Here is a 51685-nt window from a genome sequence, read left to right on the forward strand (position 1 = left end):
ATCGGAGCAGGAAACCATAGCATCGCAAAACACTGTCGAATGAGAAGATGAAAATATATAAAATAGCAATGATTTAGATGTGACTTTAAAAAATGCATAACTTTAAAAAACATATCTAACATATTGTTTAATAATTCTTTGGAGAAAAGAAATGTTCCCTGGTTGGATGCAAATTGCACTTGTTGCTTTGCTTATTATTCTTTTGTTTGGTCGCGGCAAAATCTCAGACCTGATGGGTGATGTTGCAAAAGGTATCACGAGTTTTCGTAAAGGTTTGAAAGAAGACCCAGCTGAAGAAACTGATAAAGCTGCTCCTGAAGCTGCAAAACCTGTGACTGATAGCAGAGTTATTGACGGTGATGCTGTTAAGGTCTCTGAAAAAGACAAAGCTGACGCATAAGTTCAGCGATACTAACTTTTATCTTGAGTAAAACCTTAACTTCCTGATTTCGGAGCTTCCCGTATGTTTGACATCGGTGCCATGGAGTTATTTGTGGTCGCGACGCTTGCGCTTGTTGTCGTTGGGCCTAAAGAGCTACCTAAGTTACTGCGCACAGTTGCTGGCTTTGTAAGGCGCATGCGTGAGATGGCCGCCGAATTTCGCTCTGGTGTGGAAGACTTGGCTGCTGAGGTTGAACGAGAAGTCGATCCATTTGCCGACCTGCGAAAAGAAGAGGGATTGCGCCCGGGTATGAGTCCGTCTGAAATTACCGAACATATTATGACCAACCGCGAAGAAGAAAATTCGATCGCTTCACCGAAACAAAAAGCAACAGCGTCTAATCCTCAAAAACCACCTACCGAAAGTCAAAAAGCAGAGAAAAAGCCAAAATCTAGCAAGTCTAGTGCTCAAAAAGATAAGAAAAAGTCTGATTCTGGAGCAAAACCTAAAAAACCTGTGAAAAAAAATGCAGAAAAATCTTCTGAGGTAAAATCATGATGGGTCCTGAAGAGTTAGGCTTTGAGGGTAAAGGCCCGGATATTGATCCAGAAGAAGACGAAGTAGACGCTAGCCGCGCACCTTTGCTTGATCATTTGAACGAGCTGCGTAGTCGTTTAATAAAGGTAATTATTGGAATGATGATTGCTTTTGTTATTGGACTTTACTTCGCAGATGAGGTTTTCAACATTCTTGCTAAACCTTATATGGATGCGCAAGCGGACGGGATGCCGCGACGCATGATTTTCACCGCGTTAACGGAAGGTTTTTTTGTTAACCTGAAAGTGGCTCTGTATGCAGCTTTCCTGGTTACATTCCCTTTGCTTGCCTCACAAATATGGAAATTTGTTGCACCGGGACTGTACCGCGATGAAAAGCGCGCGTTTTTACCGTTTTTGCTTGCAACACCAGTGTTGTTTGCAATGGGCGCATCGCTTGCATATTTTGTTGTAATTCCATGGGCTTGGGAGTTTTTGCTTGGTTTTGAGCAAAGCGGCGGTATTGGTGCTGTTGAAATTTCTGCCGAGGCGAAAGTTAGCGAATATCTGTCGCTCGTTATGCAGATGGTTTTCGGGTTTGGTGTGGCCTTCCTACTGCCGATCGCATTAACTCTGATGGGGCGCGCCGGCATTGTTACAGCGCAGGGATTAAAAGAAAAAAGACGCTATATGATTGTTGCCACTTTCATGATTGCTGCTTTTCTGACACCACCTGACCCAATTAGCCAAATCGCCCTTGGCATTCCTATTATGCTCCTGTATGAGCTGTCCATCTTACTCATCGGTGCTACGGAGCGCAAACGCGCTGCAGCCCTTGAAGAAGACGACGAAGACGAAATTTAATAAATAGCATAAGCTCTTATGCTAAACTTCCATATTCATGTCGTAGGACATAAGCCATGCTTGATCTAAAATTTATTCGTGAAAACCCTGAAGAGTTTGACCGCTTGCTCGCTCGCCGCGGCGAGGATGCAATGGCGCAAGAAGTCTTGTTTTTGGACAAAGACTATCGGGCCGTTCAAACTGAAGCACAAACATGCCAGGCTCGCAGGAACGAAGCGTCCAAGTTGATTGGTCAGGCTAAAGCTAAGGGCGATGAAGAGCAGGCGGCAGCCTTGATGTCTGAAGTAGGCGAGCTTAAAGAAAAACTCGCAAGCCTTGAGGCCAAAGAGCGCGATATGTCTGAAAAGCTCAATATGATTTTAATGAGCTTGCCTAATACAGTGTACGACGATGTACCGGATGGTGACAGCGAAGACGATAACATTGAAGTTCGTACATGGGGGAAGCCTTCCACGTTCGACTTTGAAGCGAAAGAGCATTTTGATCTGGGTGAAAACCTTGGTGGCATGGACTTTGAACGTGCAGCAAAGCTTTCAGGCTCTCGTTTTGTTGTTCTGAAGGGTGGTTTGGCAAGGCTGGAAAGAGCGCTTTGTCAATTTATGCTTGATTTGCATACCCGTGATCATGGCTATACTGAGGTATTAACACCTGCAATGGTGCGAGAAAGTGCACTCTTGGGTACTGGCCAGTTACCAAAGTTTGGTGATGATGCCTTTACAACCAATACAGGTCATTGGCTTATCCCAACTTCAGAAGTCACGCTGACAAATTTACATTCTGGCGAGATTCTAGATGAGGCTGAATTGCCTTTTCGTTTTACGGCACATGGTCAGTGTTTCCGCGCCGAAGCAGGTGCTGCTGGCCGTGATACACGCGGCATGATCCGCCAGCATCAGTTTGAAAAAGTCGAGATGGTTTCGATTACTACACCGGAACAATCTGACGACGAACTAGAACGCATGACAGGATGCGCCGAAGAGGTGCTTAGACGCCTCTCTCTGCCATACCGTGTTGTAAAGCTATGTACCGGAGACATTGGTTTCGGCGCACGCCGTACGTATGACCTTGAGGTTTGGTTACCGGGACAAGGAAAGTTTCGTGAAATTTCAAGCTGCTCTACATGCGGAGACTTTCAGGCGCGTCGGATGAAGATGCGCTGCCGCCCTAAAGGTGAAAAACAAACGCGATTTGTACACACCTTGAATGGTTCAGGGCTTGCCGTAGGCCGTACGCTGGTTGCTGTTATGGAAAATTATCAGCGTGCAGATGGTTCCATTCGTGTGCCTGATGTATTGATCCCGTATATGGGCGGTCTTGAAGTAATTGAGGCTGTATAATGAGTGTTCCAACTAGGCGAATACTTATCTCTAATGACGACGGCATTAATGCGCCGGGTTTAAAGGTTTTAGAGAAAGTCGCTCGTCAATTCTCGGATGATGTCTGGGTAGTTGCGCCTGAGAGTGAACAATCAGGTGCGGGTCATTCGCTTACTCTTACACGACCACTGCGTATTAGAAAGCTTGAGGAAAAACGCTGGGCGGTTGACGGAACACCTACTGACTGTGTGATGATGGCACTGAACGAGATTATGAAGGATTCGCTTCCTACTCTTATTTTGTCCGGTGTGAATCGCGGCGCAAACCTTGCTGAAGATGTTACATACTCAGGCACGGTATCTGTTGCAATGGAAGGCACGCTTGCGGGTATCCCGTCTATCGCTATGAGCCAGTGTATACGCCCGCCTGCACGTACGAAGTGGGAAACGGCCGAAATATATGCCCCTCAAGTTTTAAAATTACTACTTGATGCTGGGTGGCCTCAGGACGTGCTGATTAATATTAATTTCCCTGCATTTGTACCTGATGAGATTGAGGGTATTCGCGTAACAGAGCAGGGTAGGCGCGAAATGCTTGGTAATAATATTGATAAACGCACTGATCCACGCGGTTTTAGTTACTATTGGTTTGGGCTTGGTCGGGAAGTGGGTATTCCGGGTCATGAGACAGACCTTAAGTCCGTGCGGGAAAAATGGATTTCTGTTACACCGTTGCATCTTGATCTTACGCATCACGAGACTCGACGTGCAATAGCTGGTGCTGTCGCAACAAAATTTGAACAAACATAGACAAAATATTGCCCTTCTTCTCATGCCTTAGTATCGTTATTGGTGAAGTGGGACTTTATGAAACGAGAAAAACATAGTTTGTGTGCTTATATGATGCCGTTGCGTAGTTTCGGCGTTTTGACGCTATGCATGTTTTTATCAGCATGCTTTGGTGGTTCACGTCCATCTCCTGCGGATATTAAGCCGGTTTATCAAGTTCGTAATTCACCAACACCTGTACCTGCACCGAGATGGAATCCGCGCCGCCCACCATATGCAGCCGCTAATGTTCAGCCGCGCACACAAGTTGCTGTTAAGTCAACGCCAACAAAGCGCCCAACTGCTCAATCTTCTGTGCCTGCGCCAACAACGAGGCAAGCTTCAAGTAGATCATCTCTTCAAACTGTCGCGGTGCGCCGGGGAGAGACGCTATATGCGCTTTCCAGAAGGCACGGTGTTCCAGTTCGTAGTATTATTGCAGAGAATAATCTGCGTGCCCCTTATAGTCTGGCTATTGGCCAGAGGTTGCGCATTCCTGTCGCGCTAAAGCATACAGTCGTAAAAGGAGATACTGGATACAGTATCTCGCGTCGTTACGGTGTTAATCTTGCTGCATTGATGCGCGCGAACGGTATCAAAAAACCATATCGATTGAGTGTTGGTCAGGTGCTTGCTTTGCCTGGCGGTGCAACTCCGGCCAATGTTGGTCCCTCTTCAACGCAGGTAGCAACAGTATCACCTCCGCGTGGCCGCACTGTGCCATTACCGGAACCGCCGGCGCGCAGTCAAAGCGGTTTTATCTGGCCAGTGGATGGTAAGCTGGCGTCCCGTTTTGGTCCGAAAGAGGGTGGTTTGCACAACGACGGTATTAATATTTTAGCACGGCAAGGTACGGTTGTTCGCTCTGCTGAAGCTGGTGTTGTTGTATATGCGTCGAACGCTCTTGAGGGTTATGGAAATTTGCTTTTGCTCAAGCATGCTGATGGCTGGTTGACAGCATATGCTCATAATGAACGGTTACTGGTTAACAAAGGTGATCAAATTACCAAGGGGCAGGTGATTGCACGTGTTGGTTCAACTGGTGGGGTGCAAGAACCGCAATTGCATTTTGAAATTAGAAAAGGTAGGCGGGCACTTGACCCTCTCGACTATTTGAATAACAAAGTTGCTTCGGCTCGTTAGCTTAAAATGAGACTTTAAAAGCTAACGGACTTACCTTGTTTGCCAGCTAAGTTTTGCACAAATTGCCATGCGGTTCGACCTGACCTGTTTCCGCGCGTTTTAGCCCATTCCAGTGCAGAAGTTTGCCATTCAGAACTTATCTGCAGCGAAAAATTACTAATGTAATTTTCAATCATTGTTAGATATTCTTCTTGATCACATGTGTGGAAACCAAGCCACAACCCAAAACGGTCGGAAAGCGCGATGGTTTCGTCCATAGACTCATTTGGATGAATGCCTGTAGCACTTTCTTGTTCCGCAAGGCTGCGAGGGAGCAGGTGCCTTCGGTTTGAAGTTGCGTAAAACAGAATGTTTGTTGGGCGACCTTCTAAGCCTCCTTCAAGGACAGATTTTAGCGCCTTAAAGTCTTGATCAGGTCGATTGAAGGAAAGGTCGTCGCAAAACAAAATGCATTGCCTATCAACGACACTGAGTGCGCGAAGTAGTTGAGGCAACGATGCGATGTCTTCCCGATGAATTTCAATCAATGCCGGTTTAACCTCAACTTCATCTAATATCGCACGGTGTACTGACTTAATGAGCGTACTTTTACCCATGCCACGTGCGCCCCATAATAATGCATTGTTGGCACCGACCCCATTAGCAAACTGACGTGTATTTTCGAGTAACGCTGTTTTGGCGTGGTTTATACCATGTAACAAATTAAGGGATGGTGCTGACACTGCGGTGACAGGGTGTAAATTGTGGGAAACGGCATCGAAAACAAATGCATCTGCTTGTTTAATCGCATTATCGAATGTTAGCTGAGGTTTGTCAGGCGTTTTTAATTGGCTGGTGAGAGCGTTGACTGCCTGACTTAATGCGTTAATTTCTGACTGAAGTTCAGATATGTCATCCGTGGTGTTTTTGGTAGGATTTTCTACAGGCACTTGCAACCGTCCTTTTGTTGCCCCATTTAGTCAAAATGGCATATCATGGGAAATGCGCTAAAGCGAGCCTCGCTTTTGTTGCAATTGGCTTTTAACTGGCTATAGTCCCGCCGATAGTGAGGTACGATGATCAGAGCGACTGAGCATTGATACTAGATTAAGACAGATAAAAAGAGGGGTAACATATGTTTTCTTCACCCGCATTCGCTCAAGCTGCTGGCGCACCTGCAACTCCCGGCCTTCTCGAAAGCTTTTTGCCACTCATTTTGATTGGTGTAGTTTTCTGGTTTCTTATTTTACGACCGCAAAATAAGAAAATGAAAGAACACCGTGAAATGGTGAGTAATGTTAAGCGCGGCGATACTGTGATTACTGCTGGTGGATTGATTGGTAAAGTTGCCAAAGTAAAAGACGACAACGAACTTGATGTCGATTTTGGTGAAGGTGTTCGCATGCGTGTTGTGAAAAGTACGCTGTCTGAAGTGCGGGTAAAAGGCGAGCCTGTTAAAACAGATACCAAGAAGTAACCACATACTGCTGCATAACGGCGGCACTAGTTTGAATTTAAATGTTTGATTAGAGCCAATGATTTATTGGCCGAGTTGTTACCTATAGGGGATGTCACATGTTAAACTTTCCACGCTGGAAAGTCATAATGATTGCACTTGTATGCTTATACGGTGCCGTAACGGCATTGCCAAACTTCCTCAGTGAAGAACAGCGTGCTGCATTGCCTGGATTTATGCCGGAAGATACGCTTAATCTCGGCCTTGACCTTCAAGGCGGTGTACACTTGCTTTGGGGTGCACAAACTGAAGATGTTGTTAATGCGCGGCTTGATAATTTAGCGGACCAAATCCGTGATATTAGCCGAGAGGAAGCACGTCGTCGTGATGTGCCGCGTGAGCAACGCGTGACTTTCACAGATATCAAGGTTACTGAAGCATCGGTTACGGCAAGAGTGCGCAATCCCGGCTTGACAGAGCAGGCACGCCAGAAACTAATACCGTTAACACAGTCACAAGTTGGTGGCGGTGTGGCACCAGTGCTCGGTGGCGGCGTTCAGGAAGTGGAGCTTGAGCGTTCGGATGATGTGTTTACACTTACGCTCACAGAACAAGGCATTGAGATCCAAAAGCGCGACGCAATTTCTCGCTCTATGGAGGTGATGCGCAAGCGTGTTGACCCAACGGGCACAAAAGAAATTACACTTCAACCGCAAGGCAGCGACCGTATTGTACTTGAAGTACCAGGTGCCAGCGATCCCGAAGAAATTAAGAACCTGATTGGTAAGACAGCCAAATTATCGTTCCATGATGTGGAAACTAACCTGTCACCTGATGATATAGCTAAGGGGCGCCTCCGCCCGCGCCAAAAGGTGCTGTTTACACGTGAAGGCCAACCAATTGTTATCAACGAGCGTGTCATTGTTTCAGGTGACGACCTTATTGATGCGAAACCGGCTTACGACCGCGGAACACCTGTTGTGTCTTTCTCGTTCAACCTTGCAGGTGCGAAACGCTTCGGAACACATACCGCAAATAACGTAGGGCGGCCATTTGCTATTGTCCTTGATGACGAGGTTATTAGTGCTCCTAATATCAATGGCCCTATTCCTGGGGGACAGGGTATTATTCAGGGTGTTGGTAATATTAAGGAAGTGAATGAACTGTCTACACTTCTGAAAGCTGGCGCATTGCCAGTTAAATTAACTGTTCTTGCCGAACGCACAGTAGGTCCTGATCTTGGTAAAGATAATATTGATAAAGGCAGCCTTGCTGCGATTATTGGTTTTGTTGGTGTAATCATCTACATGGTTTTAAGTTATGGTCTGTTTGGTTTGGCCGCCAATGTTGCATTGATTACAAACCTTATTTTGATTACTGGATTCTTAAGCCTGTTTCAGGCGACTTTGACACTGCCGGGTATTGCCGGCGTTGTGTTGACAATCGGTATGGCGGTTGACGCCAATGTGTTGATCTTTGAGCGTATTCGCGAAGAGCAAAGGTCAGGAGCAAAAGCATTTCAGGCTATGGAACGTGGTTATGGCCAAGCCTTGTCCACGATTATGGATGCAAATATTACGACGTTTATTGCTGCGGCAATCCTTTATTTCCTCGGCTCAGGGCCCGTGCAGGGTTTTGCTGTTACGCTCGGTATTGGTATTTTGACCTCGATGTTTACCGCTGTCGTTCTTACCCGTTATATCCTTTCCACATGGTTGAAGCGTAAGCGCCCAACCACGTTGCCAATATAGGGAGCCGTGCAATGTTGTTAAAACTTGTTCCGCAAGAAACAAAGGTCAACTTCCTCGGCATGCGGAAAGTGGCTGCAGTACTTTCCATTATACTTGTCATTGGGTCTTTAGCTCTTTTCTTTGTGAATAGCTTGAACTACGGCATTGATTTCAAAGGCGGGATCACTGTTGAAGTAGGGTACGAAAATAAAGCTGTCCCGCTCGCTGAAGTGCGTGAATTGATGGGGACACTTAACTTAGGCGATGTTTCGGTAAAGCAGTTTGGGTCTGATCGTGATTTACTGATCCGCATTGAACGTCAGCCTGGCGGCGATGCTGAGCAGAGCGTTGCCATGACTAATGTTCGTGACAGACTCTCGAACGTTTTCCCTGAATTGATATATAGGCAGGGCAATATCATTGGCCCTGTGGTTTCTGAAGAGTTGAAGCGCGATGGCGTATTATCTGTAACTATCGCTGTGCTTGCCGTCCTTATATACATTTGGTTCAGGTTTGAATGGCAATTTGGCGTAGGCGCAGTTGTTGCCTTGTTACACGATGTTTTGCTTACTGTTGGGTTTTTCGCGTTAACGCGCCTTGAATTTAACCTGACAATCATTGCGGCCCTCCTGACTATTGTAGGGTACAGTCTCAATGATACGGTAGTTGTGTATGACAGAGTGCGGGAAAACATCCGGAAATATCGCAAGATGGCGATGGAAGATGTACTTAATTTATCGCTAAACCAAACGCTTAGCCGTACGGTGATGACATCTGTAACGACATTGCTAGCCTTGTTTGCGTTGTTCTTTTTGGGAGGTGAAGTTATTCGCGGATTTACAGCTGCGATGATTTGGGGTGTTGTTATTGGTACATACAGTTCCATTTTTGTTGCTTCACCCTTGTTGATGTTCTTTAAAATTCGCCGTGAATCAATGGTGCTTGATGAAGAAGATGACCCAACAGTTGATAAGTCTCGCCCATCGCAGTTTGAGAATTTTTAGAGTTAAGTAGGGTAGGTTATGGCGAACAAGATTCAATCAGGCGGCATAACCGTTGAATTGGAAAGCCCTGATGATGCACTGCTTGTTGAAGCATATGGTGATGGTGGATTTCGTCTGATTGAGAAGCGTGTTGAGGGTAGCATATTTGTTAACGGAGAAGGTTTTTTCCCAATTGCTGCGCAATCTTTTGATGCACTGACAACAGATGAGATTGATGCAGCAATAGCCACGCTGAATGAGCCAGAGATTCTCCTTATCGGCACAGGTGAGACTATGCAATTGCTGCCAAAGCGACTGCGTATGCATCTAGAGGCCAAGAATATCGGTTTTGATGTAATGAGCACAGGTGCGGCGGCACGAACATATAATGTTCTGAAAATAGAGAATCGCCGGGTTTTGGCTATTCTGATACAAGTGTCTTAATTTAAGGCTATTTAGACTATCCTGTTTTTCGCACGCCTCGGCGAAACCTCGGTTTGTTTGATAACCTGCTGTATGGTATGAGGTAAGTGTGCATAAGCTGTGACTTGTGCTATAATTATTCAGATTGTTGGCGTAAGGTAGGTAACGCTAGCGGAGCAAAACGACTGATGAACCAATCGCGCTTAAATAGAAAAGTGATAGCGGTTTCGGCTATTTTATTTACGAGTGGGTCGCTCGCGGGTTTTCTGATTTCCGGCGTTAGCGCATCATCTATGGTTGCTGATGTATCTCAAATCAGCTCAGACACCATAGCAAATGATGAGCCTGTGACAGTGCAATCGCTTGATGAAGCGCTTTTGGCAATGAAGCTAGCGCTGGAAGATGTTCAGGCAAACCTCAATCACACAACACGGCGTATTGACAAAGCTTCGCTTAATTCCGCACGTAAGAAATTACTTGTCACAATTAAAGCTCTTGAATGGCAACGTAATAACCTGATTGAGAATAAGACAAAGCTTGGTCAGATCGAAGAGAAAGTAAAAGAAAACCACCTCACAGTTGAGGAAACGCGCCAGGCAATAAAGCAACAAGTTGAAGAGCACCTTAATGCCCAAACTGAAGATTTGGCTGGGGCTAGGGATCAAATATTAGCCGAGTTAGAACGGACACGTGAAGAATTAGCCGATGAAATTGAACAGTTGCAGATGTCAATTGAAGAGCAAAACGAAATGCGCGTTGATAGACTAAATGCCTTGAGAGAAGCAGAGATGACTATCGCTGATATGGAAAAACAGCATCTCTCAGCGATTCAGTTTGCTGAAGAACAATTGAAAAGAACGCGCCAAAAGCTTGAACATAAACTCCAAGAACAATCAGCCTTAAATGATAAATTTAAACACTATTCGCGCAGTGCAGAGAACTAATCGCAGCTGTTTAGAGTGTCTATAAGTATAGTTATAGTTCTTTTGTAATAAAAAATGTAACGTTTGTGCCAGATTGTTTTAATCCACGCTTGTTCATTAACCGTAAATAGTGCATAATAGTTCTCACAAGCATTGTGGGGAACGTTGTGTTCAAGCTTATAAGCAGACTTACAAAAGCCGAAATCGTAGCAGCTATGACGCTGACTGGGATGCTTGGTGCTGCTATCGCTGTTCCCGTGCAGAGTGATACATTCGAAACACCTGCTATTATGGAATTTGATAGTGTTGGCTCTATGCTGCGCGAAATGGACCGCGAAGCAGAGCTTAATTCCATGTCCCGTCATGCTAGCTTACCTGCTGCAGATTTATATTCTTCTCGCGATGAGTGTAGCACTGAAGACGTTGATGAACGTGTTGAGGCTTTGCGCTCTTCTCTGGACGATACTTTCGATTACACGCGTATGGTTCGTGCACTTGATTCGGAGAGCAACGCAGGCATTTCTCAACTTAATGCTTTATCAGAGCTTAGTAATGCTGCACTCCGTGATTATGTTGTGGAACGTGATAACCTTGAGGCACGCGGTGCCGCGATGGAGCGCTTTGCTGCAATGGCTGTTATGATGCAGGCATACGGTGATGATGAGCTTGCTGAAATGGACGATGAGGTTTTAGCTGCAAAAATCGAAGCAGCGATGCGTGCAGCTGAGGCAGCGATTAACAAGGAACCATAACCCTTCAACATATGTTCTCATGGTTGGCGGGTTTTCCCCGCCTTTTTTTATGCCAAAATACAGATACAGGTTTGTCACATGTGAAAATTCGCGTTAATTAAACCACAGAGTTTATCGCTGTGACGTTGCTTCATTGACAGTGTGTCTTGGTAATATTTTTATTTTCTAACTATCTAATTATACAAAGCTTAGGTCTTTCCATGTCAAAAGATGATTTTTACCGTATTCGGCGCTTGCCTCCCTATCTATTTGCAGAAGTAAATGAGATGAAAGCTTCAGCGCGAGCACGCGGGGAAGATATTATTGATCTGGGTATGGGAAATCCTGACTTACCTACACCAGAACATATTGTTGAAAAGCTGAAAGAGACTGCAGATAACAAACGAGCACACGGTTATTCAACATCGCGCGGGATTCCGGGGTTGCGTAAAGCCCTTGCCGGATACTATCAGCGTAGGTTCGGTGTTACTATAGATCCTGATACTGAAGCGGTAGTTACACTTGGCTCAAAAGAAGGCTTGGCTAACCTTGCTCAGGCTATAACTGCGCCTGGTGATGTTATTCTTGCACCAAACCCCAGTTATCCTATCCATCCTTATGGATTTATGATTGCAGGTGCCTCAGTGCGCCATATTCCATTTGGGCCTGGTTACGACTTTATGTCTGAATTGTCGCGCGCAGTGCAGCATAGTGTTCCAAGGCCAAGCGCAGTGATCCTGTGTTATCCTTCTAATCCAACGGCAGAAGTTGTTGATTTGGATTTTTATAGAGAGATTGTTAATTTTTGTCTCAAAAATGAAATCTGGATACTATCTGATTTAGCTTATGCAGAAATATATTTTGATGATAACCCACCTCCGTCTATCCTCCAGATACCTGAAGCGCGGGATATAGCGGTTGAATTTACTTCAATGTCTAAAACCTACTCCATGGCTGGTTGGCGTGTTGGCTTTGCTGCGGGTAATAAGGAGCTTGTGGGGGCTTTAACGCGCGTAAAGAGCTATCTTGATTACGGTGCATTTACGCCAATTCAGGTTGCGGCGACCGCAGCGCTTAATGGCCCTCAAGATTGCGTGGAAGAACATCGCCGTATTTACCAAAAACGCCGCGATGTGCTCATTGAAGGTCTCGCTGGGGCAGGGTGGGACGTGCCATCACCAAAGGCATCTATGTTCGCTTGGGCCCCATTGCCAGAGGCTTTCATAGAAGTTGGCTCTATGGCTTTTGCTAAAATGCTTCTTGAGCACGCAAAGGTCGCTGTATCACCCGGGGCAGGGTTCGGTGAATATGGTGAAGGCTATGTGAGGATTGGCCTAGTGGAAAATGAGCACCGTATTAGGCAGGCAGTGCGTAATATTAAAAAGTTCATGAGCGAAAAAGATCAACATATCGCTACCTGGTTAGAAAAGCTGGCAATTGACGGATAATAGTCAACGTAATGACACTTGGCAGAAATTGAGTTTGAAAGACTAATAGATGAATAATAACGAAATAAAACCATTAGGCCTTGGAGTAGCTGGCCTTGGTACTGTTGGTGTCGGTGTTCTCAAAATTATTGAGGAGCATGCAGCGCTTCTCTCCGTTCGTGCAGGACGCCCCCTTCGTGTTGTTGCTGTTTCTGCACGGGAAAAAGCACGCGATAGAGGCGTCGATATAACGCAGTATGCTTGGTGTGATAATGCTGTTGACCTAGCGAGCCTGGAAAGTGTTGATTTAGTGGTGGAGTTGATGGGGGGAAGTGATGGCCCAGCCTACGCTCTTGCTAAGGCAACCTTGTCATCTGGCAAAGCTTTTGTAACTGCAAATAAAGCGCTTATTGCTACGCATGGGAAAGAGTTGGCGTCACTAGCAGAAGCGCATGGTTCTGCGCTGCGTTTTGAAGCAGCTGTTGCAGGTGGAATTCCAATTATTAAAGCCTTAACTGAAGGACTTTCTTCTAATAATATTAGTGGTTTACATGGCATTCTTAATGGAACATGTAATTATATCCTGACGCGTATGGAGCATGAACACATGGCTTTTGCTGATGTGTTATCTGAAGCGCAAAAAATTGGATATGCTGAGGCTGATCCAACTTTCGATATCGATGGAATAGATACGGCGCATAAGACAGCCATCCTTGCAGCGTTAGCATTCGGAATTGCACTCGACATTGAAAACTTGCCAGTTGAAGGTATTCGTAACATTGAAGCAGTTGATATTGATTATGCGCGTGAGCTTGGCTACCGCATCAAGCTTTTGGGCGTTGCTCAAAGAAGATCTAATGGCATAGATGTTCGTGTTCATCCCGCAATGGTTCCCTTGTTGTCATCGCTAGCTGGTGTAATGGATGCAACAAATGCTGTTGTTGTGCATGGGGACAGTGTTGGCCAGACAGTCTTTGAAGGCCCGGGTGCCGGACAGGGGCCGACAGCTTCTGCGGTTGTAGCTGATGTTATTGATGTTGCACGCGGGATTAACTATCCGCCGCTTGGTATACCTGTGTCTGATCTTGCAACATTATCGCACCTTAGTGCCAAGGATCATGTTGGCACATACTATATGCGCTTGAAAGTGGCTGATGTGCCGGGTGTTATGGCAGATATTACACAAGTTCTGGCGCGTGAAAAAGTGTCTATTGAAAGCATGTTGCAACGCGGCATGGTTGAAAATGGTGGGGTTTATATTGTGCTTACGACGCATGAAACAACGGAAGATGCAGCAAATGCTGTACTCAATCGTTTCAACACACTGGAATGTGTGTTAGAGAGCCCCGCAATGCTAAGAATTGAAGCGGCATAACAGGGGAAGTTGAATGTCAGCAGGCAAGCTTAATCGGATTCTGGTTTTAGAAGTTGTACGTGTTACAGAAGCGGGTGCGATCGCTGCAAGCGCACTGACAGGGCGCGGTGATGAAAAAGCGGCAGATGCTGCTGCTGTTGAAGCCATGCGTAAAGCTTTTAATAAATTACCCATTGATGGCACTGTGGTGATTGGTGAAGGCGAGCGTGATGAAGCGCCTATGCTTTACATTGGCGAAAAGGTTGGCAAAGGCGGCCCTGAAGTTGATATTGCTTTGGACCCGCTTGAGGGCACAACAATTTGTGCCAAAGCAATGCCGAATGCATTGGCTGTTTTAGCTATTTCTGAAAAAGGTGGTTTGCTTAACGCGCCTGATGTTTACATGGATAAAATCGCTGTTGGTGGTGGTTTGCCTGACGGTGTTATTGATTTGGATCGTTCTGCGAGTGAAAACGCAAAAGCTGTTGCTGCGGCTAAAGGTAAAAACGTTGATGAGCTTATGGTTTGTGTTCTCGACCGCCCCCGCCATGCGAAACTTATACAGGAATTGCGTAGTATTGGTTGCGGTATTGCCTTGATTGGTGACGGTGACGTTGCTGGTGTGATTGCTACAACTGACGCAAAGACTGGCATTGATATGTATATTGGCTCAGGTGGTGCTCCGGAAGGCGTTCTGGCGGCAGCGGCTTTGCGCTGTATTGGTGGCCAGATGCAAGGTCGTTTGCTGTTTAGAAACGACGATGAGCGTGCACGAGCACACAAATGGGGCATTGAAGACCTGGACCGTAAGTACACAATGATGGAGTTAGCGTCTGGTGATGTTATCTTTGCTGCGACTGGTGTGACTGACGGATCAATGCTGAACGGCGTACATCGTACAGCAGAAGGCATTACGACAGACACCGTTACAATGCGTTCCAAAACCAAAACAATCCGCCGTATTCAAACAATACATGGGTATTGATAGAGGCCATCTTTGACGGCAACAGAAAACACTGATTTACTAAAGAGTCTGCTGAATGTATCACACTCGGCAAAAGGACAACGCTGGCAGCAACGACCATATGCGGAGCGACATGCTGCTTTAATTGCTGAAACACTCGGTGTATCGCTAACCGTTGGGCAATTACTGGCCGGACGTGGTGTCACAGTAGATGATGCGGAAAATTTCTTCCGGCCTTCTCTGCGTGCATTAATGCCAGATCCAGCTTCAATCCTTGATATGACAAAAGGTGCTCGGCGTATTATTCAGGCGCTTGAGCGCCGTGAGAAAATTGCTGTATTTGGTGATTATGACGTAGACGGGGCCACCTCTAGTGCCTTGTTAAACAGGTATTTTCGTGCACTTGGTGTGCAAATTATTGTTTATATCCCCGATCGGATGGTGGAAGGCTACGGCCCTAATGCTTCGGCTATGCAGAGCCTTAGGGAGCAGGGTGTTGATTTGGTTATCACCGTTGATTGTGGAACTTTGTCGTTTGAACCATTAGCAGCTGCCAAACAAATGGGTTTAGATGTCATTGTTGTCGACCATCATAAAGCTGAGCCTGCTTTACCTGATGTTGCTGCATTGATAAACCCTAACCGCCTTGATGATACAAGCGAGCAAGGGCAGTTGGCCGCTGTCGGTGTGGCATTTATGCTTACAGTGGAAATTAACAGGCTTTTGCGCGAATCTGGTTGGTTTGACAATGAGAAGCCTGAACCTGACTTAAGATTGCTGTTAGATATTGTCGCACTGGGTACCGTATGTGATGTGGTGCCTCTTACGGGGGTTAACAGGGCACTAGTCACCCAAGGTCTCAAAGTTATGGCACAGCGACGGAATGCTGGTATTACGGCCTTGGCGGACGTTGGGCGCGTGAATGAGGCACCAACGACATATCATGCAGGATTTGTGCTCGGGCCGCGTGTTAATGCCGGTGGCCGCGTCGGGGAAGCAAATCTTGGTAGCAAACTTCTTGCAACTGAAGACACGTTTGAGGCGCGCGCGATTGCTGAAAAGCTTGATCGTTATAACCAAGAGCGCCGTCTGATTGAAGCTGACGTGCTGGAGGCTGCCCTGATGCAAGTGGAGGCAGGGATTGGTATATCAGGGAAACCAGATACCATTGTTATTGCTGCTGCTGACGGATGGCACGCAGGAGTGATCGGCATTGTGGCGAGCAGGCTTAAAGACAAATACGGATTGCCGTCACTTGTAATTGCGATTGAAAACGGCGAAGGCAAAGGTTCAGCAAGGTCAATCACCGGTGTGGATCTTGGTGCTGCTGTTATTGAAGCACAGCACAAAGGCTTGTTGTTGAAAGGGGGCGGGCATGCCATGGCAGCGGGTCTTACCGTAGCGGCAGATAAGGTTGATGAACTGAGTGCTTTCCTGCGCGATCACATGCGGTCTGCTGTTGCTAAAGCATCTGCCAACCAGGCATTGAAGATCGACAGTATTATTTCTTTGTCAGGTGCCACTGCGGCTTTGGTTGATGAAGTTGAGCAAGTAGGCCCATTTGGTGCCGGCAATGCAAGCCCACACTTTGCTATTCCTGAGGTAGATCTGATTAAAGCTGATCGTGTTGGCGAAAATCACCTGCGGTGTATTTTTAAATCCGGAGACGGAAAGTCAATAAAAGCTATGGCTTTCCGACAAGCTGATGAACCAATGGGTGCAATTTTGCAGACTGGTATCGGGCGGCGGTTTCATATTGCTGGAAAACTCAAAAAAGACACATGGGCCGGCGGCGATAAAGTGGAGATAACACTTGATGATGTTGCGCTTGTGGGGCCGGCGTGAGAAAAATATAAAAATAGGTTGACCCAGTGAAGGCTGATGGGTATCTAAGCCACCGGTCAACAGAGATATGGTCCCTTCGTCTAGTGGCCTAGGACGCTGCCCTTTCACGGCGGAAACACGGGTTCGAGTCCCGTAGGGATCACCATCTCTCTGTACCATCTTCATATAAGATGGTCCCTTCGTCTAGTGGCCTAGGACGCTGCCCTTTCACGGCGGAAACACGGGTTCGAGTCCCGTAGGGATCACCATCTCTCTGTACCATCTTCATATAAGATGGTCCCTTCGTCTAGTGGCCTAGGACGCTGCCCTTTCACGGCGGAAACACGGGTTCGAGTCCCGTAGGGATCACCATTAAAAAGCCCCGCTTTGCGGGGCTTTTGTGTTTTTCAGGTATGTAAACCGTTGATTCTATAAGAGTTTAATTACTGTTTCTGGCTCTTTCTTCTTCTGCAGCTTCATATGCTGTCAGCATTTCACGCACTTGTGCTTGAAAGGTTTTATCATCGCGAGAAAGCTTCAAAGCTTCTTTTGCCTGAGCTATGGCTTCTGCATAGCGCCCCTTTGCGCCTAGGGAACTCGCGTAATTTGCTGCAAATAAAGCTGAATTTGGTACGATTTCTCGAGCTGTTGCGTAAGCATCAATAGCGGCGACATAATTTTTTAAGCCAAGTTGAGCTCGACCAAGCATACCAAAATATTGTCCATCGCCTTCAGCTTGTGGCTTTAATTTTAATAAGTCCGGTAATGCGTTCTCATATTGATTCAAGGCAAGATACGCAGTTGCGCGATTCTTGAGAGCAGATGCATAATTAGGATTGGCAGCAATAGCTTCTGATAGCGCGGCTATAGATTCGTTGTAATTACCGCGCCGAAGTTCTATCGCACCTATAATGTTTTGGGCGATATTTTTCGTTTCAGGATTTGCCTTTAGGCGTTGTGCAGTAGAGAACGCGCCATCATGCTCACCAGAAAGCATCTGCATGTTCGCTAATGTGGTTAGTTCTTTTGCGGTTGCACTATCACCAGCCGTTGCTTGACGCATCAGGGCTAAGCCTTTTTCGTGTGCGCCAGTGTTATACTCCATCGATGCGAGAACAGCAGTGAGTGAGGAAACAAGGGTAGGGTCTGCGGGGTCCATACCGCTTGCCAAACTAATGGCTGCTTCATATTGTTCTCTTGCAGCCTCAATATTTCCGGCTGCTTGTTGCGCTTCTGCAGCACGGGCAAAAGCCTGGATCGTCGGGCCGGATGCTAATATGGGGGTGTCCTGGTTGCCTTGAAGTGGCTTGTTGCTTGCTTGTTCAAGGATAGGTTCTAATACTTTCAGGGCTTCTTGTGGGCGTTGTTCTTTGGTGTGCGTATCAGCAAGTATCAAGCGTGTTTCAGTATCACCAGGCGCAATTGCAAGATATTGTTGAAGATAGTCTGAGGCCGTATCGTATTTATCTAATCCATATGCGATATGACCATAAAGGCGTTTTGCGGGTTGATACCGTGTTAGTAAATCGCGTGCTTGCAATAACACATCTTCGGCAGCCTGATTTTCACCTTTTTCCGCCAAAATGTACGCCACATAAAACTGGGCAAGCATATTGTTGGGCGATACAGAAATTAATCCATCCAGAACAGTTTCAGCTTGTTCAATTTGTTGGACATCAAGATAGGCACCAATCAGCTCAAGTTGAGAAAGAAGGTCATCTGAGTTTTCAATTAGCGCTCTTTGCAAGTGGGGAATTGCGTCTGCGCTGTTTCCTTCCAGACGGTTGATTGCCCCTAAAATATAGTAGGGTTTGGCGTCACCGCCGGCACTGTTTTTTTCAATCGCGGCTTGAGCCAATTCTTTTGCGACGTCGAAATTGCCAACTGACATTTCAAGGAGGGCAAGTGCTGTATCGATTTTGTGATTACTAGGTTCTATTTCTCTTGCGAGACCAAAGTATTGCCGGGCTGTATCAGGGTTTCCAAGCGCATGAGCGATCTCACCTTCAAGCAAATTTAGTTCAACGCCGTTAGCGCGTGAAAATGGCACAAGTTGAAGTTCGGTTCTGGCGTCATCAAATCGTTGTTGCAACATCAATGCTTTAGCCAAAGGCAAGGCCATGCTTTGTCGTGTTGCACCAAGCGTGTTTGCTTGATCAAGAGCGAGTTCTGCAGCAGCGCCGTCAAGACGAGTGATGTGAATGTCAGCAAGGAGAATATAGTCCCTGGCGGTAGCAAGCCTTCTTTTGGCGCGCTCAGCTATAATCCGAATTACTTTGGCGTCATCGCCACTATCTACTAAAGCCTTCAGTTCACTCGATGTATATGCAGCCACATCACCAAGTTCATTCTGAGTAGTCTGAGTGGAGTCATCATTACTACAAGCTGTTAATATCAAGCTAGCAACAAGAAAGATGCTTCTGTATTTCATAAGTATAGCTCACTAAATGTGCACATGTTTAGATACAGGTATTGATAGTCTGTATCGCCCCCAACTTAATATTCGCTACTTGATTTGAGCGAATGCGTGTTCCTCTAACATTATTTTTAACAGAAATCTTTAAAAACCGAAATCAAGTACTGCTTGTTGTTTTCTACTAAGAGTGTGTTTAGCTTACGCTTTATATTGAAGACCTAATACGGGGAATATGGTTTTTATGAAGAATTCATTTAGAAGTTCGCTCAGCACTGTTGTTACCGGCATAGCCTTACTTATGTTGACTGGGCCAGCAAATGCTCAGGATCCTTTAGGTTCTTTTCCTCAAATATTACCCAATGGCGATATTTTAGATCAAGGTGTCATTGTTGTCGATGCTGGTAGTTACTCGCCTGTTGCGTTAGGTGAATCAATTACTTTGGATGCATGCGATTCATTTTTTCAAATAAGCTTACCTGGCACTTTCAGTGTTTGCGATTCGCCAACACTTGATAATATCTTCTTTGAATGGACTGTTTCATTTGATGACGGCCTTGGAGGGGTATCTCTTTATGATCCAGGCTTTGTGGCAGGGGCGGATAATGAATTTGGTGGGCAATTTTTAACTTTGCCCACGGGCGGTGCTGGTGATTTGATTGCTGCCTTAGGTAGCTATACCGTTCGATTAGATGTTGGTCCTGGAGCTGGACCTGTTGATGCTGCTCCGGGTGTTGGTGTTCTAATTGCAGGTAGAGGGCCAGCGAGCTTTAGCTCGTTTGAGGTGGTTGCTGCTTCAAGTGTATCGGAACCTGAATCTTTGGTGCTTTTATTGCCTGCATTATTTTATATAGGCCGACGACAGCGGAAGTTAACTAAATCAGTATAAGCTAATAACGACCAAATCACTTACATATATTCGATAATCTTATCTTCAAGAATTTAATGTATCAGGCTCTTGAAAGTCAGCTATTTCGCATGAATAGAGTAATTACAATCATAAGGTTGTGTTATCGAAAGCTAATTGTCGCAGAATGTATCAGTCTTCAGCAATTTGTATCAAGACAGTTAAAATTCGTGCTTTTTTTGCGCCTTAGTGTAAGCCTTACTTCAGCAAATTAATTGTGATGAAGCTATAGTTAACACGAGCAGAGGGCAGGGACCATGAGGCGTTCATTAAAACATATTGTAGATTCCTTTATAGTAGGAACAGGATTGCTTTTTGGCATTACTGCTTCTGTGAACGCTCAAGCAATATTTACGGGCGCATTAAATGCTGATGCTGGCAGTTACCCTCCAATTGTTTTGGGTGAAGGCGTTAACCTTGATGGTTGTGGTTCTACATTTGATGTTGGCGGCAGTGCCATTGCTAACCTTTGTGATGCTCCGACAATTAGCGATGTGTCGTTTACATGGTTTATCCAAAACGATGCAACTAGCGCCTTCACAGTTTTAACTGGTGCAGTTTTATCTCTTACATCCGGTGGTGTTGGTGATTTCTTTAATGCAGTTGGAACATATACCGTCAATCTTAATATTGGCGCTACAACGCCGTTTTTTGACTTGGGTGGTGGCTTTGGATTTAGAGATATCAGTCTAGCATCAGGTGACACAGGGCGAATTTTTGGTTCTAGCTTTGACAATGATAGCACGGCATTCACAGTAACTACTGTGTCTGTTCCTGAGCCTGAATCATTGTTACTTTTGGTTCCAGCGTTACTGATGATTGGTCGACGTCAACGCCGGTTGATAAAATCAAATAAGAGCGCTTAATAGCTCCATACCAAAATTCGGTATTTTCTTAAGGGTTAGATTGCAGATGCAGTTTAACCCTTCTTTGCTTCGAAGATACTTCGTTGGGGTTAGGAGTTTTCAAGGTATCAAGTATTTTGCGTAGGTTTCATGCCATAATCTCGACTAATTTCATTTGTTATTCATCTTCTGTCTGTTAAATGCTTACGAAGTATGCGGGGATGTGTGTTTATGAGGCGTTATATTAAGCCATCATTGATTGTGTTGATTGCAGGTGTGTTCTCAGGTGCGGGATACAGTGCTGACAACAATAATGAAGCGGTATCAAAGCCGCCGCTTCTTAAAGTCCTGTCTTATAATGTTAATGGGTTACCGCCGCCGATTAAGAAGGGGAAAGCACCCCTTTATCAACGCATAGCTGAAGTTTTACGGGAACGCCGTATTGCAGGAACGCAGCCACATGTGGTTTTACTGCAAGAAGCATTTGATAAGCGCACGGCTCAAATTGCTGAAACGACCGGTTATAAATATGTATTTAAGGGCCCGGGCCGCCGTGACAGATCCAAGAAGGGAACTGTGCATTGGACGGAAGCAACGCGAAAAGGTTATACGCAATTCAAGAATCCACAGAAGTTTACGGGAAGTGGTTTATATATATTATCTGATTTCCCACTGCATGATGCGCATTATAGAACATTCGATTCTGATATGTGCGCTGGTATTGATTGTTTGTCCAACAAAGCTATTCAATTCGTTCGATTGGAAGTGCCGTTTTCAACTGAGCCAGTCGATATAATTAATTCTCATTTTAATTCTCGAGGCTCTGCCAAAGCACCAGGCCGCATTACGCTTCGTATGCATCAAAAACAGACAGATGTATTACATGATGTTTTGTCGCAGTTTCGCCGCGGAAACCCAATAGTTGTCGCGGGTGATTTTAATACCAAGCAGGATAAACGGTACGCGTATTTCAGGTCGCAGATAGGCCTTGAGGATGCAGGCGAAATATGTTTGTCAATTAATTCCTCATGTCAGCTTGGTGAGGGTACTATCAAAGAAGAGATATTATACAAAACCAATGATAAACAATTTTATGAAGGCAGTGGCAACACACAGCTAAAACCTGTCTGGATCGGGCGTAATTTTAATGAGTTACTTGATGGAAAACCATTATCTGATCACCTTGGCTATGAAGTACATTATCGTTTAACTACAAACGACTAAGCATGAGCATTATGATTGAACTCCGTAGTTTTTGCAAAATAATCGCAGCTTTCCTGGGGTTGGTAACTATTTCTCACGAAGCAGTATCTCAAGAGGTGGATCTGAGTTTTGGGGGTAAACCTGTTTATATTCAGGGCGAGGAAATTGAAGACGACCGTAAACGTGATAGCTGGGCAGGGCAGATAGGTTTTGGTCTTGCTGTAGGGCCAATATTTCTCGGCGCGGAAGAGCATCAGGCTTATTTAGCGCTGGATACGAAAGTTAGTTACAAAGACACAATTTTTCTTGAGAACAACCGCATTGGCGCTGTTCTTTACAATGCGAGGTTATTGAGGGCAGGTTTGATCGGGCGTTGGAATTTAGGTCGCAGAAATGATCAGGCACTATCGCTATTGTTGGCAATTGATGAGCGGGACGACGAGGCATTCGAGGTGGGAATGTTTGCTGCAACGTCTCTGTATAAATTATTTTTAACAGCTGAAATGTATGTTGGCCTTAGTGATGTACATCGCGGTGTGAGTGTTGAGTTAGAAGCGGGTTACACTTTTGAGCCAAATTCAAAACTCAGGCTAACACCTATCCTTGGTGGTATTTGGGGGTCTAGTGGATTTCTGGATGCATTTTATGGTATTCCTGAAGGGATAGAGGGTATTGACGCTTTTCGACCGAATGCAAGCTTGCATGAAATATACGGCGAGTTGGGCGCTGAGTATCGTTTATCGAAGAACTGGTTGCTGCGAGGCAGTTTTAGGTTTTCGGAGTTATTGAACAGCGCGGCACGTAGTCCGATTGTGCGAAGTGATTTTGGCTCTCGTGAGCAGTTACAGGGGTTCCTTGGTGTTGTTTGGTTATTCTAAATCATGGTTTACGATATGTGCGAAGCTAACGTTAATAGTAACGGTTTTGGGAGTTTCACTTCTAGGATCACCTGTACGGTCTCGAGATACGATGCATCATGATTTTGTAGATATTAAAACCATAGTGCCAAATGTTGTTGTCGAGCCTCGATATGCGGGGGCTGATAATTTTATGGGAATGCCCGTTAAGGGCTATAATGCACACAAGGTGATTGTATCCAGACCAGTCGCTATGGCTCTTCAACAGGTGCAAGCAGAGTTATCAGAACAAGGGTTAGCGCTTAAAATATATGATGGGTACCGCCCGCAACAAGCGGTTGATCATTTTATGCGTTGGATCAGTGATGCCGGTGATCAAAAGAATAAGGGCAAATTTTACCCTAATGTGGCTAAGTCTGAACTGGTTCAGAGAGGGTATATCGCAGAAAAGTCAGGTCATAGCCGGGGCGGTTCGGTTGATGTTACTCTGGTTAGAGTTGATCATGGTACAGCGATTGAATTGGATATGGGCAGTCCTTGGGATTTGTTTGATACAGTCTCACATGCTGACGCGACAAACCTACCTATGAATGCACTTGTTAATCGCAACCTTCTCAAAGAGGTAATGGTCAGGAATGGGTTCAAGCCATACAGCGAAGAATGGTGGCATTTTACGCTGGATCCTGAACCTTACCCTGACACATATTTTAATTTTGTCATTGAATGATGATGTTTATCCTAAGTTTATCAAACATTTAATAACAAGTACTTTGCTTCCCACGGGCTTAAGACAGATGTGTAGCTGTCATATTCCATTTCTTTGGCATCAAGATATGTCTCAACGAATGCTTCGCCCAAAATTTCCTTAATTGCGCTGCTTTTTCGCATGATTTTAATGGCGTCGAGGAAATGACGCGGCAACGCTCGACTGGAAGCCTCGTAAGCAGAACCTTTAAATTCCCTTGATGGCTTTAGATTGTTTTTCATGCCGAGATATCCGCATGCGAGCGATGTAGCAATTGCGAAGTATGGATTTACGTCTGAGCCGGCTATTCGGTTTTCAATGCGGCGGCTTTCCCGTGTGCCACTTGGTACACGAAGGCCAACTGACCTGTTCTCGCGGCTCCAATGTGTGTTGGTTGGTGCTGAAAGGCCCATAGCGAAGCGGCGGTAGCTGTTAACAAATGGGGCGATCATTGGCATTGCTTCGCCTAGGTATGTTTGTAGGCCTGCAATATGAGACAGGAAGAGGTCGGTATTGTTACCATCTGCGTCTGCAAATATATTCTTACCGGTTTCACAGCTTTCGACTGACTGATGAATATGCATGGCACTGCCAAAGCTGTCCGGATAAGGGTTTGACATAAAGGTAGCGAACATTTTGTGTCGTACAGCAACTTGCCGCAAAATACGCTTAAACAAAAATGATTGATCGGCAACGTTCAATGCTGGCCCGTGGAACACGTTGAATTCAAACTGCGCAGGGCCTGCTTCGTGGATTAGTGTGTCAACATTAATACGTTGTGCTTCGCATGCATCATAAACATCATCGAAATAAGGCTCAAATTCGTCAAGGCTATCGATAGAATACGGAGAAGAACCCACATCACGTCGGCCTGATGCGCCTATGGGAGGCATTGGGGCGGCTTCAACGTCTTCCTGGCGCTTAATGAGGTAAAATTCGAATTCAGGTGCAACTATCGGTCGCCATCCTTCGTCTTCGTATAGCTTTAATACACGTTGAAGAACATGGCGCGGCGAGAAATCAACAGGTGATCCATCTTCCAGTTCTGCGTCGCAGATAACTGTTGCGGTTGGTTCACGCTGCCATGGAGTAATACAGATAGTGTCAAGGTCAGGCTTAAGAATAACGTCACGTTCAGTTTCACTGAGGTAATCATTTAAGGCAAAATCGCCTGTAACGGTCATGCCAAAAATAGTTTCAGGTAAGCGCAGGCCGCGAGTCTTTATACCATCAATGAATTTGACCCTCGGCATGGACTTGCCGCGTGCAATACCTGCATTGTCTGCAACCATACATTCGATATCGTCGATCTTTTCCTTCTTAAGCCAGTTATCTAACTCTTCGATGCGTTTTGCATCATACATGGATCACCACATCCAAAGTCATTGCTGACCCTGTTCCTCTTGTTTGACGTTATATAGTTCGTCGATTATTGCTTTGGTACTGCTCTGCTGCCTTACCAAAAGCGCTAAAAATTTGTACTGATTGAATATTATCTTTTGCTTGCCACTCAGGGTGCCATTGTAGAGCAAGAGCAAACCCCGCCGCTGCAGCGACAGAGAGTGCTTCTATCGTTCCGTCATCAGCCTCAGCTTCGACTGTGAGGCCTTGCCCTAACTTATTTACCCCCTGTCCGTGTAGCGTATTGACCATAAACTCGCGTTCCTGGGTTAGTTTGTACAATATACCATCGGTTGCCACAGTGATGGAATGGGCGGGACCATATTGTGTTTCAATGGGATCCTCGGGGTTTTCCCGATGATCAAACCGACCATCTACTTCTTGTAATCGTGGGTGTAAACTACCACCAAAAGCAACATTTACTTCCTGAAATCCTCGGCATATTGCGAGCAGGGGCATTGCTTTTTCAATGATCGCAGGAATAAGAGTTAAGTTATTAGCATCACGAGCTAAATCTTGATTTTCCTGAGGGGGAGCTGGCGGTAATTTATATCTTTCGCGGGCAATATTACTGTATCCACCGGTAAGTAGTACGCCGTCTAAATGGTCAAGGATATCTGTTGGTAATAAAACATCCGGCATGGCAGGAATGAGCAGAGGCGTGCAATCAGTCGTCTCTACAATTGCACGAATGTATTTTTCCCCTGCCTGATGGAATACGTGCAGCCCTTGTTGTTTTGTGTCACATACAATGCCTATTAGCGGTTTCATTGGTTTGTATCCGCTGCATTTGTACTTGTCGCGGTCGCAGGTGTGACGACGTTAATTTCTTCATGCCATTGAAATATATTCATTTCGATGAAGAAGAAGGCAACAATCCATAAAAAAGCATCCCAAAAGTCAATGAATTCGCCGTAAAAGCCCCATAAAATAGCCGCCCCAATAAGGATACTGTAAAGAACAACTTTTATTCTTGCACTAATCGTATGGTATTGTTTTGCCTGAATGCGCCCCATTTGCATGTAAACGTCGATCCACAACAAAATAACTACAAGCAACCATGCGCCTGCATTGATGACCTCGGTATATCCAAGAACAGTCATGTCACTGTGTATAGCATTGCTTGCTATGATGTTGGATTGAACATTTACCCAATAAGGTGCGGAACCAATGCTGCTGCATGTCTGCATGGTCAGTGCCGCAAATTCATCTATATCAATAGCGTATGATAGGTAGGTACCGATAGCGTCACATGCTTGGGTGATATTGCTTTCTTCAAACTGTAAAACAAAGTTTAATTTTTCAGTGTATCCAAGGAATGCAAAGAAAATGAGTACGTAACAGACGCCGCTAACACCGTTGATGCTCCATTTTACGACACCGTGGTAATTATTGTCATCTATGACCCATGTCTCAAGTTCCAGCATTAAAAGTAAGACCAGCCATGCAAACGAATCTACTGCTTGAGCAAAGGCAGCAGTAAATTGAGACCATTCGATACCGTCGCGAAAGCGGTGCCCTGCAGACATGTAATCTTCAAATGTAAAGTAAAACAAATTCAATAGTAGAAGTAGATAGATGCTGTATTTTAACGCATCGTATATAGCGCTCTTTTTAACGCCAAATAATGTGCCTGAAAATGCCAACGTTGTCTTCCTTCGCCATTTAGTTCAGTACATTAAAAATGTGATCACGAAATGTATCCTGATATGATTATAAAAATTATTCGTGGTCAAGTAAATGAAATGTACATAGGGCAATTATCTATTATTTTACTTCACTTTATATCATTTTTACATGTTGGTTGTTTTGTCGACAACAATGAAAAATTTATATAGCCTGCGTGAGAAGTAATATAAATATGTGTGCGATCACTTCATTTCGCACTTGGGCGGAAAAGTTATGAATTTTGATGATGAAGTCAGTCAATTTTTAGCAAGATATCCAGATACAAAGTATTTAGATGTCTTATTGCCTGATATAAATGGGATTTTCCGTGGGAAAAAGGTGGAAATATCAGCAATTGAAAAAATTGCGAAAGGACAATTTTATTTTCCTATTACTACGGCGTTTTTAACAACAAACGGCGCTAACGCTGAATATATACTTGATGAATATGGCAGTGATCCAGATCGTGCATGTGTGCCGATAAGTGGCTCATTACAAATTGTACCATGGGCAAACAGGCCTACGGCGCAGGTAATGGTAGTATCACAAGATGCCGATGGCACACCGTTGTTTTCGAACCCGCAGAGTGTTGTCGAAAAAGTGCTCGAGCAATATAGTAATGATGGCTTATCTCCGGTTGTTGCATTTGAGTATGAATTCTTTCTCCTTGATGCAACAGCGATACCACCGAAGCCACTTGCCCCGCCTAATGGCATGCCAGCCTCAAATGACGCAAATTGTTATAACCTTGATGTGTATAGTGACTACGAACCTTTAATGCAGGAAATTGAAGAAGCAGCACATGCACAAGGTATTACGGTAACAGGGCTCGTTTGTGAATATGGTAACGGGCAATTTGAAGTTAATTTAAATCACACAAAAAATATTTTAAATGCTTGTAATGAAGCACTATTGTTGAAGCGCGTAATAAAAGGCGTTGCGCATAAGTACGGTCTGCTAGCAAGCTTTATGGCGAAGCCATTATATGATGAAGTCGGTAATGGGTTGCACGCTCACGTCAGTATTCTGGACGTTGAAGGTAATAACATTTTTGGCGGCCAGGATGGTGAGAAACGGTTGAAAGAGGCACTTGGTGGTTTGTTGCAAACAATGCCGGCAGCAACACCCTTTTTTGCGCCAAACAAGAATAGTTATAGACGATTTGATCCTGAATGGTTTGCGCCTGTTGTGCGCAATTGGGGTGAAAACAATCGAAGGCTTTCATTGCGATTGCCCATGTCTGATACTGTGAATAGGCGTTTTGAGCATCGTGTAAGTGGTGCTGATGCATCACCACACCTAATGCTAGCAGCTGTTTTAGCAGGTGCGCATTATGGACTGAAAAACCATATTGACCCTGGCGCACCACTTGGAGAGTTTGATCTTGTTGATTTTGATGATGTGCTCCCACCACGCTGGAAGATCGCACTGAATACGCTGCGTGAAGACACTATTCTTGCCGACTATATGGGCGCGGACTTTATCGACCTTTATCTACGCATAAGGGAAAGTGAAGAAGAAGAGATGCACCGACAAGTGCCTGTATCAGACTATGAACAGTATTTGCGAATACTATAATGATGTTAGAGAGATAACTCACTATGCGGATTAGAGACTCGATCCACACTGATAGGCTGCCACTGTCTTACTATGCTGCCAGTAACAACTATCCTGAAGCCTTTCCTCGCCTAGAGGGAAACGTTGAAAGTGAAGTGTGCGTTATTGGTGGTGGCTTTACCGGGGTTTCCACCGCTCTACACCTTGCAGAAAAGGGCGTTGATGTTGTTTTAGTTGAGCAAAATCAAATCGGGTGGGGCGCTTCTGGGCGTAATGGAGGGCAGGTTTTAGGCGGTTTTGGCCCCGAACTGAGTGACTATGAAGAATACGAAAAGGTTTACGGCGTCGATGCTGCACTCAAAGTATGGCAACTCGGTGTTGATTGCGTTGATATTGTACGTGACTGGATCGTTCGCTATGGCATCGATTGTGATTTTGCGTGGGGTTACTTTGATGCTGCAATGAATGAGCGCGAGTTCATTGAATTGAAAGCAGCAAAGGAAGCGCTTGAAAAGCGCGGGTATCCACACGACCTGAAGCTTGTTTCATCCAGAGAGATAAATGAAGTTATTGGGTCTGATCGCTTCATAGGCGGTCTTGTCAACGAAGGTTGGGGGCATTGCCATCCGCTTAACTTGGTGCGTGGTGAAGCCAAGGCAGCTGAAAAGTTAGGCGCCAGAATATATGAGGACGCTCGCGTTTCTGATATCAAGTACGAAGCAGATTCAATAACTGTTGATCTGACATGGTGCCGCGTTTCCGCAAAAAAAGTTGTACTGGCCGGGAATGCATATTTAGGCAACTTGGTACCTGAACTGGAACGACAAGTGTTACCGGTTGGAAGCTATATAATCGCTACTGAACCGTTACCTGCAGATGTTATTGCCCGTATTTTACCAGGAAATCACGCTGCATGTGACCAACGCTGGGCGCTTGACTATTTTCGCCTCTCGGCAGATGGCCGTTTACTTTTCGGTGGTATGGCTAATTACAATGGCACTCACCCCAAAAAGATCAAGGATGCTTTGTATCCGAAGATGATCAAGGTTTTCCCCGAGCTGGAGGGCGTGAGAATTGACTTTGAATGGGGCGGAAACCTTGGAGTTGGTTTAAATCGAATTCCTCAAATTGGCCGCCTTGATGATGTTACATATTATGCTCAAGCTTATGCCGGGCACGGCGTTGCTCAAACCCATATGGCAGGCAGAATTATTGCTGATGCTATTCGGGGCGAGGATGAGATGCTGTCAATTATGGAAACTGTGAAGCATCGTGCTTTTCCTGGAGGGCGATTATTCCGTACACCATTACTTGCCGCAGGTATGGCTTTTGAACAATTTAAAGAGACGATACGAAATATAGTTTCTTAAGGTTAAAGTTAAAGTTAATGTAATTTGCAATAACTAACCGACTGTTATTTATGTGATTATACTGTTCTGACACACGATGGGAAACGTCATGGCAAATGCAAATGATCGAATAAATGATGATATGGCAGCTTACTGGATGCCATTCACGCCGAATAAGGATTTCAAAGCAAATCCACGCATGCTCAAAAGTGCTGACGGATTGTATTATACTACAACAGATGGCCGAAAAGTTTTTGATGGCTCGTCCGGTTTGTGGTGTTGTGCACTTGGACACAATCAGCCAAAAATTGTTGAAGCCATCCAACAGCAGGCTGCTCGGTTAGATTATGCCACGTCGTTTGGTTATGGCCATCCTGATGCATTTAAGCTTTCTAATATGTTGGCCGATCGTATGCCAGATGGGCTTGATCATATTTTTTATACTAATTCTGGCTCAGAATCAGTTGAAACCGCCCTTAAAATGGCATTGGGATATCACCGCCTTAATGGACAAGGCGAGCGTACGCGTCTGATCGGTCGTGTGGGTGGATATCATGGTGTTGGCTTTGGTGGAATTAGTGTCGGCGGCATGGTTAACAACCGCAAGACATTTGGTTCGTTGTTACCGGGTGTTGATCATTTGCCAGGCGTATACGACGAAACAATGCTTAACACACGCGGTCAAACGGAAGGCGGCGTTCATTATGCGGACGCACTGGAAGATATCATAAAATTGCATGACCCAAGCACAATTGCTGCGGTAATTGTTGAGCCAGCACAAGGTTCTGCTGGCGTGTATGTTCCGCCTAAAGGCTATTTGGAGCGGCTGAGGGAAATCACTTCAAAGTACGGCATTTTACTTATATTCGATGAAGTTATCACCGCTTTCGGGCGGCTTGGTTATGCAACGGCTTCCGAGCGATTTGGTATTGTTCCTGATATTATTGCGACAGCGAAGGCATTGAATAACGGCACGGTCCCGATGGGCGCCGTTGCTGTTCATAACAAGGTCTACGATACTTTTATGGAAAAATCTGCTCCGGGCGTTGAATTCTTTCATGGATACACATATTCGGCACACCCGCTAGCCGTGGCGGCAGCAATTGCTACGCAGGAATTATATGACGAGTTAGGTGTCTATGAAAATGTGCGTACCCTTGAAAGTTACTTTGAAGAGGCAATTCATACGCTTGCTGAAGCCAGTACTATTGTTGATGCACGAAACTTTGGCTTTATGGCTGCTCTGACGTTTGATCGGATTGATGACAAGCCGGCAAGCCGCTCTGCGAAGATATTTCAGCGTTCGTTTGAGAATGGTCTAAAAGTGCGGTTGAGCACAGATAGTATCGCTATTGCGCCACCACTGGTAAGCACTAAGGCTGATATAGATGTGATCTTTGACGTCATGAGCAAAACTATTAAAGATGTAGGGTAGATAACTGCTTCCATTATGATGAAACGTGCGGAAAAAATAATGCCCGCGAGCGTCTGGGGGCGCCGAATTGCAGGCGTCTTGCTTATTATTGGTGGTATCCTTGGATTTTTGCCCGTTTTGGGTTTTTGGATGATACCACTAGGTTTAATTTTCTTGTCTGTAGACTCAAAATTTATTCGTCGCCGTCGGCGCACCCTTGAAGTTAAGTTAGGCAGGTGGTGGAAAAATAGAAAATCTACCTAATGTATGCCAACACCAAATATATATGAGTAATAAGAATGACGTACGCAATTTCTGTTGAAGATATTCATTCAGCTGCCGAACGCCTTGAAGATGTGGCGGTGCGAACGCCTTTGATCGAGAATGTTCAGTTAAATGAAATAACTGGCGGTCGTGTTTTTGTTAAGGCTGAATGCTTGCAACATACAGGATCTTTTAAATTTAGAGGCGCATACAACAGATTGTCGCGTTTGAGTGCTGAAGAGAAAGAGCGTGGTGTATTGGCATTCTCAAGCGGCAATCATGCACAAGGCGTTGCAAGAGCTGCGCAATTACTAGGTATTAAAGCAACAATCATTATGCCAGAAGATGCTCCCGCATTAAAATTGGCGGCAACTAAAGGTTACGGTGCTGATGTTGTCACATATGACAGGTATACTGAAGACCGGGAAGAGGTTGCGGCGACGACAGCTGGCGATAGTGGTGTTGTAATTGTTCCACCATACAATGACCCATTCATTATGGCTGGGCAGGGCACAGCAGGCTTAGAAACAGTGCAAGACCTGCGGAAAATTGGTTTAACTCCTGATCAGGCTTTAGTGAACTGTGGAGGTGGTGGTTTAGCATCAGGTTTTTACACAGCCATGTATGATGCTTTCCCTAACTTGAATGGTTACGTAGTAGAGCCGGAAGAGTTTGATGATGTTAAGCGTTCCTTGGAAACCGGAGATATTCAGACCATTGATTTTAATGCGCGTTCGATATGTGATGCCTTGTTGACACCAAGCCCGGGAAAACTCACGTTTCCTATTATAAAAGATAAGGGAGTAACAGGCATAACTGTTTCTGATGACGAAGCGCGCGCTGCTGTCTCTTTTGCTGCCCGTCACATGAAGTTAACAGGTGAGCCGGGTGGGATTGTTTCACTTGCTGCAATTCTTGCTGGTAAAGTTGAAACTGCTGGAAAAATTACAGTGTGTATCATCTCTGGTGGTAATGTTGATCCTCAGATGCATACAGATTGTATATTGAACTTTTAAAGATATTGAGTTTAAGACTCATTAATATCATTCATTCTTGGCTTGAAGATATTGATAGGCTATAGAAATTTACAGATTAAGTATGCAATTAGACTTTTGGAGCTAAACATGGACATTAAAGAACAAAAATCCACATACTCAAGCTTTATGAAATATTCTATACGCTCTTTGGCCGCTGCTGTGATTGTTTTAGCATTGTTAGGCTTGTTTGTCGCATAAGACATATAACAAGCAGATACAGATAAAACGGCGCGTTACGCGCCGTTTTTTATGGGCCATAGAAACAGCTAAACTAATATTAGTGTTTTGGAATCGCCTTTAGTTGATAAAGGCCGTTTTCAAGCGTTCCGAACAAGGCTGTTACATCAGGATGATCTATTGGTTCATCTGTATCATCAGGTATCAGGTTTTGTTGAGAAACATAGGCTTCGTAGCTTGCTTCTTCGTTCTCGGCAAACAAATGATAGAATGGCTGCTCTTTTTCAGGGCGAATTTCCGCAGGGATGGACTCAAGCCATTCCTCTGAATTAGCAAATTCAGGATCTACATCAAAAATCACGCCGCGAAATGGAAAATACCGGTGTCGTACGACTTGTCCGATATTAAAAAGCGGTGATTTGGAAACTATTGGTGCTGATACCACGGTTTTTATTCTCCTAGTTCAGCTGTGAGATAGGCATCATTGTCGTTTTTGTCAATTCTTACGAATGTCAATTGTATGTATATGAAATGCAGTTGCGTACATCTAATTGAGTGTATTTTTTTGTTTGTATGAAACGCATTTAATTTAAGTGTCTGTTTTTACTGGACTCATTAATAAGCATTGTCTCGAAAATGTCATGATTAAGTCATCAATCTGTTGTGTATAATGCATATTAAAGAGCTGAAAAGTATATTTACGGAATAAAAAATGACAGAAACAATTAATCAAGATGGTCTGGCGAGGCTTATAAATTTTCAATTAATACGACTCAATCATACCAACCGCATAGATGCGGCTCATTTTATTAAAGGTATGATTGGCGCATATGATCTGAGCGGCGAAATTATAAATAAAAGCCTAGATACATACTTCAGCGATGCAGCAAGCGAAAAACTCAAACATTAAGCTTGTTTCTCAAAATACTGTATGAGTGACGAGCTTAGTGCTCAGGCTCAAGAAGCTTGTGCAGATGTACAACAACATATTTTGTCATTGCATCGTCAACATTGGCCTGACTTACGCTGCGCCACGCATTTTCTGCTTCTTTGTAGCTGCCAAAGACACCAACAATGTCAACTTTTGATAAGTCGCGAAACTCAAGTGATTGTGGGTCATTTACTTGTCCGCCAAAAACGAGATGAAGAAGTTGCTTGTCCGCCATGAGAATGTTTCCTATTCAATAGTGGTGTTTGTTTCTTCTTGTATCAGCTAAATGTTAACAACTGAGCAAGCGGCGCCTATGTATCAAACTGGTCATAAAAGACCACCTTTTTTTGTTAGGACATATTTAAATGGTTTCTTCCGGCAATTTTTTAATCTCAATCATTGGCCGCGATAATGTAGGTATTGTGTCCGGTGTGTCAGGGTATCTATTTGATATTGGTGCAAATCTTGCCGATGGATCGTATGCGGTTCTTGGTGAAGGTTTCGAGTTTTCGTGTATCGCATCGTTCCATGAAAAGATTGATTTAACTGAAGTTCAAAGTGGATTAAATGCTCTGGAAACTTTGGAAGATGCAAGAATCACGATTACGCCATTTTCTTTTGGCGCTGCACGGGGGTTATCTGCAGAGATTTCTCATGTTGTGGAAATCACTGGTGGTGATCGTCCGGGGTTGATTGCACGAATGAGTGAAGTGCTAGTCGAATATGACGCAAATATTGTGCGGATGAGCAGTAAGCGTTTGATTGACGAGGAAGGGGAGGCTCATTACAGCACACGTTTTGCAATAAACGCTGACCAGAGTCGGTTTGAGGCTTTGTCTGCAGCCTTAGTGAATACGGCAGGCAGTTTGCGCCTGGAATGCAATATTGAGGTTGTTCAAAGTAAAAAATAAGGGCGCTGAGCACCCTTATTTTATTTATACTGCAGTTACATGTCTTAGCTTCGGATAGATTGCTCTTTCAACCATTCGATCAAGCCTGATAAGCCAACGCTTTTAACTTTTGCACCAAAAACATCCCTATTGGTAATCATTAAGTTGATACCTTCGAACTCCAAATTTACAATTTGAAATTTGCCGTCTTTTTTTCGAACGCGCCAGTCAGCGAGAATAGGCTGGCCTTGCTCACGTTGTACTTCTGTCCGTACAAAGATATGACCGTTGCGCCCAGACGCAGGTTTGGTACCAATAACACTCAATTGTTCAAAACCAACTTGCTGCATGCGTTTATCAAATTCAGCGACAACATAGTCGCTCATCGCGTCCATATAAGCAGCACGTTCATCTCGGCTAGCTGATGCGAAGTGGCGACCAAGCATACCCCGGGCAATGAGGTTTATGTCAGTTGCATTTTCAAAAATAGCACGAAACGCTGCGTACCGTTCTTCTTCGTTCAGTTTGCTGTCACTCCAAACTGCTATTGTTTCTGCAGCAAGTGTTTCAATAAACTCTATGGCGCCGCGTGTGTCATCAACAGCAGCATCCTGAGCTGACACGGGCGTTATCGTTGCCCATATGGTTCCAATAAAGGCAATTAACAGTGAAAGTCTCAGTTTCATAGTGTCCTCGTTTCATATGATCGTAGTTTTAAACTACTCTGTGGCAACTGTAGCTTCACGCAAATAAGCCATCAGATCTTTTCTGTCTTGTTCTTTTTTTAGGCCAGCGAAAGCCATTTTGTTGCCAGGTAAAAAGGATCTAGGCTGAACAAGCCATTCATTTAGGTTTTGCTCAGTCCATATAAAGTCAGCTTCTTTAAGCACTTGTGAGTATCGCGTAAAACCTTCAGCAGAACCTGCTTGCCGGCCAAATATAGAATCCAGATTCGGGCCAATTCGTGTGCGCGCTGTGGCTGTTAGGTTATGGCATGCCCGGCAACGGTTAAAAAGGCGCTTACCTTTTACTGCATCACCTTCAGCAGAAATACTGGTATCGTCAGGATTAGCTGTTGCTGAAATTGAAGGAAGGAAAGTTGCAGTCATTACCATTAAGGCGGTTATGACAGTTTCTTTATTCAAAATTCTCATTAGGTATGTTCCAATTATTTGTCGTTTCGCAAACTCTTATACCCGAAATATGGCACAAAATATGGCGTTTGTTGCCTGAACGAGTGCTGAACACATTAGGCATCGTTTTTAATCAATCAATGCGTACGACGGAAGGTCGCACGCATTGATACATTTTAATGTTTACCCAAGCTTTTATATAAGCTCAAATAATCTTAGTCTTTAGCAACATATGGTTTTATTTCGCCGGATTTAATGCGGGCAAAATAATCATCCATCATTGCGCGCACTTCTTTTCTCATCAGATATAGCCCCAGTATATTTGGGAAACCTATAGCAAGGAGCAGGGCGTCTGCCATTCCCATAACGGGTGCAAGGGACATAGCTGAGCCAACAAAAAGAGCAATCAAATATGTCATCTTGAAGCCAAGGTCGGCAGCTCTGTTGTTGCCAAAGAGCCATAAGAATGAACGCTGACCGTAGTAAAACCAGGTAAGTGACGTTGAAAATGCGAACATCACAACTGCGATAGTCAACACATACGGGAACCAGTCAATCACTGTTGCAAACGCCTTGGACGTTAGCGAGATACCCGCAAGGGTACTTGTGTCACTGCCGTCAACTGAGCCTGTAAGAATGATTACAAGCGCCGTAATTGTACAAATTAATACTGTATCAATAAATGGCTCCAGCAGAGCAACCAAGCCTTCAGAAACGGGTTCTTTTGTTTTAGCTGCTGCGTGTGCAATTGATGCAGAACCAAGGCCAGCCTCGTTCGAGAAGGTTGCGCGGCGCAAGCCTTGTACGAGAACGCCGATAATACCACCGGTGATACCTTCGCCTGTAAAAGCACCAGAAATAATTTGGCCAAATGCCCATGGAATTTCTGTGACATGACCAAAAATTACAACAAATGATGCTGTAATATATATAACGGCCATAATAGGTACGAGGAACTCAGTGACGTGGGTAATTTGGCGAATACCACCAATAATTACCATGCCAACTACAGCAGCGTAAACTAATCCAAATAACCACGGACGACCATATAGGAAGCTATCACTTCCACCAGTTAAGGCCGCTACTTCATTGGTAAATTGAATTGAAGATTGGTTGACCTGAAATAACGCGCCAGCACCGAATGCACCACCAATAACGAACACTGCTGCTATTACGGCAAGTACCTTACCCAAGTTAGGCATACCTTGATTGGCAAGGCCTTGGCTCAAATAATACATTGGGCCACCAGAAACGACACCGTTTTCATCAATTTGACGGTATTTAACACCAAGCGTACATTCAACGAATTTTGACGTCATGCCAAAAAAGCCAGCCATGATCATCCAGAAAGTCGCACCGGGACCACCAATTGAAATAGCGATAGCAACACCTGCGATATTACCAAGGCCAACGGTGCCCGATACTGCAGCCGTTAACGCCTGAAAGTGTGTGACTTCGCCGGGATCATCTGGGTCGTCATATGTTCCGCGTACAATCTTGAGCGACTGTTTAAAGCCGCGAAGGTTAGGAAACCCCATATAGAAACTGAAGAAAATGCCGCCACCAAGTAACCAGATGACAATAATAGGTATGCCAGGTGCCTCGCTTACTAACCAATCCATTGGAATGGTAACAAAAATGACTGTGTCAATAAAAGCAGCTACTGGAGCCATGAAATTATTTACTGCATCAACAACTGTTGTGCCGCCATCTTGTGCAAAAGCTGATTGTGTGATCAGTGCTAATGCCGCGCATGCCAGCGCAATAAATGCCGAAAGGCGTTTCATTCAGTCTCCCCCTTCAAGGTAATTTAGTCTTTTTGTGTGATTACAAGCGTAAATACTGTTGTTGTAGCAATCACTGTTTTCAAAGTTGGCGAATGCTAGCCGGAATGACCGCTAGGCTCAACGGAAAGATGAAGCAACTCAAAAAACAGTGAAGTTTCTGTGTTTTTTTAATATTTTTCTAAACTTTATTCCTAGTTAGCTACTTGTATCAGTGCTTTGCCAATAAAACTTTAGAGAACCTTTAACTGCCAATTAACTTGTTTGACTTAACGTTCCTAAATCGTTTCGAAGGATACTTAGCAGTATATCCGAAATGTCAGGCATTAATTATATAATGGGGTAGCGACCTTGTCAGAGACATCCAGACTTTCAAGCGCAGATGTAGCAAAGCTGTTGCAGGATCCGAATAGTGATAACCGAGCATTAGCAGCCCGTAAAGTTGCTGCTACGTTTGAAGGTAAAGAGCTTTCCAAGAGTGAACGTGCCATAGCGGAAGATATTTTTCGTGCTATGTTAAGTGATGCAGCTGAACGGGTGCGTCATGCATTGTCTGATAGTCTCAAGGATAACCCACTTGTACCGCATGATATTGCAGCAACTCTTGCTAAAGATGTTGAAGCTGTTGCCATGCCGATGATCGAAAGTTCAACGGTCTTGACCGATGAAGATCTCATCGAAATTGTTCGCACGCGCAACTCGGAAGTTCAGGAAGCTGTTGCTGGCCGCGCAAGCGTGTCTGAGGAATTGGCAGGCGCACTAGTAGAAACCAACAATGAACATGTTGTAGCAAAATTAGTGACGAATAACGGCGCAAGTATCAATGAGGCAACATATGAACAGGTGCTTGATAAATTTGCTGATAGTGACGCCATTAAAGACCCAATGGCTAAACGCAATGACTTGCCTGTTGGTGTTTCAGAGCGTTTGGTAACTATGGTTTCCGAGCAACTTCGCGACCATATTATGACACACAATCGTATCTCACCGGCGACAGCTAGTGACTTGTTACTGGAAAGCCGGGAAAAAGCGACTGTGTCTCTAGTAGAAGGCGGCAGCCAGCGCACTATTCAGGAATTGGTTGATCAGCTTGATGCAAATGGTCGTTTGACTCCAACTCTTATGCTGAGAGCACTATGCATGGGGGACACAACCTTTTTTGAAGTTGCCTTGGCTAAGCGAGTGAAAATTCCTGTTTTGAATGCTTATAAATTGGTGCACGATGGCGGTGACCTGGGATTAAAGCGATTGTTTGATGCTGCAAATATGCCTGATCAATTTCTGGGAATGGCGCGTGCTGCACTTGAGGTTTCAGAAGAAATGGCAATGACAGGCGGTGATGATCGTGAAGTTTACAAAAAACTAATGATTGAGCGTGTTCTTACACGTGTTGAAGATGACATCGATACAGAAAACCTTGACTATCTTATAGGTAAACTTGGTTCAGCTTCATCAGCTCAAGCGGCTGCTCTATAAATTGCCTAATTTGATCTAAGCGGTAGCCATAATGCAATTTCTGGCCACAAGAGAACAGCAATCAAGCCAAGTAATTGCAATGCCACAAATGGAATAATGCCGCGGTATATATCGCGAAGCTCTACCAGTTCACCTGCGGCACCTTTCATGTAAAAAAGTGCAAAGCCAAAGGGTGGTGTCAAGAAACTGGTTTGTAAATTGACAGCCATTAAAATAGCAAACCATGTAGTTGTCATGCCTGCCGCAGGAAGATGATCACCAAAATCTAGCGCCGCTATTACGGGTGCGAATACTGGCAATATAATCAGTGTGATTTCGATCCAATCAAAGAAAAAACCCAAGATAAAGATAGTTATCATCAGCACAGCGAGAACTGTCCATGCTCCAGTACCTGTAGCTTCAATCATATGCAAAATTGAATCATGACCACCGAGCAATGCAAACACGTATGAAAAAGCTGTCGCCCCTACAAATAGGCCAAACAACATAGTGGTAGTAAGTGCAGACCGCTCAACAACATCTTTTAGTGTTTTAAAACTTAATTGCTTGCGTACAAGTGCCAGAATAAGTGCACCGAATGCACCAACACCACTAGCTTCTGTTGGCGTTGCAAAACCGCCAAAAATTGAACCTAAAACCATAATAATCAGCAAAATTGGCGGCACGAAACTGCGTATTATCATGCCAGCAGAAAGTGGTTCTGTAATTTCGTTCTTCATTAATGGTGGTGCCAAGTCTGGATTGATGAATGCGCGTATCAATATATAGCTAAAATATAAACCGGCGAGCATCAGGCTCGGGACAATCGCTGCCAGAAACAATCCGCCTGCTGATGTCCCTAAAAGGTCTGCCATGACCACGAGCATAATAGATGGCGGCAAGAGAATACCAAGTGTACCTGATGCAGCGATAGTGCCAGTGGCAAGCGGTCGATCGTAGCCGCGTTCAATCATGATGGGCAAGGCCATCAAGGTCATCATAACCACACTAGCGCCGATGATACCTGTTGTAGCAGCAAGAATGACACCCAGCGTGGTCACAGATAGCGCTAAGCCACCCGGAATGCGTCGTGTCATAAGCTGCAACGTAGAGAGTAAATCTCTGGCGATACCGCTTTTTTCAAGCATAGTGCCCATAAATATGAACATTGGTATCGCAACAAGTACTTGTTTGCTAACTACCCCGCCAAAAATGCGGCTCACCACAAGAAAAAAGCTGTTTGGGTTTTCATAGCCTAAAACAACAGCAATTGCCCAAAACCCTAAACCAACACCGCCTAGAACAAACGCAACAGGAAACCCGGTGAATAATAGTGGGATCAAGACTACAAACATAAGAAAAGGTAATAGTTCGATTACTTCAGTCATTAATTATGTCTCAACAGTATTGGCTAAAGTAATGGAGGCCTTACGTGTTTTATCGCCAGAAAAGCCTGTATGGGGTGCAAGTGACGCAGACCCGAACAGAAAAACGATTGCTTTAAGTGCTTTCGAAAAGGCAGAGCACGCAAGGAGCAAGAAGCCGACAGGAATAGCCGCTTTAATAAGCCACCGATTTGTTAAGCCTGTAGGTGAGGGTGAAGCTTCATTATAAGCGAGGCTGTATTCAACATAATCAAAACCAAACCAAACGATAGTTGCGATGTAAGGTAGTAAAAATACCATACATCCCAAAAGTTCTATGATCGCACGTGTGCGTGGGTTCCATTTTTCGCTAAAGAGTTCGATACGGACGTGGCCGTTGGCGCTATATGTCCAACCTAGGCATAGTAAGAAGAGTGCACCGTGTAGATGCCATTCCATTTCCTGCAGTTTTGTTGAACCAATGACAAACCAATGTCTTAGAGTGACATCGAGCATGATAACAATGACCAATGCAATAAGAAACCATGCTGCCAACTTGCCTGCGCGTACGGCCATACCGTCAATAAAGTCTGCAATTTTAAGTATATGCTGCATCAGTTATTTTTAAGGTAACCGCGATCGGCCCACCCTTTATATTTAGCACGAAAAGCCTGAAGCGATTGCCATACACGTTTAAAGTTTGGGTCTTGGTTTTGCATGTCGTTGGCCACTTTGTTCCAGGCCGCTTCAAGGCCGGCTAGAACTTCCGGTGACCATGTATGAATTTGAACACCATGTTCAACAAGACGTTCCAATGCATCAGGCTGCAAAGCTTCGCCTTCTGAGATAGCATGGCGTATATTAGCTGAACACGCTGTTTCAATTAGCAATTGCTGATTCTCGGTTAAACTGTTCCACGCATCAAGGTTGATCATCAACTCGAAGAAAGTCGACTGCTGATGCCAGCCTGGCATATAATAATGTTTGGCAACTTCGTAAAAGCCCATACGCTCATCAACAGCCGGCATTGCAAATTCTGTGGCATCAATAGTACCAAGCTCAAGAGCCTGATATATCTCGCCACCAGCAATTAATTGTGGTGCCGCGCCTATCTCTTCCAAAACTTTGGCGCCAAGACCAAAGAAGCGAATCTTTAAACCTTTAAAGTCATCAAGCGTATTGATTTCACGCTTGAACCATCCTGATGCCTCAGGCGGCGTTAAGCCGCAAACAATGCTGTGAATATTATGCGTATGATATATCTCTTCAAACATTTCTTTGCCGCCGCCGAAATCAAACCATGCTAGGTACTCGGGGGCAGAAGGGCCGAAGGGCATTGATGCAAAAAGTTGGAGCGCGAGCTCTTTTCCCGCCCAGTACCCTGGTGTTGACCATCCAGCTTCCACTGCGCCGTAACTAACAGCATCAAATGTTTCAAACGGCGGCGCAAGTACACCAGGCTCAAAGAATTTTAATTCTATTGCTCCATTTGAAATTTTGTTTAGTTCAGTCGAAATACGTTTGCCGGATGTTCCAATCTGTAACAGTGTTGACGGATAAGTGCTGGTCATTCGCCACTTAACGGGCGCTTCATTAGTTGAAAGTGCATCTGAGTTTGTGTCAGCGCTATTGTCAGGGCTGCAACTGCTGATAACCATTGCTGCGCATGCAGCAATATAATGACGAAACATAAAAACCTCTATAACACAATTGGTTAGTTGAATTTCTTAAGAGATTGACCAAGCAGAATATATAGTTTGCCCATATCAGATGAAATAAGCGTAATCGAAAGTGCGCTTCCACGATCTCCAATTTGGGCGCGCTCCATCATACCTTCAAAATCACGACAGTAACGTGCGACACTTTCTCTGAATTCGCTATCTGTTTTAAATTTATCAGCAATGGCCTTGCGCGTTGTGCGATCACCAATTTTTAGCGTGCGACGCATGAAGACCGATTTATCGCCTTCAAGGTAATCTTCCCATATTGTGTCAGGCATATCGTGCGATAATGCTTTGTTAATATCGATAGATACAGACTGCAGGCTTTCCATTAGTAATTTTGAAGTGCGCGCAAATTCGTTACGTGTGGCAGATGTGATGCGTTTTTCAATTTCCGTAGTTTTCTCAATAAAGTGTTGAGCTTGCTCTGCAATTTTGGACGATTCATTGCCTAGGCGACTAGCGAGAAAGGCACTTTCTTTTTCTGCTTTTTCAGCAGTGTTTTGATAATCCTCAAGTACACGGTTAAGTGTGGCTTGCATTTGTTCTTGCAAATAAGTGATACGCTCGTTTGCCTGGTCACTGATTGCTGTCATGCTTGCCGTCAGCTCTGCGCCAGTTTCATCAACAGAGCGACGCATATCATTTTGAGCACGTTCTGTTTGATCCATCAAAGCCTGACTTGCAGAGTCGAGGCGGGTTGCCGCATCTGTCGATGTTTCCGCGAAGCGTGCAATCTGTGCATCCATGCGTTCCGTTGAGCGATCAAGGTTCTGAATAACTTCGCCAGCTTCTTGAGCAATACGCTCGCGTTCCCCGGCAAATGCTTCGGCTGCCCGACCAAGTTTTTGGCTGGTGTCCTGTAGTTGACTATCAAGTTCTTCAGAACTTTTTGATAGCTTGCTCGCTTGTGTTTCAAGTGTTTGAGCTGCGAGTTCGGATTTTTGATCAATATCGGTAACATTGCTTGCTAATGCTGATGCTTTCTCAGAAAGATGGCTTTCTACAGTTGTTGCCTGCTCCTGAAGGCTGTGGCTTTGTGCTGTAAACCTTTCGGCTGCCTCAATAACCTTATGTGCTGCGTCGTCAGAAGCTGCATGCAAAGCATCGCGTTGACGTGTTAGATCATCCTCAAGGCGTGATAACTTCATCCTCGTGTCGTTAAGGAGATCAGAGAGCAAGCCGCTTTGCTCTCCCATTTTCGCTTGGACTCCTTCGATGTCAGCACTTGTTTTCTGTGATTGTTCGGATAAATTACCCGTGGTTTCAGCTATTTGTTCCGCAGCGTTTGTTAAATCCTTGGCAACGTTTTCGCCTTTAACAGCCATTTCATTCATTTGATCTTCAACACTTGCACGCAACTGACGGATATGCTGCAAGGTCCGTTCCGCTGTTGCTTCTGCTTCATCAGCAGCAGCACTGCTATGGCTTGTGATTGCTTCCATCGTTGAAGATAAAGCACGTTTCGCGCGATCAAGGCCGTCTTCAAGAACCATATCCACTTGTTTGGCGTGCTCTAGCACCTGTTTGCCTGTTTCTTCTGTTGTTTTAATCGTTTGTGCATGAACTTGTGCGCTTGCTTCAAGGGCAGAGGTACTATGTTCTTCCAGTGACAAACCTGCTTCTTCCAGCATAGCTCTAGCGTTCTTTACTGTATTGATGACTTGTTCAGACATGAAGGTTGCGCGCTCTGAGAATACTTTAGACACATTGTTAGTGCTCTCTAGTGCTTCAGTAGCTGCTGTTCGAACCTCGCCGACATGACTGCGCAGTGTCGCTTCTATTTTTTCAGATTCTTTTGCGGCCAGCTCCGCTAGTTCTTTCAGTACAGAACCCTGGGTGTGCATATGCTCTGATAACTCGGCTGAGCGACCTTCCAGTCCTTCAACATCATGGCGGAATTTCTCCATGCCGCCCAGAACTTTGTCTGTTACGGTTTGTAGGCGAAGCTCGACCTCTACGGCAATCTCCTGAACCTCGTTAACGCGTCCGCTGACATGGTCACCGGCGCGATCAAGGCGCGTTTCGAAATCTTCAGTTGCTTTACCAAAGGCATCAAGGCTTGTGTTAACGCGGTCGCGTGCATGGTCAGCTGTCGCTGCAGCTGATGTTCCCGCACCTTCGACACGGTCATGAATGCTTTGCACAAGCGTTTCAAGGTTTTCCATGCGCGTTTCGACATCTTTGGTTAACACTTCAATTGAGTCTTTTTCGCGCGCCAGTAACTCTCTAATGCTAACTGTGCGCGCTTCCGTGTCTGCAGTTGCGGAAAAAAGGTCACTGATTTGAGATTGAAAGCGGTTTTCCAGATTACTTAGGCGATCAGATGCCAAATCTGCAACAGCATCAATATTTGTAAGTTCTTTAGTCAGTGTCTTATTAAGCTGGGCTAAGCGTTCTTCTGCAATTTCTACTGGAGCAACTGCTTTATGCAGGTTCTGCGCAATGGCCAGACGTCGTTCCAACAACGGGTCTGTTCGCTGAAAAGCAAGCGCCACTAACCAAAATATTGCAATAGGGGTGCTGTAGCCGGCAACAATGCTGGCAAGCTCAATGATTGTCAGTGAGGTAAATTCTGTAGACAGTAAAAAGTAAATGGATGCAGCGGTCCATATGGTTGACGCTGTACCGGCCAGTATAACAGGGAGCAGTCGACGTTTGTTACGTGACCGTTGTCGTACAGTTTGTTGCTGATTTTCGGTTTCAATTGTCTGATTATCAGTTTTGTCGACGTCCTGACTAACGTCAGTAAAATTTGTATCCACTCTGGACATCATGCTCCCCGTTCCTGCCCATGATCAATTTCACAGTTTCACTTTAGCTTTCCAGCGTCAATACCTGCGTTGCCTGAACGATCATATTCAGCAGTATTAAACGAGAGTTGTGGCAAAAAAATGAGCGTCGGCTATGATGCATATTATATACCGCATATAAAGCTGACAGGAAAAGGTAATGTCAGACAGTATAGATAAAAGCCTCTCAGTTGCTAAGAGGCGATTAAAAACACCACGACCTACAAATGTGCAGCGCATATATTTGATGCGCGGCCTGCAGCAACCTGGCGGTAAATTGCCATTGTTTGATGTTGATGGTCAGCGATATAAAGCGCAGACGATTCAGTCGTGTATTAAGAATGGTTGGTGTGAACACTGGTTTAGGAATCCAGCTAAACCAGATTGGCTAGTATGTAAATTAACGGAACAAGGCCGGAAAGCCTTAAAATCCAAGTAATGATTCACTCCGATGTTGTTATTCTAGATCAGGAACACCTGTTTTCATACACAAGTGGCGATGAAGACCTTCAAAAACGTATTTTAGAGTTATTTATAGAAAATGCCCCTAGTTACTTGGCAACGCTTTCCAGACCCAATAATGAGAATTGGCGTTCTGATGCACACAAACTCAAAGGGACTGCACGTGCGATTGGGGCTAAACGTTTAGCTGAAATTGCTGAGAAGGCTGAAAAGCTTGGTGTAAAGCAAGTTTCTAATGCTGACCAGCGGACCATGCTACTTCTTTTGCACCAAGTTCTTGATGAGACAATTAATTTTATAAAAGCTGCTTATTTTCCTAATAGAGTTTTGTAATAATTAACTTTTGATATGTAACGTCCATTTTGAGACTGGGTTATGACACCAAGGGTTTGTGTGAATGTCTGATTATGATTTTGATAGGGTTAATGTATTACTGGCGGAAGATAGTCCGTTTATACGTTCGCTCTTGGTCAATTCTTTGAAAGTTCTAGGCGTTGGAAATGTTTTTGCTGTTGAACATGGCGGCGACGCGATTCATTTTTTACAAAGAGTAAAGAACGAGCCCATGCGTGTTGGTGTTCAGCAGATTGATATTGTTATTTCAAACTGGGATATGCATCCAATTGACGGCATGATGTTCTTGCGCTGGGTCCGCAGACATAAGGATAGCCCAGATCGGTTTGTGCCATTTATGTTTATCACAAGTTACACTGAGCCAGAACGTGTTCTGCAAGCGCGCGAAATGGGTGTGACTGACATGTTGGCAAAGCCTTTCACGATCAAACACATTGGTGAGAAGCTGATTAGTATAATCGAGCGCCCACGACAGTTTGTGCATACAAAAGATTTCTTTGGACCGGACCGAAGACGGCAAAAATTAGACTTTGGGGGGCCTGAAAGGCGCATACTAAACGATAAAAGCGAGGGTGTGGAGATTATTCGTGGATAAGAATAAACCAGTAATCGTAAGGTTTTATCGCTTTAAAAACCGGCTGAAAGAAAAAACAGCGGGCCTGGCACCTGGCAACACGTCTATTTCTAAGGAAGCAATGGAAGCAGCTCAGCAAGCGCTTTCAAAAATGTCAGAAGATTACCCTGATTGGGTTTCTAGTTTGATAGTTAAGCTTCAAGAACAACACAGTCGCTGTGTTGATACACCAGAAAAAAGGCACGAATTATTCGAAGAAATTAATCGTATCGCGCACGACATGAAGGGGCAGGGCGGCACATTTGGGTACCCGCTCATCACGGCTTTTTCTGACTCGTTATATGGTTTTACCGTCAAACGCCCCGGAGAGATAACGGATAATCAGATTGAGTTAGTTAAATCACACCTTGATGCAATGCGGGCTGTCATTCGCGGGCGTGTAGCGGGTGACGGTGGCGAAATGGGTGAAAAATTAAGTGAAAGCCTCAACGAAGCCATTGCTAAGTATGATGATAGCTAACGAACATACCTCAACATCTATTGCACAGCTTGGTAGTTAAGAAGCTTTCTTAATATTACAGACCTTCGCTTTTAAAAATGCTGTCAAGTATGATGGTGTGTAATTCAAAATTCATGAATACTTGCTAAAAGACTGTGCATTCCATTAGTGTTGGACGGCGAGTCAAGATTTCGCAGCATTTAATATCTTGCATGGTAATACATAGGATCATCAATGAAAATATCTCGTAGACAATTTGCTATTGGAGCCGGCAGCGTAGCATTTATGGGCTTGGCAAAAAATGCCAATGCGCTTGAGGTTTATGGCAAACAACCAATGAGTATTGGATATGGTGACTTGAGGACGGACAAGAATGGATTGCTTGATTTGCCCGAAGGATTCTCTTACCGCGTTATTTCGTCTCTAGGGGATCACATGGATGACGGATTACTGGTTCCTGATAGGGCCGATGGGATGGGCTGTTTTAAGCTTGATAGTGATCACGTAGCCCTTGTTCGTAATCACGAACTTCCTTCAGACCGGCATGATCTTGGCCCGTTTCCAGCTAAGCAATCGTCGGATATATTGACCTTCGACAAAGATGATGAAGGGAGGCCTTTGCCAGGGGGAACGTCTACGATCGTCTACAACATGGTAACCGGCGAGCGTGTTCGGGAGCACATGAGCTTGTTGGGTACAATACGTAACTGTTCTGGCGGCATTACTCCATGGGGTAGCTGGTTGACATGTGAAGAGAATGTATCTCGCGCCGGTGAAATGGTCGGGAAAGATCATGGGTGGGTATTTGAAGTGCCAGCCAATGAGACAGGCTTGGTTGACCCTGTTCCACTAAAAGCGTTAGGTCGATTTAATCATGAGGCAGCTGCAATTGATCCAAGAACAGGTATTGTTTATTTAACTGAAGATCGAAACGATAGCTTGTTTTATCGCTTCTTACCCAATGTAAACGGTGACTTGAGTAAAGGTGGCCGTTTGCAAGCCATGGCTTTTGTTGAAGATACAGTTTCCAGTGATACTCGCAATTGGGAAACTGTTGGTTTTGAATTAGGTAACTGGCGTAATGTCCGCTGGATTGATTTAGACAACACGGATAGCCCAGAAGATGACTTGCGGTTGCGGGGGCATGCTGACGGTGCGGCCATTTTTGCGCGCGGAGAAGGAATACACTGGGGCGATAGTGAATTATATTTCACATGCACTTCTGGCGGCGCGGCTGAGCTTGGCCAAATCATGCGTTATGTGCCATCCGCACATGAAGGACTCGCTGAAGAAGCGCAAACTCCCGGGAAACTTCAACTGTTTCTTGAATCAGATGACCCGAAAAACTTCAATTACGGTGACAACCTTACCGTTGCTCCAAATGGCCACCTAATTGTTTGCGAGGATCAATATACGGAGGTTGTCGATAATCATTTAAGGGGAGTAACTCCTGACGGAGAAGTGTATCCGTTCGCAAGGCTGAGGGTTCAAACTGAACCTGCGGGTGCATGCTTCTCACCGGACGGGGCTACTCTTTTTGTTAATGTATATAGCCCAGCAATGACGCTTGCGATTACTGGTCCATGGGACAATCTGAAGTAAGTTTTGAGCTTGTGCTTAGGTTTTTCACAATCTGTCAGTCAAGAATGGGCGCTTAATGCTGTGTCGCCATAGGCGGAAAACTAAAGTAGATGCTTACTTATATGAAGTTAACGTCGCAGTTCTTTCATAGCGCTATCAATACCTGATAGAGACAGTGAGTACATCTTATCTTGCATCAATGTTTTCATGATTTGAATTGATTGGCTGTAACGCCAATGTTCTTCAGGTATTGGGTTTAACCACACTGATTTTTGATAAATATTACCAAGGCGCTTCATCCAGACTTCGCCTGATTCTTCATTCCAATGCTCAACTGACCCGCCAGGATAAGTTATTTCATAAGGGCTCATTGATGCATCACCAATGAAAATGACTTTATAGTCATGAGGGTAGGTGTGCAAAACATCCATTGTCGACATTGTTTCGTTGTGGCGGCGGCTATTGTCTTTCCAGACGCGCTCATAAAGGCAGTTGTGGAAGTAGAAAAACTCTAAATGTTTAAATTCACTGCGAGCAGCAGAAAACAGTTCTTCGCAGACTTTGATGTGCGGGTCCATAGAACCGCCAACATCGAAGAATAGAAGCAGTTTTACAGCGTTATGGCGTTCAGGAACCATTTTAATATCAAGAAAGCCGTTATGTGCGGTTGAGTGGATCGTGCCATCAAGGTCAAGCTCTGTTGCTTCGCCTTCACGTGCAAATTGTCGTAGTTTTCTCAAGGCTACTTTGATGTTACGGGTGCCAAGCTCAATGCTGTCATCAAGATTTTTAAACTCGCGTTTATCCCAAACCTTGATTGCGCGGCCATGGCGGCCTTTGTCTTGCCCAATTCGGACACCCTCGGGGTTGTAACCATATGCCCCAAAAGGGCTTTTACCAGCAGTGCCAATCCATTTATTGCCACCTTGATGGCGTTTTTCTTGTTCTTCGAGGCGCTTTTTCAGCGTCTCCATAATCTCGTCCCAATCACCTAAAGATTTGATCTCATCCATTTCTTCTTTACTGAGATATAGTTCAGCCAGCTTTTCAAGCCATTCTTTTGGTATCTCATGTGCTTCGTCATCAGCTATAAACTCAATACCCTCAAACACCTTACCGAAGATACGATCAAATCTATCTAGTTTGCTTTCATCTTTAACGAAAATAGATCGGGACAGAAAATAGAAATCGTCAACGCTATAGTTCGCGCATCCTGCTTCCATTGCTTCCATCAAGGTCATATATTCCTTGATACTAACGGGTAGCCCGCCGTCTTTAAGTTCATAGAAGAAATTAATGAACATTGGGGTACTCTATGTTGTTTTTCTGCGGTTCATGAATGCTAACCGTTCAAATAAGTGAACATCTTGTTCGTTTTTCAAAAGAGCGCCATGGAGAGGCGGTATGAGACTCGAAGGATCTTTTGATTTTAAAACTTCTTCAGGTAGTTCTTCAGCCATAAGTAGTTTTAGCCAATCAAGTAATTCGCTAGTTGATGGTTTTTTCTTAAGGCCTGGTACTTCGCGAATTTCGAAGAATATGTTAAGCGCTTCTTTAACCAAATTTTTATCGATATCAGGAAAATGAACATCGATAATATGCTTCATTGTTTCGGGTTCAGGAAACTTAATGAAGTGGAAGAAACATCGACGCAAGAAAGCATCTGGAAGCTCTTTTTCGTTGTTTGATGTAATAATGACGATTGGACGGTTAACGGCTTTAATCGTTTCACCGGTTTCATAAACATGAAATTCCATGCGGTCCAATTCAAGTAGCAGATCATTTGGGAATTCAATATCGGCTTTGTCTATTTCGTCGATCAATAGCACTGGCGTTTTATCACTTGTGAAGGCATCCCACAGTTTACCGCGTTTGATGTAATTCCTAATGTCTTTTACTTTTTCATCGCCTAGCTGACTATCCCTAAGGCGAGAAACGGCGTCATATTCATAGAGACCTTGCTGCGCTTTTGTTGTGGACTTAATGTGCCACTCGATAAGCTCTACGCCGAAAGAGTTAGCCACTTCTTGCGCAAGAACGGTTTTTCCTGTTCCAGGCTCACCTTTAATGAGAAGAGGGCGGCGCAGAGTAGCTGCTGCGTTTACTGCCACTTTAAGGTCATCTGTTGCTACGTAATTATCAGTACCCGCAAATTTCATGGGGACCATCTCCTGAAGTCAAAAAATATATAGGCAAGACGTAGCGCAAGACAGTTGATTGTCCACACATTTTTTAAAACAATTATATGCTTTTACTACAAACAGAAAAAGCCCGCTGCGCTCTTGTGTAGGAGACATAGCAAGGTCAGTAAAATCATCTTGAGTTAATTAGGCCTCAAGTAATTTAGCAATTACAGTCGTCTATACTTCATCGTCTACTAATAGCCCTTCAACATTCCTGAATGATGCTAAAAATTCAAAAATGCTTTCAGGCGGAAATTGACGAACAACTTCACCAGATTCATTATCAACATTTGAGTATATGAAGCGCCCGGTTTCCTCATCCTTTTCAATGCGCAAGCGCGTATTTGGCGTTTGCTCAATTTCAGGGATTAATTCTTCCAACGCTTCAGCAGCTCTAACCAATGGGTCACCTTCTGTTAACCTTAAGAAGGTACCATTAGTTTCTTCTGGTGGTTCGAAAGAAGCTTGCCTTGTCTGTGGTGCAGTCAAAGTTCCAGCATCGCCAGAATTGTTAGATTCTGAACGTTGCACAGAGGCGCTTCTTATAGGGACGACCTGTGTATTGCTATTTGTGTTTCCAATTTCAGTCATGCTCCGCTCCGGACGAAATTCGCCCTTTCAATCACATGTGCCAATTTTCTTTGTTACTATTGGCTGTTGCAAGATAAGCTCTGCAAACTCTTCATTTATTTAAAGCTGGGCGAGCTTGTTAATAAAGTAAGCTCGCCCAGTTCTATTTTATCGGAAGAGTCCAAGAACTGCCGATGGTGCCTGGTTTGCAATCGACAAGGCTTGTAGGCCAAGCTGTTGTCGTACCTGCAACGACTGCAGATCTGCACTTGCTTGTGCAAGGTCGGCGTCTACAAGGTTACCAATACCAACTTCGATTGAGTCAGACAGTTGCGTTACAAACGTTTGCTGTAGCTCAAGTCGGTTTGAACCTGAACCCAATGCAGACAGTGAGGTGTTAACGTTTGCAATTGACGCATCAATCGCCGTTACCGCTGCTGCAGCTTCTGTTTGTGTGTTAATGTCCTGAGTAGCAGTAATTGTTACGTTACCGCCACCAAGTGACAGATCTTGCGCACCGACTGTAATGGTGTTTGTACCACTATCATTGGTAATCGCTACAATCGCATCACCACCAGTGTTCACAACGTTAGTGCCGTTAAATTCGGCGTTCTGAACGATTGAAGTAATTTGATCACGCAGCTGCGTAAAATCATTGTTGAGTGCATTACGGCTGGCAGTATCAAGACCGGA

Annotated in this window: 53 protein-coding genes and 3 tRNA genes (1 of these 56 running past the window's edge); 38 read left to right on the top strand and 18 right to left on the bottom strand. The window is 44.6% G+C overall.

Translation table 11 applies throughout. From position 1 onward, the window contains the following. The 7 genes from scpB to OEU88_RS16800 all read left to right on the top strand — a co-directional run. Window positions 1-43: the final stretch of an SMC-Scp complex subunit ScpB gene (gene scpB / locus OEU88_RS16770; RefSeq protein WP_262696366.1), read on the top strand. 668 nt of this gene lie to the left of the window's left edge; 43 of the gene's 711 nt are visible here — the last part of the coding sequence; its start codon lies beyond the left edge, outside the window; its stop codon occupies window positions 41-43. A 108-nt stretch (window positions 44-151) separates the two neighbouring features. Next, window positions 152-400 carry a twin-arginine translocase TatA/TatE family subunit gene (locus OEU88_RS16775; RefSeq protein ID WP_262696367.1) on the top strand — a complete coding sequence of 83 codons (249 nt, stop codon included), beginning with the start codon at window positions 152-154 and terminating at the stop codon, window positions 398-400. Between the two features lie 63 nt (window positions 401-463). Next, window positions 464-940: a Sec-independent protein translocase protein TatB gene (gene tatB / locus OEU88_RS16780; protein ID WP_262696368.1), complete on the top strand. Its 477-nt coding sequence runs from the start codon at window positions 464-466 to the stop codon at window positions 938-940. Further along, on the top strand, window positions 937-1782 hold the full coding sequence (gene tatC / locus OEU88_RS16785; protein WP_262696369.1) for a twin-arginine translocase subunit TatC: 846 nt from the start codon (window positions 937-939) through the stop codon (window positions 1780-1782). Before tatB ends, tatC begins: the two co-directional genes overlap by 4 nt. Window positions 1783-1838: 56 nt before the next feature. Further along, the gene (gene serS / locus OEU88_RS16790) at window positions 1839-3119 is read left to right on the top strand and encodes a serine--tRNA ligase (protein ID WP_262696370.1); all 1281 of its coding nucleotides are present in this window, start codon (window positions 1839-1841) and stop codon (window positions 3117-3119) included. Next, window positions 3119-3907 (top strand): 5'/3'-nucleotidase SurE, encoded by a 789-nt coding sequence (gene surE, locus OEU88_RS16795; protein ID WP_262696371.1) that lies wholly within the window; start codon window positions 3119-3121, stop codon window positions 3905-3907. Before serS ends, surE begins: the two co-directional genes overlap by 1 nt. Before the next feature lie 57 nt (window positions 3908-3964). Further along, window positions 3965-5068, top strand: coding sequence for a peptidoglycan DD-metalloendopeptidase family protein (locus OEU88_RS16800; protein ID WP_262696372.1), 1104 nt, complete (start codon window positions 3965-3967; stop codon window positions 5066-5068). A gap of 14 nt (window positions 5069-5082) precedes the next feature. Here the strand turns inward: OEU88_RS16800 and OEU88_RS16805 are convergent, their stop codons facing one another. After that, a complete protein-coding gene (locus OEU88_RS16805) occupies window positions 5083-5997 on the bottom strand; it encodes an ATP-binding protein (protein WP_262696374.1) in 915 nt (304 codons plus the stop codon). Between the two features lie 185 nt (window positions 5998-6182). Between OEU88_RS16805 and yajC the strand changes: the two genes are divergently transcribed. The 13 genes from yajC to OEU88_RS16870 all read left to right on the top strand — a co-directional run bounded on the left by yajC (window position 6183) and on the right by OEU88_RS16870 (window position 17234). Beyond that, window positions 6183-6524 carry a preprotein translocase subunit YajC gene (gene yajC, locus OEU88_RS16810; RefSeq protein WP_262696376.1) on the top strand — a complete coding sequence of 114 codons (342 nt, stop codon included), beginning with the start codon at window positions 6183-6185 and terminating at the stop codon, window positions 6522-6524. A 98-nt stretch (window positions 6525-6622) separates the two neighbouring features. After that, a complete protein-coding gene (secD, locus tag OEU88_RS16815; RefSeq protein WP_262696377.1) occupies window positions 6623-8254 on the top strand; it encodes a protein translocase subunit SecD in 1632 nt (543 codons plus the stop codon). Window positions 8255-8265: 11 nt separating this feature from the next. Next, window positions 8266-9237 carry a protein translocase subunit SecF gene (gene secF / locus OEU88_RS16820; RefSeq protein WP_262696378.1) on the top strand — a complete coding sequence of 324 codons (972 nt, stop codon included), beginning with the start codon at window positions 8266-8268 and terminating at the stop codon, window positions 9235-9237. 18 nt (window positions 9238-9255) lie between these two features. Then, window positions 9256-9660 carry an Mth938-like domain-containing protein gene (locus OEU88_RS16825; protein ID WP_262696379.1) on the top strand — a complete coding sequence of 135 codons (405 nt, stop codon included), beginning with the start codon at window positions 9256-9258 and terminating at the stop codon, window positions 9658-9660. 167 nt (window positions 9661-9827) lie between these two features. Then, on the top strand, window positions 9828-10583 hold the full coding sequence (locus OEU88_RS16830; protein WP_262696380.1) for a hypothetical protein: 756 nt from the start codon (window positions 9828-9830) through the stop codon (window positions 10581-10583). Between the two features lie 146 nt (window positions 10584-10729). After that, window positions 10730-11314 (top strand): hypothetical protein, encoded by a 585-nt coding sequence (locus OEU88_RS16835; protein WP_262696381.1) that lies wholly within the window; start codon window positions 10730-10732, stop codon window positions 11312-11314. A 200-nt stretch (window positions 11315-11514) separates the two neighbouring features. Continuing rightward, window positions 11515-12741 (top strand): LL-diaminopimelate aminotransferase, encoded by a 1227-nt coding sequence (locus OEU88_RS16840; RefSeq protein WP_262696382.1) that lies wholly within the window; start codon window positions 11515-11517, stop codon window positions 12739-12741. Between the two features lie 49 nt (window positions 12742-12790). After that, window positions 12791-14095 (top strand): homoserine dehydrogenase, encoded by a 1305-nt coding sequence (locus OEU88_RS16845; protein WP_262696383.1) that lies wholly within the window; start codon window positions 12791-12793, stop codon window positions 14093-14095. A gap of 13 nt (window positions 14096-14108) precedes the next feature. Then, window positions 14109-15059, top strand: a complete 951-nt coding sequence (gene glpX / locus OEU88_RS16850; RefSeq protein ID WP_262696384.1) for a class II fructose-bisphosphatase — start codon at window positions 14109-14111, stop codon at window positions 15057-15059. A 12-nt stretch (window positions 15060-15071) separates the two neighbouring features. Then, window positions 15072-16883, top strand: coding sequence for a single-stranded-DNA-specific exonuclease RecJ (gene recJ, locus OEU88_RS16855; RefSeq protein WP_262696385.1), 1812 nt, complete (start codon window positions 15072-15074; stop codon window positions 16881-16883). A gap of 69 nt (window positions 16884-16952) precedes the next feature. Further along, window positions 16953-17028 (top strand) — tRNA-Glu (locus OEU88_RS16860). A gap of 27 nt (window positions 17029-17055) precedes the next feature. Beyond that, window positions 17056-17131: transfer RNA gene (locus OEU88_RS16865), tRNA-Glu, on the top strand. Window positions 17132-17158: 27 nt separating this feature from the next. Beyond that, window positions 17159-17234 (top strand) — tRNA-Glu (locus OEU88_RS16870). 67 nt (window positions 17235-17301) lie between these two features. Here the strand turns inward: OEU88_RS16870 and OEU88_RS16875 are convergent. Beyond that, window positions 17302-19293 (bottom strand): tetratricopeptide repeat protein, encoded by a 1992-nt coding sequence (locus tag OEU88_RS16875; RefSeq protein WP_262696386.1) that lies wholly within the window; start codon window positions 19291-19293, stop codon window positions 17302-17304. 226 nt (window positions 19294-19519) lie between these two features. On the opposite strand from OEU88_RS16875, the gene OEU88_RS16880 reads away from it, so the two are divergent. The 5 genes from OEU88_RS16880 to OEU88_RS16900 all read left to right on the top strand — a co-directional run bounded on the left by OEU88_RS16880 (window position 19520) and on the right by OEU88_RS16900 (window position 23814). Further along, window positions 19520-20164: a hypothetical protein gene (locus OEU88_RS16880; protein ID WP_262696387.1), complete on the top strand. Its 645-nt coding sequence runs from the start codon at window positions 19520-19522 to the stop codon at window positions 20162-20164. 275 nt (window positions 20165-20439) lie between these two features. Then, window positions 20440-21048 carry a hypothetical protein gene (locus OEU88_RS16885; RefSeq protein ID WP_262696388.1) on the top strand — a complete coding sequence of 203 codons (609 nt, stop codon included), beginning with the start codon at window positions 20440-20442 and terminating at the stop codon, window positions 21046-21048. Window positions 21049-21258: 210 nt separating this feature from the next. Beyond that, window positions 21259-22251 (top strand): endonuclease/exonuclease/phosphatase family protein, encoded by a 993-nt coding sequence (locus OEU88_RS16890; RefSeq protein ID WP_262696389.1) that lies wholly within the window; start codon window positions 21259-21261, stop codon window positions 22249-22251. A gap of 11 nt (window positions 22252-22262) precedes the next feature. After that, window positions 22263-23108 carry a MipA/OmpV family protein gene (locus tag OEU88_RS16895; RefSeq protein ID WP_262696390.1) on the top strand — a complete coding sequence of 282 codons (846 nt, stop codon included), beginning with the start codon at window positions 22263-22265 and terminating at the stop codon, window positions 23106-23108. Window positions 23109-23199: 91 nt separating this feature from the next. Then, on the top strand, window positions 23200-23814 hold the full coding sequence (locus tag OEU88_RS16900) for a M15 family metallopeptidase (protein ID WP_262696391.1): 615 nt from the start codon (window positions 23200-23202) through the stop codon (window positions 23812-23814). A 20-nt stretch (window positions 23815-23834) separates the two neighbouring features. Here OEU88_RS16900 and OEU88_RS16905 read toward each other — a convergent pair whose 3' ends face one another. From OEU88_RS16905 to OEU88_RS16915, 3 genes are read right to left on the bottom strand one after another with little or no spacing between them, the layout of a single operon-like run. After that, window positions 23835-25196 carry a glutamine synthetase family protein gene (locus tag OEU88_RS16905; protein WP_262696392.1) on the bottom strand — a complete coding sequence of 454 codons (1362 nt, stop codon included), beginning with the start codon at window positions 25194-25196 and terminating at the stop codon, window positions 23835-23837. A 49-nt stretch (window positions 25197-25245) separates the two neighbouring features. Continuing rightward, complete coding sequence (locus OEU88_RS16910; protein ID WP_262696393.1) at window positions 25246-26004, bottom strand: gamma-glutamyl-gamma-aminobutyrate hydrolase family protein; 759 nt, start codon at window positions 26002-26004, stop codon at window positions 25246-25248. After that, window positions 26001-26879 carry a hypothetical protein gene (locus OEU88_RS16915; RefSeq protein ID WP_262696394.1) on the bottom strand — a complete coding sequence of 293 codons (879 nt, stop codon included), beginning with the start codon at window positions 26877-26879 and terminating at the stop codon, window positions 26001-26003. Before OEU88_RS16915 ends, OEU88_RS16910 begins: the two co-directional genes overlap by 4 nt. A gap of 256 nt (window positions 26880-27135) precedes the next feature. Here OEU88_RS16915 and OEU88_RS16920 point away from each other — a divergent pair, with 256 nt between their 5' ends. The 5 genes from OEU88_RS16920 to OEU88_RS16940 all read left to right on the top strand — a co-directional run bounded on the left by OEU88_RS16920 (window position 27136) and on the right by OEU88_RS16940 (window position 32720). Then, window positions 27136-28479 (top strand): glutamine synthetase family protein, encoded by a 1344-nt coding sequence (locus OEU88_RS16920; protein WP_262696395.1) that lies wholly within the window; start codon window positions 27136-27138, stop codon window positions 28477-28479. 23 nt (window positions 28480-28502) lie between these two features. Further along, window positions 28503-29828, top strand: a complete 1326-nt coding sequence (locus OEU88_RS16925) for an NAD(P)/FAD-dependent oxidoreductase (RefSeq protein ID WP_262696396.1) — start codon at window positions 28503-28505, stop codon at window positions 29826-29828. Window positions 29829-29916: 88 nt separating this feature from the next. Beyond that, window positions 29917-31242, top strand: coding sequence for an aminotransferase class III-fold pyridoxal phosphate-dependent enzyme (locus OEU88_RS16930; RefSeq protein WP_262696397.1), 1326 nt, complete (start codon window positions 29917-29919; stop codon window positions 31240-31242). 278 nt (window positions 31243-31520) lie between these two features. Then, the gene (locus tag OEU88_RS16935) at window positions 31521-32501 is read left to right on the top strand and encodes a threonine ammonia-lyase (protein WP_262696398.1); all 981 of its coding nucleotides are present in this window, start codon (window positions 31521-31523) and stop codon (window positions 32499-32501) included. 108 nt (window positions 32502-32609) lie between these two features. Further along, window positions 32610-32720: an aa3-type cytochrome c oxidase subunit IV gene (locus OEU88_RS16940; RefSeq protein ID WP_262696399.1), complete on the top strand. Its 111-nt coding sequence runs from the start codon at window positions 32610-32612 to the stop codon at window positions 32718-32720. 79 nt (window positions 32721-32799) lie between these two features. On the opposite strand, the gene hspQ is transcribed toward OEU88_RS16940, so the two are convergent. After that, window positions 32800-33129, bottom strand: a complete 330-nt coding sequence (gene hspQ / locus OEU88_RS16945) for a heat shock protein HspQ (protein ID WP_394805289.1) — start codon at window positions 33127-33129, stop codon at window positions 32800-32802. 282 nt (window positions 33130-33411) lie between these two features. On the opposite strand from hspQ, the gene OEU88_RS16950 reads away from it, so the two are divergent. Continuing rightward, window positions 33412-33609 (top strand): hypothetical protein, encoded by a 198-nt coding sequence (locus OEU88_RS16950; protein ID WP_262696401.1) that lies wholly within the window; start codon window positions 33412-33414, stop codon window positions 33607-33609. Between the two features lie 34 nt (window positions 33610-33643). On the opposite strand, the gene OEU88_RS16955 is transcribed toward OEU88_RS16950, so the two are convergent. Then, window positions 33644-33865 carry a DUF4170 domain-containing protein gene (locus OEU88_RS16955; protein WP_262696402.1) on the bottom strand — a complete coding sequence of 74 codons (222 nt, stop codon included), beginning with the start codon at window positions 33863-33865 and terminating at the stop codon, window positions 33644-33646. A 130-nt stretch (window positions 33866-33995) separates the two neighbouring features. Here OEU88_RS16955 and OEU88_RS16960 point away from each other — a divergent pair, with 130 nt between their 5' ends. Continuing rightward, window positions 33996-34541, top strand: a complete 546-nt coding sequence (locus tag OEU88_RS16960; RefSeq protein WP_262696403.1) for a glycine cleavage system protein R — start codon at window positions 33996-33998, stop codon at window positions 34539-34541. 44 nt (window positions 34542-34585) lie between these two features. Here the strand turns inward: OEU88_RS16960 and OEU88_RS16965 are convergent, their stop codons facing one another. From OEU88_RS16965 to OEU88_RS16975, 3 genes are all read right to left on the bottom strand, one after another. After that, window positions 34586-35206, bottom strand: a complete 621-nt coding sequence (locus OEU88_RS16965; protein WP_262696404.1) for an MlaC/ttg2D family ABC transporter substrate-binding protein — start codon at window positions 35204-35206, stop codon at window positions 34586-34588. 33 nt (window positions 35207-35239) lie between these two features. After that, complete coding sequence (locus tag OEU88_RS16970; RefSeq protein ID WP_262696405.1) at window positions 35240-35674, bottom strand: c-type cytochrome; 435 nt, start codon at window positions 35672-35674, stop codon at window positions 35240-35242. Window positions 35675-35868: 194 nt separating this feature from the next. Then, a complete protein-coding gene (locus OEU88_RS16975) occupies window positions 35869-37440 on the bottom strand; it encodes an alanine/glycine:cation symporter family protein (RefSeq protein ID WP_262696406.1) in 1572 nt (523 codons plus the stop codon). Window positions 37441-37788: 348 nt separating this feature from the next. On the opposite strand from OEU88_RS16975, the gene OEU88_RS16980 reads away from it, so the two are divergent. Further along, entirely contained in the window at window positions 37789-38913 is a 1125-nt protein-coding gene (locus OEU88_RS16980; protein ID WP_262696407.1) for a DUF2336 domain-containing protein, read from the top strand. A 5-nt stretch (window positions 38914-38918) separates the two neighbouring features. Here the strand turns inward: OEU88_RS16980 and OEU88_RS16985 are convergent, their stop codons facing one another. Genes OEU88_RS16985 through OEU88_RS17000 form a run of 4 tightly spaced genes read right to left on the bottom strand, consistent with a single transcriptional unit; the run spans window position 38919 to window position 44754 of the window. After that, the gene (locus tag OEU88_RS16985; protein WP_262696408.1) at window positions 38919-40280 is read right to left on the bottom strand and encodes a TRAP transporter large permease; all 1362 of its coding nucleotides are present in this window, start codon (window positions 40278-40280) and stop codon (window positions 38919-38921) included. A 3-nt stretch (window positions 40281-40283) separates the two neighbouring features. Then, the gene (locus OEU88_RS16990; RefSeq protein WP_262696409.1) at window positions 40284-40871 is read right to left on the bottom strand and encodes a TRAP transporter small permease subunit; all 588 of its coding nucleotides are present in this window, start codon (window positions 40869-40871) and stop codon (window positions 40284-40286) included. After that, window positions 40871-41947, bottom strand: coding sequence for a TRAP transporter substrate-binding protein (locus OEU88_RS16995; RefSeq protein ID WP_262696410.1), 1077 nt, complete (start codon window positions 41945-41947; stop codon window positions 40871-40873). The genes OEU88_RS16990 and OEU88_RS16995 overlap by 1 nt, the downstream gene beginning before the upstream one ends. Before the next feature lie 23 nt (window positions 41948-41970). Then, window positions 41971-44754, bottom strand: coding sequence for a coiled-coil domain-containing protein (locus tag OEU88_RS17000; RefSeq protein WP_262696411.1), 2784 nt, complete (start codon window positions 44752-44754; stop codon window positions 41971-41973). 175 nt (window positions 44755-44929) lie between these two features. On the opposite strand from OEU88_RS17000, the gene OEU88_RS17005 reads away from it, so the two are divergent. The 5 genes from OEU88_RS17005 to OEU88_RS17025 all read left to right on the top strand — a co-directional run bounded on the left by OEU88_RS17005 (window position 44930) and on the right by OEU88_RS17025 (window position 48260). Then, window positions 44930-45208, top strand: coding sequence for a hypothetical protein (locus tag OEU88_RS17005; protein WP_262696412.1), 279 nt, complete (start codon window positions 44930-44932; stop codon window positions 45206-45208). Continuing rightward, complete coding sequence (locus OEU88_RS17010) at window positions 45208-45564, top strand: Hpt domain-containing protein (protein WP_262696413.1); 357 nt, start codon at window positions 45208-45210, stop codon at window positions 45562-45564. Before OEU88_RS17005 ends, OEU88_RS17010 begins: the two co-directional genes overlap by 1 nt. Window positions 45565-45628: 64 nt before the next feature. Further along, window positions 45629-46180: a response regulator gene (locus OEU88_RS17015; RefSeq protein WP_262696414.1), complete on the top strand. Its 552-nt coding sequence runs from the start codon at window positions 45629-45631 to the stop codon at window positions 46178-46180. Further along, window positions 46173-46679, top strand: coding sequence for a hypothetical protein (locus tag OEU88_RS17020; RefSeq protein WP_262696415.1), 507 nt, complete (start codon window positions 46173-46175; stop codon window positions 46677-46679). Before OEU88_RS17015 ends, OEU88_RS17020 begins: the two co-directional genes overlap by 8 nt. A 213-nt stretch (window positions 46680-46892) precedes the next feature. Then, window positions 46893-48260, top strand: a complete 1368-nt coding sequence (locus tag OEU88_RS17025; protein WP_262696416.1) for an alkaline phosphatase PhoX — start codon at window positions 46893-46895, stop codon at window positions 48258-48260. A gap of 107 nt (window positions 48261-48367) precedes the next feature. Here OEU88_RS17025 and OEU88_RS17030 read toward each other — a convergent pair whose 3' ends face one another. The 4 genes from OEU88_RS17030 to OEU88_RS17045 form a co-directional block, all read right to left on the bottom strand. Further along, window positions 48368-49543 carry a vWA domain-containing protein gene (locus tag OEU88_RS17030; RefSeq protein ID WP_262696417.1) on the bottom strand — a complete coding sequence of 392 codons (1176 nt, stop codon included), beginning with the start codon at window positions 49541-49543 and terminating at the stop codon, window positions 48368-48370. Window positions 49544-49552: 9 nt separating this feature from the next. Further along, window positions 49553-50398 (bottom strand): AAA family ATPase, encoded by an 846-nt coding sequence (locus OEU88_RS17035; RefSeq protein WP_262696418.1) that lies wholly within the window; start codon window positions 50396-50398, stop codon window positions 49553-49555. Window positions 50399-50599: 201 nt separating this feature from the next. Continuing rightward, window positions 50600-50953, bottom strand: coding sequence for a flagellar protein FlaG (locus OEU88_RS17040; RefSeq protein WP_262696419.1), 354 nt, complete (start codon window positions 50951-50953; stop codon window positions 50600-50602). Between the two features lie 207 nt (window positions 50954-51160). Beyond that, a partial coding sequence (locus OEU88_RS17045; protein WP_262696420.1) for a flagellin occupies window positions 51161-51685 on the bottom strand: 525 nt, incomplete at its 5' end.

The organism is Kordiimonas aquimaris (genome assembly GCF_025574485.1).
Taxonomy (GTDB): Bacteria; Pseudomonadota; Alphaproteobacteria; order Sphingomonadales; family Kordiimonadaceae; genus Kordiimonas; species Kordiimonas aquimaris.

Excerpts from the sequence above, each read along its gene's own strand:
- OEU88_RS16775 (WP_262696367.1), top strand. The coding sequence starts at position 152 with ATGTTCCCTGGTTGGATGCAAATTGCACTTGTTGCTTTGCTTATTATT.
- tatB (WP_262696368.1), top strand. The coding sequence starts at position 464 with ATGTTTGACATCGGTGCCATGGAGTTATTTGTGGTCGCGACGCTTGCG.
- tatC (WP_262696369.1), top strand. The coding sequence starts at position 937 with ATGATGGGTCCTGAAGAGTTAGGCTTTGAGGGTAAAGGCCCGGATATT.
- serS (WP_262696370.1), top strand. The coding sequence starts at position 1,839 with ATGCTTGATCTAAAATTTATTCGTGAAAACCCTGAAGAGTTTGACCGC.
- surE (WP_262696371.1), top strand. The coding sequence starts at position 3,119 with ATGAGTGTTCCAACTAGGCGAATACTTATCTCTAATGACGACGGCATT.
- OEU88_RS16800 (WP_262696372.1), top strand. The coding sequence starts at position 3,965 with ATGAAACGAGAAAAACATAGTTTGTGTGCTTATATGATGCCGTTGCGT.
- yajC (WP_262696376.1), top strand. The coding sequence starts at position 6,183 with ATGTTTTCTTCACCCGCATTCGCTCAAGCTGCTGGCGCACCTGCAACT.
- secD (WP_262696377.1), top strand. The coding sequence starts at position 6,623 with ATGTTAAACTTTCCACGCTGGAAAGTCATAATGATTGCACTTGTATGC.
- secF (WP_262696378.1), top strand. The coding sequence starts at position 8,266 with ATGTTGTTAAAACTTGTTCCGCAAGAAACAAAGGTCAACTTCCTCGGC.
- OEU88_RS16825 (WP_262696379.1), top strand. The coding sequence starts at position 9,256 with ATGGCGAACAAGATTCAATCAGGCGGCATAACCGTTGAATTGGAAAGC.
- OEU88_RS16830 (WP_262696380.1), top strand. The coding sequence starts at position 9,828 with ATGAACCAATCGCGCTTAAATAGAAAAGTGATAGCGGTTTCGGCTATT.
- OEU88_RS16840 (WP_262696382.1), top strand. The coding sequence starts at position 11,515 with ATGTCAAAAGATGATTTTTACCGTATTCGGCGCTTGCCTCCCTATCTA.
- OEU88_RS16845 (WP_262696383.1), top strand. The coding sequence starts at position 12,791 with ATGAATAATAACGAAATAAAACCATTAGGCCTTGGAGTAGCTGGCCTT.
- glpX (WP_262696384.1), top strand. The coding sequence starts at position 14,109 with ATGTCAGCAGGCAAGCTTAATCGGATTCTGGTTTTAGAAGTTGTACGT.
- OEU88_RS16875 (WP_262696386.1), bottom strand. The coding sequence starts at position 19,293 with ATGAAATACAGAAGCATCTTTCTTGTTGCTAGCTTGATATTAACAGCT.
- OEU88_RS16880 (WP_262696387.1), top strand. The coding sequence starts at position 19,520 with ATGAAGAATTCATTTAGAAGTTCGCTCAGCACTGTTGTTACCGGCATA.
- OEU88_RS16885 (WP_262696388.1), top strand. The coding sequence starts at position 20,440 with ATGAGGCGTTCATTAAAACATATTGTAGATTCCTTTATAGTAGGAACA.
- OEU88_RS16890 (WP_262696389.1), top strand. The coding sequence starts at position 21,259 with ATGAGGCGTTATATTAAGCCATCATTGATTGTGTTGATTGCAGGTGTG.
- OEU88_RS16895 (WP_262696390.1), top strand. The coding sequence starts at position 22,263 with ATGATTGAACTCCGTAGTTTTTGCAAAATAATCGCAGCTTTCCTGGGG.
- OEU88_RS16900 (WP_262696391.1), top strand. The coding sequence starts at position 23,200 with ATGCATCATGATTTTGTAGATATTAAAACCATAGTGCCAAATGTTGTT.
- OEU88_RS16905 (WP_262696392.1), bottom strand. The coding sequence starts at position 25,196 with ATGTATGATGCAAAACGCATCGAAGAGTTAGATAACTGGCTTAAGAAG.
- OEU88_RS16910 (WP_262696393.1), bottom strand. The coding sequence starts at position 26,004 with ATGAAACCGCTAATAGGCATTGTATGTGACACAAAACAACAAGGGCTG.
- OEU88_RS16920 (WP_262696395.1), top strand. The coding sequence starts at position 27,136 with ATGAATTTTGATGATGAAGTCAGTCAATTTTTAGCAAGATATCCAGAT.
- OEU88_RS16925 (WP_262696396.1), top strand. The coding sequence starts at position 28,503 with ATGCGGATTAGAGACTCGATCCACACTGATAGGCTGCCACTGTCTTAC.
- OEU88_RS16930 (WP_262696397.1), top strand. The coding sequence starts at position 29,917 with ATGGCAAATGCAAATGATCGAATAAATGATGATATGGCAGCTTACTGG.
- OEU88_RS16935 (WP_262696398.1), top strand. The coding sequence starts at position 31,521 with ATGACGTACGCAATTTCTGTTGAAGATATTCATTCAGCTGCCGAACGC.
- OEU88_RS16940 (WP_262696399.1), top strand. The coding sequence starts at position 32,610 with ATGGACATTAAAGAACAAAAATCCACATACTCAAGCTTTATGAAATAT.
- OEU88_RS16950 (WP_262696401.1), top strand. The coding sequence starts at position 33,412 with ATGACAGAAACAATTAATCAAGATGGTCTGGCGAGGCTTATAAATTTT.
- OEU88_RS16955 (WP_262696402.1), bottom strand. The coding sequence starts at position 33,865 with ATGGCGGACAAGCAACTTCTTCATCTCGTTTTTGGCGGACAAGTAAAT.
- OEU88_RS16960 (WP_262696403.1), top strand. The coding sequence starts at position 33,996 with ATGGTTTCTTCCGGCAATTTTTTAATCTCAATCATTGGCCGCGATAAT.
- OEU88_RS16965 (WP_262696404.1), bottom strand. The coding sequence starts at position 35,206 with ATGAAACTGAGACTTTCACTGTTAATTGCCTTTATTGGAACCATATGG.
- OEU88_RS16970 (WP_262696405.1), bottom strand. The coding sequence starts at position 35,674 with ATGAGAATTTTGAATAAAGAAACTGTCATAACCGCCTTAATGGTAATG.
- OEU88_RS16975 (WP_262696406.1), bottom strand. The coding sequence starts at position 37,440 with ATGAAACGCCTTTCGGCATTTATTGCGCTGGCATGCGCGGCATTAGCA.
- OEU88_RS16985 (WP_262696408.1), bottom strand. The coding sequence starts at position 40,280 with ATGACTGAAGTAATCGAACTATTACCTTTTCTTATGTTTGTAGTCTTG.
- OEU88_RS16990 (WP_262696409.1), bottom strand. The coding sequence starts at position 40,871 with ATGCAGCATATACTTAAAATTGCAGACTTTATTGACGGTATGGCCGTA.
- OEU88_RS16995 (WP_262696410.1), bottom strand. The coding sequence starts at position 41,947 with ATGTTTCGTCATTATATTGCTGCATGCGCAGCAATGGTTATCAGCAGT.
- OEU88_RS17000 (WP_262696411.1), bottom strand. The coding sequence starts at position 44,754 with ATGATGTCCAGAGTGGATACAAATTTTACTGACGTTAGTCAGGACGTC.
- OEU88_RS17005 (WP_262696412.1), top strand. The coding sequence starts at position 44,930 with ATGTCAGACAGTATAGATAAAAGCCTCTCAGTTGCTAAGAGGCGATTA.
- OEU88_RS17010 (WP_262696413.1), top strand. The coding sequence starts at position 45,208 with ATGATTCACTCCGATGTTGTTATTCTAGATCAGGAACACCTGTTTTCA.
- OEU88_RS17015 (WP_262696414.1), top strand. The coding sequence starts at position 45,629 with ATGTCTGATTATGATTTTGATAGGGTTAATGTATTACTGGCGGAAGAT.
- OEU88_RS17025 (WP_262696416.1), top strand. The coding sequence starts at position 46,893 with ATGAAAATATCTCGTAGACAATTTGCTATTGGAGCCGGCAGCGTAGCA.
- OEU88_RS17030 (WP_262696417.1), bottom strand. The coding sequence starts at position 49,543 with ATGTTCATTAATTTCTTCTATGAACTTAAAGACGGCGGGCTACCCGTT.
- OEU88_RS17035 (WP_262696418.1), bottom strand. The coding sequence starts at position 50,398 with ATGAAATTTGCGGGTACTGATAATTACGTAGCAACAGATGACCTTAAA.